The 56,875-nt window shown below is 63.0% G+C and carries 51 protein-coding genes and 1 pseudogene (1 of these 52 cut by a window edge); 19 read left to right on the forward strand and 33 right to left on the reverse strand.

Going from position 1 to position 56,875, the window contains the following annotated elements; all coding sequences use genetic code 11:
• Positions 1-248: 248 nt before the first annotated feature.
• Positions 249-1,631, reverse strand: coding sequence for an adenylosuccinate lyase (gene purB / locus ACVOK8_RS08210; protein ID WP_481566410.1), 1,383 nt, complete (start codon positions 1,629-1,631; stop codon positions 249-251).
• 202 nt (positions 1,632-1,833) lie between these two features.
• Between purB and ACVOK8_RS08215 the strand changes: the two genes are divergently transcribed.
• Positions 1,834-3,243, forward strand: coding sequence for a class II fumarate hydratase (locus ACVOK8_RS08215; RefSeq protein ID WP_481566411.1), 1,410 nt, complete (start codon positions 1,834-1,836; stop codon positions 3,241-3,243).
• A gap of 135 nt (positions 3,244-3,378) precedes the next feature.
• On the opposite strand, the gene ACVOK8_RS08220 is transcribed toward ACVOK8_RS08215, so the two are convergent.
• The 7 genes from ACVOK8_RS08220 to ACVOK8_RS08250 form a co-directional block, all read right to left on the reverse strand.
• Complete coding sequence (locus ACVOK8_RS08220; RefSeq protein WP_481566412.1) at positions 3,379-3,807, reverse strand: hypothetical protein; 429 nt, start codon at positions 3,805-3,807, stop codon at positions 3,379-3,381.
• A gap of 70 nt (positions 3,808-3,877) precedes the next feature.
• Positions 3,878-4,462, reverse strand: a complete 585-nt coding sequence (locus tag ACVOK8_RS08225) for a DUF2884 family protein (RefSeq protein WP_481566413.1) — start codon at positions 4,460-4,462, stop codon at positions 3,878-3,880.
• A 29-nt stretch (positions 4,463-4,491) separates the two neighbouring features.
• Positions 4,492-5,316, reverse strand: coding sequence for a DUF4097 family beta strand repeat-containing protein (locus tag ACVOK8_RS08230; protein ID WP_481566414.1), 825 nt, complete (start codon positions 5,314-5,316; stop codon positions 4,492-4,494).
• Between the two features lie 21 nt (positions 5,317-5,337).
• Positions 5,338-6,318: an ABC transporter permease gene (locus ACVOK8_RS08235; RefSeq protein WP_481513836.1), complete on the reverse strand. Its 981-nt coding sequence runs from the start codon at positions 6,316-6,318 to the stop codon at positions 5,338-5,340.
• On the reverse strand, positions 6,315-7,187 hold the full coding sequence (locus tag ACVOK8_RS08240) for an ABC transporter ATP-binding protein (RefSeq protein WP_481566415.1): 873 nt from the start codon (positions 7,185-7,187) through the stop codon (positions 6,315-6,317). The genes ACVOK8_RS08235 and ACVOK8_RS08240 overlap by 4 nt, the downstream gene beginning before the upstream one ends.
• Complete coding sequence (locus ACVOK8_RS08245; protein WP_282269510.1) at positions 7,184-7,546, reverse strand: GntR family transcriptional regulator; 363 nt, start codon at positions 7,544-7,546, stop codon at positions 7,184-7,186. The genes ACVOK8_RS08240 and ACVOK8_RS08245 overlap by 4 nt, the downstream gene beginning before the upstream one ends.
• A 3-nt stretch (positions 7,547-7,549) precedes the next feature.
• A complete protein-coding gene (locus tag ACVOK8_RS08250) occupies positions 7,550-7,792 on the reverse strand; it encodes a hypothetical protein (RefSeq protein ID WP_481532337.1) in 243 nt (80 codons plus the stop codon).
• A 185-nt stretch (positions 7,793-7,977) separates the two neighbouring features.
• Here ACVOK8_RS08250 and ACVOK8_RS08255 point away from each other — a divergent pair, with 185 nt between their 5' ends.
• From ACVOK8_RS08255 to ACVOK8_RS08280, 6 genes are all read left to right on the forward strand, one after another.
• Entirely contained in the window at positions 7,978-8,487 is a 510-nt protein-coding gene (locus ACVOK8_RS08255; RefSeq protein ID WP_481536390.1) for a glutathione peroxidase, read from the forward strand.
• An 85-nt stretch (positions 8,488-8,572) separates the two neighbouring features.
• Entirely contained in the window at positions 8,573-9,553 is a 981-nt protein-coding gene (locus ACVOK8_RS08260; RefSeq protein WP_481536382.1) for an FKBP-type peptidyl-prolyl cis-trans isomerase N-terminal domain-containing protein, read from the forward strand.
• 26 nt (positions 9,554-9,579) lie between these two features.
• Positions 9,580-10,929, forward strand: a complete 1,350-nt coding sequence (locus ACVOK8_RS08265) for a UDP-glucose dehydrogenase family protein (protein ID WP_481566416.1) — start codon at positions 9,580-9,582, stop codon at positions 10,927-10,929.
• Positions 10,922-11,161 carry a SlyX family protein gene (locus ACVOK8_RS08270; protein WP_481546294.1) on the forward strand — a complete coding sequence of 80 codons (240 nt, stop codon included), beginning with the start codon at positions 10,922-10,924 and terminating at the stop codon, positions 11,159-11,161. Before ACVOK8_RS08265 ends, ACVOK8_RS08270 begins: the two co-directional genes overlap by 8 nt.
• Positions 11,162-11,169: 8 nt before the next feature.
• Positions 11,170-11,838, forward strand: coding sequence for a DUF2058 domain-containing protein (locus ACVOK8_RS08275; RefSeq protein WP_481566417.1), 669 nt, complete (start codon positions 11,170-11,172; stop codon positions 11,836-11,838).
• Between the two features lie 62 nt (positions 11,839-11,900).
• Positions 11,901-13,964 carry an acyltransferase family protein gene (locus tag ACVOK8_RS08280; protein ID WP_481566418.1) on the forward strand — a complete coding sequence of 688 codons (2,064 nt, stop codon included), beginning with the start codon at positions 11,901-11,903 and terminating at the stop codon, positions 13,962-13,964.
• A 139-nt stretch (positions 13,965-14,103) separates the two neighbouring features.
• On the opposite strand, the gene ACVOK8_RS08285 is transcribed toward ACVOK8_RS08280, so the two are convergent.
• The 4 genes from ACVOK8_RS08285 to ACVOK8_RS08300 form a co-directional block, all read right to left on the reverse strand.
• A complete protein-coding gene (locus ACVOK8_RS08285; RefSeq protein ID WP_481566419.1) occupies positions 14,104-14,646 on the reverse strand; it encodes an NMCC_0638 family (lipo)protein in 543 nt (180 codons plus the stop codon).
• Between the two features lie 63 nt (positions 14,647-14,709).
• Positions 14,710-15,894 carry an MFS transporter gene (locus ACVOK8_RS08290; protein WP_481566420.1) on the reverse strand — a complete coding sequence of 395 codons (1,185 nt, stop codon included), beginning with the start codon at positions 15,892-15,894 and terminating at the stop codon, positions 14,710-14,712.
• Positions 15,895-16,388: 494 nt separating this feature from the next.
• Positions 16,389-17,840: an amidohydrolase family protein gene (locus ACVOK8_RS08295; RefSeq protein WP_481566446.1), complete on the reverse strand. Its 1,452-nt coding sequence runs from the start codon at positions 17,838-17,840 to the stop codon at positions 16,389-16,391.
• Between the two features lie 52 nt (positions 17,841-17,892).
• Positions 17,893-18,564 carry an ankyrin repeat domain-containing protein gene (locus ACVOK8_RS08300; RefSeq protein ID WP_481566421.1) on the reverse strand — a complete coding sequence of 224 codons (672 nt, stop codon included), beginning with the start codon at positions 18,562-18,564 and terminating at the stop codon, positions 17,893-17,895.
• Between the two features lie 106 nt (positions 18,565-18,670).
• Between ACVOK8_RS08300 and ACVOK8_RS08305 the strand changes: the two genes are divergently transcribed.
• Entirely contained in the window at positions 18,671-19,555 is an 885-nt protein-coding gene (locus ACVOK8_RS08305) for a LysR substrate-binding domain-containing protein (protein WP_481566422.1), read from the forward strand.
• Positions 19,556-19,594: 39 nt separating this feature from the next.
• Here ACVOK8_RS08305 and ACVOK8_RS08310 read toward each other — a convergent pair whose 3' ends face one another.
• The 5 genes from ACVOK8_RS08310 to ACVOK8_RS08330 all read right to left on the reverse strand — a co-directional run bounded on the left by ACVOK8_RS08310 (position 19,595) and on the right by ACVOK8_RS08330 (position 25,840).
• Entirely contained in the window at positions 19,595-20,278 is a 684-nt protein-coding gene (locus ACVOK8_RS08310; RefSeq protein WP_481566423.1) for a hypothetical protein, read from the reverse strand.
• Positions 20,279-20,350: 72 nt separating this feature from the next.
• Positions 20,351-23,194: a methionine synthase gene (metH, locus tag ACVOK8_RS08315; protein ID WP_481566424.1), complete on the reverse strand. Its 2,844-nt coding sequence runs from the start codon at positions 23,192-23,194 to the stop codon at positions 20,351-20,353.
• A complete protein-coding gene (locus ACVOK8_RS08320; RefSeq protein WP_481566425.1) occupies positions 23,194-23,796 on the reverse strand; it encodes a short chain dehydrogenase in 603 nt (200 codons plus the stop codon). Before ACVOK8_RS08320 ends, metH begins: the two co-directional genes overlap by 1 nt.
• Before the next feature lie 10 nt (positions 23,797-23,806).
• Positions 23,807-24,886: a homocysteine S-methyltransferase family protein gene (locus ACVOK8_RS08325; RefSeq protein WP_481566426.1), complete on the reverse strand. Its 1,080-nt coding sequence runs from the start codon at positions 24,884-24,886 to the stop codon at positions 23,807-23,809.
• Positions 24,887-24,910: 24 nt separating this feature from the next.
• Positions 24,911-25,840 carry an ArsR/SmtB family transcription factor gene (locus tag ACVOK8_RS08330; protein ID WP_481516303.1) on the reverse strand — a complete coding sequence of 310 codons (930 nt, stop codon included), beginning with the start codon at positions 25,838-25,840 and terminating at the stop codon, positions 24,911-24,913.
• Between the two features lie 126 nt (positions 25,841-25,966).
• Here ACVOK8_RS08330 and ACVOK8_RS08335 point away from each other — a divergent pair, with 126 nt between their 5' ends.
• Positions 25,967-27,115 (forward strand): acyl-CoA dehydrogenase family protein, encoded by a 1,149-nt coding sequence (locus ACVOK8_RS08335; RefSeq protein WP_481566427.1) that lies wholly within the window; start codon positions 25,967-25,969, stop codon positions 27,113-27,115.
• Between the two features lie 333 nt (positions 27,116-27,448).
• Here ACVOK8_RS08335 and ACVOK8_RS08340 read toward each other — a convergent pair whose 3' ends face one another.
• The 3 genes and pseudogenes from ACVOK8_RS08340 to ACVOK8_RS08350 form a co-directional block, all read right to left on the reverse strand.
• The gene (locus tag ACVOK8_RS08340) at positions 27,449-30,613 is read right to left on the reverse strand and encodes a multidrug efflux RND transporter permease subunit (RefSeq protein WP_481566428.1); all 3,165 of its coding nucleotides are present in this window, start codon (positions 30,611-30,613) and stop codon (positions 27,449-27,451) included.
• Positions 30,614-30,637: 24 nt separating this feature from the next.
• Positions 30,638-31,807: pseudogene (locus ACVOK8_RS08345) on the reverse strand (efflux RND transporter periplasmic adaptor subunit); the annotation flags it as partial.
• On the reverse strand, positions 31,807-32,469 hold the full coding sequence (locus tag ACVOK8_RS08350; protein ID WP_481566429.1) for a TetR/AcrR family transcriptional regulator: 663 nt from the start codon (positions 32,467-32,469) through the stop codon (positions 31,807-31,809). The gene ACVOK8_RS08350 and the pseudogene ACVOK8_RS08345, both read right to left, overlap by 1 nt.
• Before the next feature lie 246 nt (positions 32,470-32,715).
• Between ACVOK8_RS08350 and ACVOK8_RS08355 the strand changes: the two genes are divergently transcribed.
• From ACVOK8_RS08355 to ACVOK8_RS08370, 4 genes are all read left to right on the forward strand, one after another.
• The gene (locus tag ACVOK8_RS08355) at positions 32,716-37,698 is read left to right on the forward strand and encodes an NAD-glutamate dehydrogenase (RefSeq protein ID WP_481566430.1); all 4,983 of its coding nucleotides are present in this window, start codon (positions 32,716-32,718) and stop codon (positions 37,696-37,698) included.
• A gap of 293 nt (positions 37,699-37,991) precedes the next feature.
• Entirely contained in the window at positions 37,992-38,756 is a 765-nt protein-coding gene (locus tag ACVOK8_RS08360; RefSeq protein WP_481514158.1) for an NAD kinase, read from the forward strand.
• 76 nt (positions 38,757-38,832) lie between these two features.
• Entirely contained in the window at positions 38,833-39,777 is a 945-nt protein-coding gene (locus tag ACVOK8_RS08365) for a 5'-nucleotidase (protein WP_481516308.1), read from the forward strand.
• Positions 39,778-40,256: 479 nt separating this feature from the next.
• Entirely contained in the window at positions 40,257-41,630 is a 1,374-nt protein-coding gene (locus ACVOK8_RS08370; RefSeq protein ID WP_481566431.1) for an NAD(P)-binding domain-containing protein, read from the forward strand.
• 15 nt (positions 41,631-41,645) lie between these two features.
• Here the strand turns inward: ACVOK8_RS08370 and ACVOK8_RS08375 are convergent, their stop codons facing one another.
• The 7 genes from ACVOK8_RS08375 to ACVOK8_RS08405 all read right to left on the reverse strand — a co-directional run bounded on the left by ACVOK8_RS08375 (position 41,646) and on the right by ACVOK8_RS08405 (position 48,128).
• Positions 41,646-42,200, reverse strand: coding sequence for a DUF2939 domain-containing protein (locus ACVOK8_RS08375; RefSeq protein WP_481566432.1), 555 nt, complete (start codon positions 42,198-42,200; stop codon positions 41,646-41,648).
• Between the two features lie 19 nt (positions 42,201-42,219).
• Entirely contained in the window at positions 42,220-42,693 is a 474-nt protein-coding gene (locus ACVOK8_RS08380; RefSeq protein WP_481514154.1) for an SRPBCC family protein, read from the reverse strand.
• Positions 42,694-42,764: 71 nt separating this feature from the next.
• A complete protein-coding gene (locus tag ACVOK8_RS08385; RefSeq protein ID WP_481566433.1) occupies positions 42,765-43,451 on the reverse strand; it encodes a DUF2461 domain-containing protein in 687 nt (228 codons plus the stop codon).
• Positions 43,448-44,887 (reverse strand): exodeoxyribonuclease I, encoded by a 1,440-nt coding sequence (sbcB, locus tag ACVOK8_RS08390; RefSeq protein WP_481566434.1) that lies wholly within the window; start codon positions 44,885-44,887, stop codon positions 43,448-43,450. Before sbcB ends, ACVOK8_RS08385 begins: the two co-directional genes overlap by 4 nt.
• Positions 44,887-46,257 carry an FAD-dependent oxidoreductase gene (locus ACVOK8_RS08395; protein WP_481566435.1) on the reverse strand — a complete coding sequence of 457 codons (1,371 nt, stop codon included), beginning with the start codon at positions 46,255-46,257 and terminating at the stop codon, positions 44,887-44,889. Before ACVOK8_RS08395 ends, sbcB begins: the two co-directional genes overlap by 1 nt.
• An 18-nt stretch (positions 46,258-46,275) precedes the next feature.
• Complete coding sequence (kynU, locus tag ACVOK8_RS08400; RefSeq protein ID WP_481566436.1) at positions 46,276-47,550, reverse strand: kynureninase; 1,275 nt, start codon at positions 47,548-47,550, stop codon at positions 46,276-46,278.
• Between the two features lie 50 nt (positions 47,551-47,600).
• Complete coding sequence (locus ACVOK8_RS08405; RefSeq protein WP_481566437.1) at positions 47,601-48,128, reverse strand: 3-hydroxyanthranilate 3,4-dioxygenase; 528 nt, start codon at positions 48,126-48,128, stop codon at positions 47,601-47,603.
• A 29-nt stretch (positions 48,129-48,157) separates the two neighbouring features.
• Between ACVOK8_RS08405 and ACVOK8_RS08410 the strand changes: the two genes are divergently transcribed.
• On the forward strand, positions 48,158-48,418 hold the full coding sequence (locus ACVOK8_RS08410; protein ID WP_481566438.1) for a hypothetical protein: 261 nt from the start codon (positions 48,158-48,160) through the stop codon (positions 48,416-48,418).
• Between the two features lie 140 nt (positions 48,419-48,558).
• On the opposite strand, the gene can is transcribed toward ACVOK8_RS08410, so the two are convergent.
• The 5 genes from can to asnS all read right to left on the reverse strand — a co-directional run bounded on the left by can (position 48,559) and on the right by asnS (position 51,998).
• Entirely contained in the window at positions 48,559-49,221 is a 663-nt protein-coding gene (gene can, locus ACVOK8_RS08415) for a carbonate dehydratase (RefSeq protein WP_481566439.1), read from the reverse strand.
• A gap of 81 nt (positions 49,222-49,302) precedes the next feature.
• A complete protein-coding gene (locus ACVOK8_RS08420) occupies positions 49,303-49,947 on the reverse strand; it encodes an FMN-binding negative transcriptional regulator (RefSeq protein WP_481566440.1) in 645 nt (214 codons plus the stop codon).
• Between the two features lie 10 nt (positions 49,948-49,957).
• On the reverse strand, positions 49,958-50,269 hold the full coding sequence (locus ACVOK8_RS08425) for a hypothetical protein (RefSeq protein ID WP_282266095.1): 312 nt from the start codon (positions 50,267-50,269) through the stop codon (positions 49,958-49,960).
• On the reverse strand, positions 50,266-50,571 hold the full coding sequence (locus tag ACVOK8_RS08430) for a hypothetical protein (protein ID WP_481566441.1): 306 nt from the start codon (positions 50,569-50,571) through the stop codon (positions 50,266-50,268). The genes ACVOK8_RS08425 and ACVOK8_RS08430 overlap by 4 nt, the downstream gene beginning before the upstream one ends.
• 32 nt (positions 50,572-50,603) lie before the next feature.
• On the reverse strand, positions 50,604-51,998 hold the full coding sequence (asnS, locus tag ACVOK8_RS08435) for an asparagine--tRNA ligase (RefSeq protein WP_481566442.1): 1,395 nt from the start codon (positions 51,996-51,998) through the stop codon (positions 50,604-50,606).
• A 149-nt stretch (positions 51,999-52,147) separates the two neighbouring features.
• Between asnS and ACVOK8_RS08440 the strand changes: the two genes are divergently transcribed.
• Positions 52,148-52,486 carry a HesB/IscA family protein gene (locus ACVOK8_RS08440; RefSeq protein WP_282266089.1) on the forward strand — a complete coding sequence of 113 codons (339 nt, stop codon included), beginning with the start codon at positions 52,148-52,150 and terminating at the stop codon, positions 52,484-52,486.
• A 186-nt stretch (positions 52,487-52,672) separates the two neighbouring features.
• Here the strand turns inward: ACVOK8_RS08440 and ACVOK8_RS08445 are convergent, their stop codons facing one another.
• On the reverse strand, positions 52,673-53,887 hold the full coding sequence (locus ACVOK8_RS08445; RefSeq protein ID WP_481566443.1) for an MFS transporter: 1,215 nt from the start codon (positions 53,885-53,887) through the stop codon (positions 52,673-52,675).
• A gap of 250 nt (positions 53,888-54,137) precedes the next feature.
• On the opposite strand from ACVOK8_RS08445, the gene rpsF reads away from it, so the two are divergent.
• The 4 genes from rpsF to smc all read left to right on the forward strand — a co-directional run.
• The gene (gene rpsF, locus ACVOK8_RS08450; RefSeq protein ID WP_282266085.1) at positions 54,138-54,569 is read left to right on the forward strand and encodes a 30S ribosomal protein S6; all 432 of its coding nucleotides are present in this window, start codon (positions 54,138-54,140) and stop codon (positions 54,567-54,569) included.
• Positions 54,570-54,580: 11 nt separating this feature from the next.
• Positions 54,581-54,811, forward strand: a complete 231-nt coding sequence (rpsR, locus tag ACVOK8_RS08455) for a 30S ribosomal protein S18 (protein ID WP_002804494.1) — start codon at positions 54,581-54,583, stop codon at positions 54,809-54,811.
• A gap of 144 nt (positions 54,812-54,955) precedes the next feature.
• Positions 54,956-55,405: a 50S ribosomal protein L9 gene (gene rplI / locus ACVOK8_RS08460; RefSeq protein ID WP_481510371.1), complete on the forward strand. Its 450-nt coding sequence runs from the start codon at positions 54,956-54,958 to the stop codon at positions 55,403-55,405.
• A gap of 231 nt (positions 55,406-55,636) precedes the next feature.
• Positions 55,637-56,875 carry the start of a chromosome segregation protein SMC gene (gene smc, locus ACVOK8_RS08465; RefSeq protein ID WP_481566444.1) on the forward strand. 2,265 nt of this gene lie beyond the right edge of the window, so only the first 1,239 of its 3,504 coding nucleotides appear in the window; its start codon is at positions 55,637-55,639; its stop codon lies beyond the right edge, outside the window.

Here is a 56,875-nt window from a genome sequence, read left to right on the forward strand (position 1 = left end):
CAGGGGGTACACCACCAACTCCCGTTGTCGGGCCCCCCACGCAGCGCATGCGCAAGTCCCGCACCCCCCCCCCCCCGCCGGGCGCCGGCACTACATCTAAAAGCTTCCCCTCATCCCAACCCCGCTCCGCGCCCCGGCCCTTGCGCTGGCGCAAGGGCGTTCGAGCAGCAGCGAACCAATGGTTCGCAGCCTGCTGCTCTCACCCCGCGAGCGGGAGAAGGGCTTCAAGCACCCAGCATTTCTGCTGCTCAGATCGCCTTGGCCAGCTCAGCCGCCAGGCCGGCATAGCCTCCCGGGGTCAGCTCGCGCAGGCGCTGCTTGGCGTCGGCCGGCAATTCGAGGGTTTCGATGAACTCGCGCATCGAATCGGCGGTGATGCCGTGACCGCGGGTCAGGGCCTTGAGCTGCTCGTAGGGATTCGGCAGGCCGTGGCGGCGCATCACCGTCTGCACGGCTTCGGCCAGCACTTCCCAGGCAGCGTCCAGATCGGCGTCCAAGCGCTCCGGGTTCACGGTCAGCTTGCCCAGGCCCTTGGCCAGCGACTCCAGGCCGACCTGGCTGTGACCGAAGGCGGTGCCGACGGCGCGCAGTACGGTGGAATCGGTCAGGTCACGCTGCCAGCGGCTGATCGGCAGCTTGGCGCTGAAGTGCTCGAACAAGGCATTGCCGATACCAAAGTTGCCTTCAGCGTTTTCGAAATCGATCGGGTTGACCTTGTGCGGCATGGTCGAGGAGCCGACTTCGCCTTCCTTGAGCTTCTGCTTGAAGTAGCCCAGCGAGATATAGCCCCAGATGTCGCGCGACAGGTCGATCAGGATGGTGTTGGCGCGGCGTGCGGCATCGCCGATCTCGGCGACGTTGTCATGCGGCTCGATCTGCGTGGTGTAGGGGTTGAACACCAGGCCCAGCGAGGTGACGAAGCGCTCAGCGAAGGCCGGCCAGTCGATGTTTGGGTAGGACACGACGTGGGCGTTGTAGTTGCCGACGGCGCCATTGATCTTGCCGGTTAGCTCGACCGCGCCGATCTGGCGGATCTGCCGTTCCAGGCGGGCGACGACGTTGGCCAGTTCCTTGCCCAGGGTGGTCGGCGAGGCGGTCTGGCCGTGGGTGCGCGACAGCATCGGCTGTTCGGCCTGGGCATGAGCCAGCGTGCGCAGCGAGGCGGCGATGCCGCTGTAACCGGGCACGATCACCTTGTCGCGGGCTTCGGCCAACATCAGGCCGTAGGACAGGTTGTTGATGTCCTCGCTGGTGCAGGCGAAATGCACGAACTCCAGCGCCGGTGCCAGCTCGGCGTCGTCCTTGAGCTGCTCCTTGATGAAGTACTCAACGGCCTTGACGTCGTGGTTGGTGGTGCGTTCGATTTCCTTGACACGGGCCGCGTTCTCGACCGAGAAGCCATCGGCCAGTGCGCGCAGCTTGGCTTTGCCGGCAGCCGAGAAGTCGGTCAGCTCGGTGATGCCCGGTTCGGCGCCCAGCGCCAGCAGCCATTCGATCTCGACCTTGACGCGGGCCTTGATCAGGCCGTACTCGGAGAAGATCGGGCGCAGAGCGTCGACCTTGCCGGCATAACGGCCATCAAGCGGGGACAGGGCGAGCAGGGCGGCTTCTTGGCGGGACGTATCCGTCATGGCGGCAGGCGGTTGGGCAGTGGCGGGGGCGCATATTCTACGCTGCCGGGACAACGGCCGCTGGCGGGCCATTGAATCCCGTCCGCTACAGGTGCCATTGCCGCACATGACGGGTATGGTGTGCGCAGCCGCCAGCCAGGGAAGCCTGCCCATTGCCAGCCGCAGCTTCCTTTCCCCCCAATGAAGAAGTGCGGAGTAGATGATGAGCAAGGTTTCCAAAAGTGGTTTCCGGACCGAACACGACAGCATGGGCGAACTGCAGGTGCCCGCCGAGGCCCTGTGGGGCGCGCAGACCCAGCGCGCGGTCGAGAACTTCCCGATTTCCGGGCAGCGCATGCCGCGCGCCTTCATCCGTGCGCTGGGCTTGATCAAGGGCGCCGCGGCCGAGGTCAACACCGGCCTGGGGCTGCTGTCCAAGGGGGTTGGCAAGGCGATCCAGTCGGCGGCCACCGAAGTGGCCATCGGCGCGCATGACGCCCAATTCCCGATCGATGTTTATCAGACCGGCTCGGGCACTTCGTCGAACATGAATGCCAACGAGGTCATCGCCACGCTGGCCAACCACGGTGGCAAGGCCGGCAAGACCGCCGTGCATCCCAACGATCACGTCAATCTGGGGCAGAGCTCCAATGACGTCATCCCGACCGCCATCCGCGTTTCGGCCCAGCTTGAGGTGGTGGAATCGCTGCTGCCGGCGCTGAAGCACCTGCGCAAGACCATCGACAAGCGCGCCCGCACGCTGGGCAAGATCGTCAAGACCGGCCGCACCCACCTGATGGATGCGATGCCGCTGACCTTCGCCCAGGAATTCGGTGCCTGGTCGGCACAGCTGGCCTCGGCCGAAGGTCGCATCGAGGATGCCTTGAAGCGCCTGCGTCGCTTGCCGCTTGGCGGCACCGCGATCGGCACCGGCATCAACGCTGATCCGCGCTTTGGTGGCAAGGTAGCGCGGGCGTTGTCGGTCAGCACCGGGGTCAAGTTCGAGAGTGCGGCCAACAAGTTTGAAGGTTTGGCTGCGCAGGACGACGCGGTCGAGTTGTCAGGTCAGCTCAATGCGCTGGCGGTGGCGCTGATCAAGATCGCCAATGACCTGCGCTGGATGAATTCCGGCCCGCTGGCTGGCTTGGGCGAGCTGGAGCTGCCGGCCTTGCAGCCGGGCAGCTCGATCATGCCAGGCAAGGTCAATCCGGTGATTCCGGAGGCAACGGTGATGGTGGCCGCACAGGTGATTGGCCACCACGCCGCGATCACCGTGGCTGGGCAGACCGGCAACTTCCAGTTGAATGTGGCGCTGCCGCTGATCGCGGCCAACCTGCTGGATTCGATCCAGCTGCTGTCCAACGTGATGACGCTGATGGCCGACAAGGTGTTCGTGGGCCTGGTGGTCAAGCAGGAGCGGGTGCGTGAGGCCTTGGCCCGCAATCCCATTCTGGTTACTGCGCTGAACCCGATCATCGGTTATGAGAAGGCCGCGGCGATTGCCAAGCGCGCCTACAAGGAACAGCGGCCGGTGCTGGAAGTGGCGCTGGAGGACAGCGGTTTGTCCGAGGCCGAGTTGAAGCGCTTGCTGGACCCGGCGGCGTTGACCCTGGGTGGCATTCACGATCATTGAGGGGCGTAATGTCGGCCAATGGTCGGCAGTGCGGCCTGAGCCCCTCTCCCGTGTACGGGAGAGGGGTTGGGGTGAGGGCGGCTTTCAGGTATTGCCGGTAAAGCCTCTGCCGACCATGGGTCGGCAATACAGAGCTCAGCGGACGGCGCGCAGGTTGGCCAGGGCTTCGTCGTACTTTTTGAACTCGGGAATGTGCTGGGCCAGGTCTGGCGGGAATGGCGACTGGCCTTCCGGGATCTGCAGCGGAAGCGTGCGTTCCTGTGCCAGTGCCGGGTCGGCATCCACCAAGGTGTTCTGGCGCAGGATCTGCAGCTTGACGTAGCTGGTGTGCAGTAGTTCCTGCTGCTCGGCATTCAAGGGAATGACGATGTCATCCACGCGCAGGCGGCCGTCCGGCAGGATGTCCAGGTTGGGGTAGGGCGCACGGCGGATGGCGATGCGTTCCAGGGTGACCTCGGTCTTGGGCTTGCTGCGCTCGCTGCGGTGCTCGGCGTACTTTTCGCGATCACAGCCGGTGGCCAGGGTGGCGAAGGCGACGAGGATCAACAACAACAGTTTGTTCATGGCATCGGGGCAGCGACGACGGGGGCGGTTATTCTACCGCCCCCGCCAGAGTGCAGTTCAGGGCTGTCGATCAGGGGGCTTGGACATTGCCTTCGCGGCAGTCGTCGATACTGCTCTGGTCCATCTTTGCGTACGGCGCGAACTCAGGCACGGCCGCAGCAAGTTGCTGCTGGGTAGCCAGCAGCGCCGGCAACTGGTCGCAGAGTTTGGCTGCGCTTGCCTTGATCTTGTCCGCTTCGGCATTGATGCGTTGTTCGATCTGCTCGGAGTTGCCGGAGAAGATGCCCTTGATTGCCTCGCCAGCAGCCTTCGCACCCAGGTTGGCACCTTGCACGCCGATATCGATGCCGGCTTCGGCGATGCCGATCGTCTGCGCGCGGTAGCGCAGGGTGATGGCGCGCTGGCTGTCGTTGAGCGGGATGGATGTGCCGTTGATCAGCAGGTCGCCGGTCGGAGTGACCTCCACTTTGGCGCCATCGGAGCCGATGCTGATATTGCCCTCGGCCATTTCCTTGCGGGCCTTGTCGGTGGCCTCTCGGACTTTGGCGCCAACGGTGGTATCGGTGCTCGTTCCATTGGCCGCAGGCTTTTCGCCGCAGGCGGCCAACGGGATTGTCAGTGCCAAGGCGAGCAGGGATGCGTTGAGGATCTTCATGGTGTGCGTTCCGTTGCGATTGGAAGGGATTAGCGTTTTTTGGGCAGATCGACGCTGCCGCTGATGCCGGAGTGATTCACCGAGCCGCTGCCAAGCCGGTCAACCTTGAGGCTGGCGGCGCCACGGACGTCCAGGTCGCCCGAACCCAGCGAGCCCAGGCTCACCGCGCCACGGCTGTCACGTACATCGACATCGCCCGAGCCGATGCTTTCAATGCTGACTGCGCCTTGCACGCCCTGCAGCTCGACATCGCCGGAGCCGACAGTGCCAACCCGGGCGTCGCCGCGGACACCGTCGATCCTGGCGTCGCCGGAGCCCACCGAAAGTACGTGAAGCGAGCCGATGTTGTGGAACTCGATATCGCCTGACCCCACTGCCGCCGTTGCCAGACCCTTGATGTCACGCGCACTGACATCGCCAGAACCCACGTCGGCGCTCATGCTCTTGGCACCGACCAGAGAGGCATCACCGGAACCGACCTTGAGCTGTACCAGGATGTCGTCCGGCAGGCTGCCGGTCAGGTCCAGGTAGGCGTAGGTGTGGCCCATGTTGATGTTCAGCCCCTGGTTGCGGCGCTCCAGCGTCACCACCAACTTGTCGCCAACCTTGCGCTGGCTCAGCGAGAGCTGGTCCAGCAGTTCCTGGCTGGAAGCGCAGCCGCGTCCACTGATGGCCGCTTTCGCACCCGGGCTGGCCTGCAGGCGCAGATCGTGGCTGTTCACTTCGAACATCACGGTCTTGCTGCCGCCCAGGTCCAGGTTCAGCGACTGCGGTGCGGTAAACGCGCAGGGCTGGCTGGCGAAGGCTGCGCCCGGCGCAGCCAGCAATGCGGCAAGTACAAACGTCTTGTGCATGAACATTCTCCTGATCGAGCTTCAGATGTCGTCGCGACGGCGGCGCAGGTAAACAGCTGCGACGATGAGGGCGATGCCGACAACCGCGCCAATCCAGATGTCGGGATTGGACAGTACTTTGCTGAGGCTGTGATGCTGCAGCAACCACTGCACCAGATCGGCCGGCGTCTGCAGATCATTGTCACTGATGTTGGTGTCGGTCAAACCGCGAGGCAGCCACGATGACGGGAACACGCTGAGCAGGCCGCGGTAGGCAACGGTGTACCAGATCCAGCCCAGCGGCAGCTTCACGCCCGGCATGGCGCCGAGGATGCTGATCATGGTGCAGGCCAGCAGCGGGATCAGTACCGCCCACAGGAACGGCTTGGTCCGCACCAGCGCCGAGCAGAACATCAGCCAGCCCACGGTTGGCAGTGCCCAGAGCAGGCTTACCGGAAGCGTGCTCAGTACCAGGCCCAGGATGCGGAACGGGTGTGAGTGGGTGGCAATCGCCCAGGGGCTGGTGGCGCCGGCACCGGCCGCGCCCAGCATGGCGACTACCCACAGCACCAGGCCAACAGCCAGACCGATGGCCATCGCGATCAGCGGTGCCAGCACCAACGCCCACAGTGCCTTGGACAGCACGGTCTGGGTGTCGGAGACCGGCAATGACTTCCAGAACAGCACGCTGCGGTCGCGACGGTCGTCGTAGAGGCTGCCCAGCGCGTAGAAGAACACGACGAAGGCCAGGATCAACGAGGCCAGGAAGATGCCTGCCAGCAGCAGGCCATCGCCGAACGCGCCCATGACCTTGAGGTATTCGCTGACATCACCGGTATGGTTGATGCCATCGGAATTGCGTGCGGCGAACACGCCAATCAGCGCGCCGATGATGGCGAACAGGATGGCGATGCCGCCGGTGATGACCTGGGCCCAGACGAAGCCGCCCCGGTTTTCCCAGTACTCACGCTTGAGCAGCCATTTGAACTTGCCGAGCGGGGTGATGTGGTGAGCGGCGTTCATGCGTAGGTTCCCTTCATGGTGGCCACAAACAGGTCGGCCAGGCCGGGGGTGCGGATTTCGCCCATGGCGGCGAGTTGGTTGCGGTTGGCGCCATCAAACAGCAGCACGGTCTTGCCGAATGGCAGGGCGCGTTCTTCGATCGGACCAAGGGCACGGGCGGCCTGCAGTGTGTCGGCCGAGGCCAGCAGCTCGGTGTAACGCTCGGCCAGTGCCTCCATGTCGGAGGACAGCACGATCGAGCCGTCGCGGATGAACAGTACGTCGGTCAGGATGTGCTCGATCTCTTCCACCTGGTGGGTGGTGATGATGATGGTCTTCTGCTCGTCGAAGTAATCCTCCAGCAGGCGCTGGTAGAACTCCTTGCGATACATGATGTCAAGGCCCAGGGTGGGCTCGTCCAATACCAGAATCTTGGCGTCGATGGCCATCACCAGGGCAAGATGCAGCTGTACCACCATGCCCTTGGACATTTCCCGCACGCGTTGTTTGGGGCTGAGCTTGGTGTTGGCCAGGAAGCGTTCGCAACGGGCGCGGTCAAAGCGCGGATGCACACCGGCAACAAAGTCGATGGCTTCTTTGACCCGCAACCAACGTGGCAGCACCGCCACGTCGGCGATGAAGCAGACCTCATTCATCAGATCGTCGCGCTGGCTGCGCGGGTCCATGCCCAGTACCTGCAGGTCGCCGTCAAACGAGGTCAGGCCGAGCAGGGCTTTGAGTGCCGTGGTCTTGCCGGCACCGTTGGGGCCGATAAGGCCGACGATACGGCCCGGTTCGATGGTGAAACTGGTGTTGTCCAGCGCTGGCTTCTGCTTGTAGGCCTTGCGCAGGCCCTTGGCGGAAACGACGGCTTCGACGGCGGCGTTCATAGTGTGGTCCCCGGTGGCAGCAAATCTTCCATGGTCAGGCCCAGGCGCTGGATGCGCTCCAGCACGGCTGGCCATTCGTCATTGAGAAAACGATCACGCTCGTTGCCGCGCAGCTTCTGGGCGGCCTCCTCGGTCATGAACATACCAAGGCCACGGCGTTTCTCGACCAGGTTTTCGTCGGCCAATTCCTGATAGGCACGCGATACCGTGATCGGATTCAATTGGTACTCGGCCGCTACCTGGCGTACCGAGGGCAGGGCGTCGCCCGGCTTCAGGATCCCGTCCAGCATCATCGCAATCACGCGATCCTTCAGCTGGCGGTAAATGGGAGCGCCATCGCTCCACTGGATATCGCTCATGGGTCAGCTCCGCGAATTCAGCTGTGCGAAAGAAAAGTAAGGCATCGAAAGACTGGTCCGCATACGCCGGGCCGGTCGTTTCGCTTTGGGGGTTTCCTCGGCATCCTGCCCATCACCGCCCACCTGGGCTGCATAATCCTTGGCATCGGCAAGGCCGTTGCCGAGGGAGGTAGAGCAACCCAGCAACAGCAAGGTGCCTGTGACCATCAGTGCGTGGAGAGCGTGTCTGCCGTGCTTGGTGTTCATGAGGCCCCTGTGTAGGGTGGCTGGTGTTGTATGCAACTATAACACCGACACGCCGACATGCAACTGCTTCCTACCCAACTGATGGCATATGACGCCCCCAACCTGCTTGCAGCGCCCAGGAGAATCTAGTGAGTATTCGTAATTTATTGATTTCAATTGCTTTTATTGCAGGTGTCGGGGGCGCCATGGATGCGGCGGCAGGCCCCCTGCTGGACCGTAATTTCCGTTCTCTGGCCGGAAAAGACGAGGTGAACCTGAATCGCGCGTATGGCGGCAAGGTGTTGTTGGTAGTGAATACGGCCTCCAAGTGCGGATTCACCCCGCAGTACGAGGGCCTGGAGGCATTGCAACAGGAGTTGTCACCGCGTGGTTTTGCCGTATTGGGCTTCCCGTCCAATGATTTCAAAGGCCAGGAGCCGGGCAGCGAGGCGCAGATCCAGGAGTTCTGCACACTTACTTATGGGGTGAAGTTCCCCATGTTCGAGAAAGTGCATGTGATTGGACCGGAGGCAACGCCGCTGTACCAGGACCTGACCCGCCTCAGTGGCGTTGCGCCGGGCTGGAACTTTCATAAATATCTGATTTCCCGCGATGGGCGCGTGCTGGCGCAGTTTCCAAGCAAGGTGAAGCCGGATGACCCGGAACTGCGTGCGGCAATCGATCGCGCGCTGGCCGCAGCGGCACCACAGCGCTGACGCGCCTCGACATCTGCGGTGCGCGTGCGACAATATCGCCCCTCGCGCCGCCGGTGGCGTTTGTTCACTTCCAGGAATGCAGCGAATGAAGATGGGAAAGCGTGGCGCGGTTGCGTCGCTTCTGATTTTGGCGATGGCGGCCCCCGGGGTCGTTTTTTCGCAACAACCTGCCGCTGCGGCGGCGACCAAGGAGAAGTCTGTTTTGACCTCGGATCGTGAAAAGATTGGTTACGCCATCGGCATCGACGTGGCCAGCTCGTTTGAGCCGGTTGCCTCGGAAGTAGACGTGGCCGCAATGCGCCGCGCTGTTGAGAACGCCTTTGCTGGCGGCCAGCCGCTGTTGTCGCAGGAAGATGCGCAGAAGACCGATCAGGCGCTGCGCACCGTGATGATGGCCCGTTCGGGCCAGCAGGTTCCGGGCATGGCACCGGGCAGTGCACCGCCGTCGGTTGACCGCGAAAAGGTCGGCCTGATGCTGGGCAGCTTTGCCGTTGGTCCGTCGCTGGCACGCATCAAGAATGATATTGATCTGAATTCCGTCTTCCAGGCCATCAGCACCGTGTTCGCCAAGGGCACCCCGCTGATGACCCACGAGCAGGCGCAGGGCGTGCTGCAGGCATTCAGCGCCACCAAGGAAGCTGAAATGAAGGCTGAGGCCGGCAAGGCCGCTCAGACCAACCGTGAAGAAGGCAATGCCTTCCTCGCCAAGAACAAGACCCAGCCGGGCGTGGTGACCACCGCTTCGGGCCTGCAGTATCAGGTGATCCGCGCCGGCAGCGGCGAGCGCCCGATGGCCAGCAGCCGCGTGCGTGTGAACTACGAAGGCAAGCTGCTCAACGGCGAAGTGTTCGACAGCAGCTACCAGCGCGGTCAGCCAGTTGATTTTGGTCTGGACCAGGTCATCAAGGGCTGGACCGAAGGCGTGGCGCTGATGCCGGTCGGTTCCAAGTACCGTTTCTGGATTCCGGGCGAACTGGCCTACGGCGAAGCCGGTACCCAGGGTGGTCCGATTGGTCCGAACGCGACGTTGAGCTTCGACGTCGAGTTGCTGGGCATCATGCCGTAAGGCTGAGTTACGGAGTAGGCGCAACCATGCGTGTAGCTATTTTCGGAACCGGCTATGTGGGTCTCGTTACCGGGACCTGCTTGGCGGAAGTAGGGCACGATGTGGTCTGCGTCGATATCGACCAGGCCAAGGTCGACGGTTTGGAGCGGGGCATCATCCCGATCTACGAACCTGGCCTGGAGCCGATGGTGAAGGCCAACTACGCCTCCGGGCGTTTGGCCTTCACCACCGACGCGGCGAAGGCCATCGACCACGGTGAAGTGATCTTCATCGCGGTCGGTACGCCGCCGGATGAAGACGGCAGCGCCGACCTGCAGTACGTGCTGGCAGTGGCCCGCACCATCGGCCGCCATCTGGCGCGGCCCACGGTAGTGGTCAACAAGTCGACGGTGCCGGTAGGTACCGCTGACAAGGTTCGTGCTGCCATCGCTGAAGAGCTGGCAGCGCGCGGGCAGGAGATCGCCTTCGATGTGGTCTCCAATCCCGAATTCCTGAAAGAAGGCGATGCGGTCGCAGATTGCATGCGCCCGGATCGTATCGTCATTGGTGCCAACAACGCCCATGCGGTTGCAGTGTTGCGGCGGTTGTATGCGCCGTTCAACCGCAACCGCGACCGTGTTGTGGAAATGGACGTGCGTTCGGCCGAACTGACCAAGTACGCCGCCAATGCGATGTTGGCGACCAAGATCAGTTTCATGAATGAGATTGCCAATATCGCCGAGCGTGTAGGCGCCGATATCGAGCAGGTGCGCCAGGGCATGGGCTCTGACCCACGTATCGGTTGGCACTTCATTTATCCAGGTGCTGGTTACGGTGGCTCCTGTTTCCCCAAGGACGTGCAGGCTTTGGCGCGTACTGCTGCCCAGCATGGCCACCAGCCACAGCTGCTCAATGCGGTCGAGGCGGTAAATGCAGCCCAGAAGGGCCATCTGTTCGAGCTGATCCAGCGGCACTACGACCGCGGTGAGGACGAAGGCGTGCGCGGTAAGACCTTCGCCGTGTGGGGCCTGGCATTCAAACCAAACACCGACGATATGCGCGAGGCACCGAGCCGGCGCGTGTTGGCGCAGTTGTGGGAAGCCGGTGCCAAGGTGCAGGTGTTTGATCCAGAAGCCATGGACGAGGCCCGTCGCGTTTTTGGTGAGCGCGAGGACTTGGTTTTCTGCGACTCCGCATTTGCAGCTCTGCATGATGCAGACGCTTTGGTGGTAGTCACCGAGTGGAAGCAGTTCCGCAGCCCGGACTTTGCACGCATGCGCGAAGCGCTGGGTGATGCGGTGGTATTTGATGGCCGTAACCTCTACGACCCGGCTGAAATCGAAGCCGCAGGCCTGGCGTATTACGGCATAGGTCGAGGGCGTTCCGTACATGCATGAAACAACTCCCGAGCAGCGCGAGCAAGCGCTGGAAGCACGTCTGGTTGAACTGGAGATGCGTGTCTCCTTCCAGGAGCACGCGTTGGCGGAGATGAGCGAAGCATTGGCTGATGCCCGCATGCAGGGCTCGCGCAACGCTGATCTGCTGCGCCACCTACTTGATGACCTGGGCAAGGTGCGCACGGCGTTGTACGCCGACGCCGCCGATGAACCACCGCCCCCGCACTACTGATATTTCCTATGAGTGACAATATTCGCGACCAGCTGCTAGGGCTGGGTTTCAAGCCTGCTCCCAAACCGGAGCGCAAGCCGGAACCGCGCCGTGATGGCCGCCCGCAGGGCAAGCCTGGCCAAGGCCGACCACAGCAGGCAGGCAACAAGCCTGCTCATGCAGGCAAGCCGGCGCAGCACGGCAAGCCGTCCCATCCGGGCAAGCCCGGGCAGGGCAGGCCGCAGCAGGGTCCGCGCAAGCCACGCTCACAGGAAGACATCGACCTGGCCAAGGCCTATGCGATCCGTGCGCAGAAGGAAAAGGACGAACGGATCCAGGCCGAACAGGCCAAGCAGGAAGAAGCACGCCTGCGCCGTGAAGCGCGCGCCAAGCTCGATGAGCTGATCAAGGACAAGGGGCTGAATGATCCCAACGCCGACATTGCCCGTCACTTCCCGTACGGCGGCAAGATCAAGCGCGTCTACGTCAACGCTGATCAGCTCAAGGCGCTCAACGCTGGTGAGCTCGGTGTGCTGCAGCAAAACGGTCGCTACCTGCTGGTGACAGCCGAAGTGTTGGCGCAGGCCGAGGATATCTTCACCCAGGCCGTGGCGTTGAAGGTCGACCCGAATGCTCCGGCAGATGCTGATCCGTACGCGGACCCGCAGTACCAGGTGCCGGACGATCTGGTCTGGTAAACGATTGGCTATGATGCAGATAACGGGCGCCGCTGGCGCCCGTTTTTTTAACGGGGAAAATGATGCAGGGACAGTTGAAGCAGGAAGGCTATCTCCCCCACGTTGACGGCCTGCGGGCCATTGCCGTGCTCGCTGTCATCTTCTACCACCTCAATCCGAGCTGGTTGCCGGGCGGGTTTACCGGCGTGGATGTCTTCTTCGTCATTTCCGGCTACGTGGTCAGCGCGTCAGTGGCGCGAACTTCCGGGTTCATCGGCTGGAAGGGGATGTTGGCCTTCTATGCGCGACGCATGCGCCGGATCATGCCGGCGCTGGTGGTGTGTCTGCTGGCAACCGGTCTGCTGAGCACTTTGTTCATTCCCGAATCCTGGCTCAGCGAAACCGGCGGCAAGACAGGGCGCATGGCCTTTGTCGGGCTGAGCAACTGGGTGTTGGCGGGCACGGGCAATGACTATTTCTCGCCCCGTAGTGAGTTCAACCCTTACACGCATACTTGGTCGCTGGGCGTGGAGGAGCAGTTCTACCTGCTGTTCCCGTTGTTGTTCATGGCTTGGTTCAAAGGCGGGCGGGGTAGGGGCTTGTCGATGCTGCTGTTTGGCCTGGCCACGGCCGGGTCGCTGCTGTTTGCGATAAGCCGCGCGCTGCAGGGCGGGCAAGAGATCGCCTCCTTCTATCAGACCACCACGCGGTTCTGGCAGTTGGGTGCGGGCGTGCTGCTGTTCCAGCTGCTCGATATGCGTGGGCGTACGGACAGTGAAGCGCGTCCAACAGGGCTTTGGTCCATGCTGTTGCAGTTGGGCAGCGCCAGCTTGCTGGCCTACGGTCTGTGGGCTGCGCGCCCCGGTCACTCACCGTGGATCGATGGCTTGTGGCCGGTGCTTGGCACGTTGGGGTTGCTGGGGCTGTTGCACCGTTCCGCCGCCGGCTGGATTGGTAGCAGTCTTTCGGCGCGGCCGATGCTGGTGATAGGGCGGATGTCATACTCGCTGTATCTATGGCATTGGCCGGTATTCGTGCTGTTCCGCTGGACGCTTGGTCTGGACTCGCTGTTCACCGGTGCACTGGCATTGGCTTGCACGGCGATGTTGGCTTGGCTGTCTTGGCGCTGGGTCGAGCAACCGCTGCGCTTTGGCAGGCGCTGGCGTGGCCCGGATCTGCGCTGGGTGGCCGGCGGCGTGATGGTGTTGCTGCTGGGTATGGGCGTGCAGAAACAACTGGAGCGCGCTGCCAAGCACATCTCTTTGAGTACGGTCAGTCGCCATCCGCTGGACTGGTACCCGTCTGCCAAAGGTTTGAAAAAGGAATTCCCTGATTGCGAACTCGTGGTGTCGCGCCTGCCGGTAGCGGGTGGCCAGGTACAGCAGTTCGAGCGCGGCAAGTGCGCTGCAGGGCCGGGGGACGAGCGGCGCCTGTTCGTGGCTGGCGACTCGCATGCGCTGGCTTATGGCGAAATGCTCCGCCGCGTGGTTCTGCTCGACGGTGGACAGGCCCGTCTGTACGCCAACACCGGCTGCGCGCTGGTCGGATTGCAGGGCCGGCAACAAGCCGATCCGGGCTGCAATGCCTACGTGCAAAGCACGCTCGCCGACGTTGCTGCGCAGGCGCGTACCGGTGACGTCTTGTTCCTGCCTGGTCTGCGGGTGCCGCGCCTGGTTGAGCAGTACGGGTTGTTCGATCAGCAGCAGGCGTTTTCAGCGGTGCAGAGTGAGGCATCTGCCGCCCAGCGTGCTATCGACGTGCGCACTGCAATCGCCGAGCTCAAGCCCTTGGCCGATCGCGGTGTGCGGATCGTCCTGGAAGCGCCAAAGCCGGTGTTGGGGGCGCCGCCGTTCCGTTGTTCGGATGCGTTCAATCGTGGCAATCCTATCTGCGTGAATGGCATGGCGGTTTCGCGCGAGCGAATGGAGGCGCTACGGGCTCCTGCGTTGTCCAGCTTGCGACAAGTTGCGCACGCACTGCCTGGCGCGAGTGTATGGGACCCCTTGCCGGTATTGTGTCCAGGGAAGACCTGCCAGCCCGGGCAAGCGGGCAAGCCGCTCTATTTCGACGGTGACCACTTGAGTGGTCACGGCAATCGAGCGTTGCTGCCCTCATTCCGCAGTCATCTGGCGACGGAAGTGCATTGAGTCGAGTGCATCCTGCGTTCGGGCGTGGAGAAAATGATCTCCCACTTGCCGCGAAATCGTCGGCTGAACGTTCTTGCTTGCCAGTGCAGCGTGATCGGGTATCAGCTGCCCGATTCCAACGGCCCGTCAGGTGACTGGCTCAACGGGGTGCTGCAACGTAACGGGCGCTGGCACTGCCGCGTAAACCCGTTCCGGGTTCGGGGTTGAGTGACAGGCGCATCTGGATGGCGCGGTCTTCGCCGTCACCGTGCCAGGTGTAGGTGTGGACCGCCCAGCCCCTTTCGTCTATGGAAGTAAGTTCCGCCGCTGAGGTGTAGCCCGCCGGGGCCATCCGGCCAAGGTCGCCGAACTCTTTGGCGAGTCCTTTGGCATTGCCGCTGAAGATGGTTATTCGGCAGGTGCCATCATCGGCCCAGGAGAAGCCATAGGGGACACCTTCGTAGCTGACATACCAGGCCTTGCCGGGTTTGTGGCCGAGGAACTCCTTAGCCTCCGCATCCTGCACGCGGTTGCCCCGGTTGCTCATCACCTCGGCGAATGTATCGGGCTTGTCGAGAAGATCGATGCAGACCCCGGCGAACATGCCGATCGGGGCAAGCGAGTCGTCGCTGGCGAGCGCAGTGCCGGTCGCAATCAGCGGTATAGCCGCCAGCAAGGTGTACAAGCTGGAACCGTATTTCATGACAGAGCCCCCTGTGCCGTGAGATGGCGCAGTTATAGCAGGGGTTTGGCCTGCCTGCAGGTTTCAGTGCAGGAGCCGGGCCTGGCGTGAAGGCGGCAGCCAGTACCAGGCGATCAGGGTGCCGAGCAGGGCGAAACAGCCGCCGACGATGAAGGCGACCTTGCCGTCACCGAACTGCCAGAGCTGACCAGCAATCAGGGCGCCGAGCACGCCGCCCAGCCCGGACGAAAAGCCATAGAACAGTCCTTGGCCGTGCCCGTTCAGATTGCCCGGGAAGTAGCGCGCCAGCAGCTGCATTGCCGAGGCGAAGAACGCGGCGAAGCCCAGGCAATGGGTGGTCTGGGCGACCAGCATCACCGGCAGGTTCTCCGGCCACAGGGCGGTTGCCCACCAGCGCAACACAGCGCTGCCCATGGAGATGATCAGCAGCCAGCTGGCATCCCAGCGGCGGAAGAAGCGCGCGATCAGGAAAAACACGGCGACTTCGAATACCACGCCGACGGTCCACATCAGGCCGAGCAAGGAGGTGCTGTAGCCGTGCTGGTCCATGTAAAGCGAGAAGAACGTGTAGTACGGGCCGAACGACAGCTGTTCGAGGAAGGCGGCAATGAAGAAGGCCATCACCGGTTTCTGTCGCACGATGCTCCAGAAGCCAGCGTCGTGTTGGCTGCGCGAGCCGATATTGCGCGCGTAACGATTGATGAAGGCTGAGCATGTCATCAGTACGAACAGCGGCAGCATCAGCCATGGCAGCTTGCCGGCACCGTGCTTTTCAATCAGCCAGCCGAACAGGGTGACGACGATGATGAAGCCCACCGAGCCCCAGACCCGGATCATGCCGTAGCGATGACTGTCCGCGCCCAGATGAGTGAGGGTGATCGATTCGAACTGCGGCATGACCGCGTTGTAAAAGAAGCAGAACGCGATCATCACCGCGTACAACGTCCACGGCGGTGCGGGTACAAGGAAGCCGACGAAGCAGGCGATGGTCAGTACACAGCCCACGCGCAGCCAGCGGATCGGACGCGGCGAAACGGCCGCCAGCGAGGTCCATGTGCTGGGGGCGATCACCCGCGTGGCGTACCACAGGCTCATCATCACGCTGATGGCGGTGACGGTCATGCCGCGCGACTGCAGGTACAGGCTCCAGTACGGCGTGAACGCGCCAAGCGCGGCGTAGTAGAAGAAGTAGAAGCTCGACAAGCGTGCGGTTGGCACGGCCTGCGATGGCAAGGCAACGGACGTCATGGCAAGGCGCTGGATGCGCTGGGCAGGCAAGGAGGGGGCGGCATAAGCCGCAGCGCCTATTGTGCCTTTTGCTGGCTTTGGATGGCAGATCGAGGAGAGGTTATCGCGTCGGTTTTGGGTGTTTCGGACCGGTTCCGCTCGCGAACATAGGCCGGTCGTGGTTTGTAGGAGCGGCGTCAGCCGCGAAGCTGATGCTGCTCCAGTTTTCGAGATATATGCCAGCTGACAATCCGCTCGCTTCGCGGCTTACGCCCCTCCCACAAACAGCAGGTGTTTGCGCTTTGTCGGTAGCCCGGGAAGCGCAGCGCACCCGGGAAACAGGGGTGAAGGCTTCCGATTGTGGGAGCGGCGTAAGCCGCGAAGCTGGTGTTTCTGCAGTTATCGAGATACGTGACAGCTGACAAATCATTTGCTTCGCGGCTTAAGCTGCTCCTACAAACAGCCGGGCTGGGACTGTTTGAGTTGTTTTGCCGCGCTCTGGCCGGTAGCAGAGGTCAGGGCTTGGCCTTGGCGTTCCACTCGGCGACCTGCGCCTTCGTCTCAGCCAGCATGGCGTCCAGCGCGGCGCGGTCGTAGACCTTGCCACGCATCACAACGGTATTGATCGCGCGCGTGGCTTCGATGTCCTGCAGGGGGTTGCGGTCCAGCAAAACCAGGTCCGCAGCCTTGCCTTCGGCTACCGCACCGTAGCGGTCCAGCTTGTCGAACCAAGCCGGGCCAGCGCGGGTTGCCGACTGCAGCGCCTGAATTGTTGTCAGCCCTTCGCGCACGTACAGCGCGAGTTCGTTGTGTAGGCCGATTCCGGGGAAGTTGTAGGAATTCAGGAACCCAGCGTCGGTGCCGGCCATGATGCGCACGCCCGCTTCCTGCAGCATCGGCAGCACCGCGGCCACCTCAGCGTAATGCGCATGGCGGGCTTCGATTTGTGCGGGCGTGGCCTTGGCGGCGCGTTCAACGCGCCAGGTGTAAGTGTCGCGCAGTCCCGGACCGATGTAAGCCAGATAGGGATCATTGTCGCGCGGTTCGACATCGAGGAAGTCGATGATGCGGCCGCCATCCAATGTCGGGGTCACCGCAACGCCGAGTTCGGCGAAACGGCGATAGGCCGCCATCGCCGTGGCGCGGTCGAAGCCGGTGCGCAGCCTGCGATTGGCTTCGGCGCGGTCGATTTTGCCGGCGCCGAAATCAGCGGCGATCGCAGCTTCATCCTTCACGCCAGCCTTGTAGGCGTAGTCCAGATGTTCGATCGAGCTCATGCCGGCCTCGATTGCCTGACTCACGGTCAATGCCATCGGCACGTGACCAGAACTGCGCATGCCGCGCGCCTTGGCCTGACTGACGGCGTAGAGAAACAGCTCCGGCTTCAGCGTGCTGTCAGTGATTTTCACGAAATCGACCTGATCGCGCTGCTCGCGGTCCAGCGCTGCATCCACACCTGCCTTGTCGCCGGCCTCGATCGTGCCTTTCCACACCGGCGCCAGGCCTTCGATCTTGGCGCCGGAGGTAAACAGCTGCGGCCCGAACAATTGGCCACTGGCAATCTGTCCGCGCCACGACAATACCTGTTCGGCCAGATCGCCGGACGCATCACGCACCGTGGTGATGCCATGCGCCACATAAAGCGGCAGCAGGGCCTTGTTCTCTTCGATCAGTGCCGGACCACCGCCAAAGTGAACGTGCATGTCCCACAGGCCGGGAATCAGGTAACGGCCGCGGCCATCGATGGCGGTGGTCGCGCGCCACTGCGTGCCCACGCGCGCATCGTCACCGACGGCGACGATGCTGCCATCGCGGATGGCGACGCTCTGGTCGGTGATCGCGCGGCCATGTTCGACATCGATCACGGTTGCATGGCGGATCACTACGTCCGCCTGGGATTGGGCGGCGATTGCGGGCGAGATGGTTGCTGCGAGTGTGGTCAGCAGCAGGCCGAACGTGGTCTTCATCGGTGTTTCCAGTGGTGGGTGGTTGCCGGTCAGTACGGGTGCGTGGAGTGGTTCAATGAGCACCTGCTGCGCGTAGCAGGTGCTCAACAGCGTTTTGCCGACGTTGTTGCGCATGTGCCAGCGGCGTGACGCCCTGCGCATCGGCAAGGTTGACGTCGGCACCGGCGGCAATGAGCAATTGGGTGATCTGCGCGTAGCGTTGGCTGCCGTCACCAAGGATGACGGTCTCCAGCAAGGCGGTCCAACCCAGGTTGTTGATGTGGTCGACGTCAACGCCGGCCTCGATCAGCAGCTGCACCGTGCTGACATGGCCGCGTTCGGCTGCTGGTATCAAGGCAGTGCCGCCATAGCGGTTGGTGCTGCGCAGGTCGGCACCGTGTGCGATGGTCATGCGCAGGATTTCGGTCTGCCCGCTGGCACCGGCGTACAGATAGGGGCTGTCCTGGAGCTGATCTTTTGCGTTGACATCGGCCCCTGCGGCGATCAATACGCGTGCAGCTTCCACCTGCCGCGCACGGATGGCGATCAGCAAGGGGGTGCGTCCGCTCGCATCGCGGCTGTCGATGCTGCTGCCTTGGCTGAGCAATACCGCGATGCGCTGGGTGTCGCCGGCTTCGGCCGCACCTTGCAACTGCTCCGCGATTGCCGGGCTCGCGCCGACGCAGCTTGATGTCAGTAGCGCCGCGGCCAATACCGGTACGGTGATCCAGTTCTCTACGGTCATTGCCTGCCTCTGTCCGGGTTTCTGTGCATTTGCGGCGTGGTAGGGCGTTTGCCCAAACCTGCAGGCGATGCTACAAGTGCGGCGATCCATCGTGAAATTAAATGTCATGGTCGACTCCAGTTCAAAAACAAATAGGGCCTACTTCGACCTGGATCTGCTGCGGGCGTTGGTGATGGTGGCCGATTGCGGCAGTTTCACCGCTGCGGCCGCGCGTCTGCATTCCACCCAGTCCACCATCAGCCAGAAAGTACGGCGGCTGGAGGACCTTGCCGGGCACCGTCTGCTGGATCGCGGCGTGCGCGATGTGCGACCGACGGACATTGGTGAGACCGTGTTGGGCTACGCCCGGCGTATGTTGTCGCTCAACGAGCAGCTGGCAGAAGCTTTGTCGGGTGATGGTGCGGCGGTGGTGATAAGGCTGGGCGTGCCGGAAGATTTCGCTGCCGGGCGTACCACGCCGGTGCTGGCGGAATTCACCAGGGCCTATCCGCGGGTGAAGCTGGAAGTCAGCAGCGGCTTGAGTCGCGCCTTGGCCGAGGGCTACGACCGCGGCGAGCTCGACCTGATCCTGGTGAAGCAACGTCGTGGCAGTCGCGAGGGCGTGGCATGTTGGCCGGAACCGATGTGCTGGGTGGACAGCGCCAGCAGTCCCTCGTTTGGGACAGAGCCGGTGCAGCTGGTGGCGTTTCCGCCGCGTGGCATGTACCGCGAAGACATGATCGACGCGATTGAAAGCCTGGGTCGGCGTTGGCGCATCAGCTTCACCAGTTCCAGCCTTGGCGGTATCCAATCAGCGGTTGCTGATGGTCTGGGCATCAGCCTTTTGCCGGCGCGGGCGATGACAGCCGGACATGTGGAGCTGGGGGTGGAAACTGGCTTGCCGCGGATCGACAGCGTCGAGCTGGCCGTCCTGCACCGCCCGTCAGCGGACCCTGAAGCCAAGGCCTTGGCAGTGTTGTTGATCCAGATGCTTGAGCAGGAAATGGGCTGAGGTCTGCGACAGCAGGGCAGCCGTCGACTTCCAATCAGGCTAGAACAGATCTTCGACCGGCGTATCCAGCAGTTCCTTGGCGCCATGGGTGAAGCGGCGCAGGCTGGAAATGCCCAGGTCGCGGATCAGCGAATGGGTGCTGTGCGGCAGGGCGGCATCGTAGATGTCCTGCGGTGCGACGTTTTTGCCGTGCACACCTGGCAGCAGATCGATGCCGGCAGCTGCATAGCAGTGCTGCACCATCGCCGAGCAATACAGCGCGCCTTCCTTGGACAGCAGGTTGCTGCGTCGGCGCAGGCGGGTACTGTGCATCGCAAACAAGGTGCCGACCAGTTCGCTCAGCGAATAACTGGACAGCCCTGACAGCAGATCCAGTGCGGCAATCTGCACCTTATGGGTTTGTGCGGCATCCAGGCCGAAGTCGAGGATGGCCAGGTTGGGGAAGGCTTCGTCGTCGAAGTAGCGATCGGCGCGGTTCTCCTGTGCACCGAGCCGCAGCTGGCGATTGCGCAGGTCCAGATCCGATTCCAATACCCACCAGTGGCCGTCCAGTCGTTGCTCGCTGAACAGAAACGCGTGCGACCACAGGCTGCGGTGGCCGTCCTGGGTCAGTGGCGCCTGTGCCTTGCGGATGGCCTTGCCGACCCAGTCATCGGTGCCACACAGGCCGATGCGACCGGCTGCGGCATGCTTGCGGATCAGCTCTGCATTGCGGCTTTGCATGGGCTTTGGGCTTGGAGGGCTGCGGGCAGGATAGGCGCTGGCGGCGCTGTTGTCGCCGCCTGCAGTTGCTGGTTATTCCGGATCGTAGTCGAGGTTGGAGGCGAGCCAGCGTTCTACCTGCGCCCGCTCCACGCCCTTGCGCTTGGCGTAGTCGGTGACCTGCTCGCGTGATACCCGGCCAACCACGAAGTACTGGCTTTGCGGGTGGCTGAAGTAATAGCCGGACACCGCAGCGGTTGGCAGCATGGCGAAGCTTTCGGTCAGCGACATGCCGATGCCTTCGGCGTCCAGCAGCTGGAAGATGGTCTGCTTTTCACTGTGCTCAGGACAGGCCGGGTAACCCGGGGCAGGGCGGATGCCGCTGTACTTCTCGGCGATCAGCGCCTCGTTATCGAGTTGCTCGTCCTTGGCGTAGCCCCAGAACTCGGTGCGTACCCGCTGATGCAGACGCTCGGCCATGGCTTCGGCCAGGCGGTCAGCCAAGGCCTTGAGCAGGATGGCGTTGTAGTCGTCGTGGTCCGCCTCGAAGCGAGCAACGTGCTCATCGATGCCGATGCCGGCGGTGACCGCGAATGCACCAATCCAATCCTGCTTGCCACTGTCTGCTGGCGCGATGAAATCGGCCAGGCAGAAGTCGGGGCGCTCGGCTGGCTTGTCGACTTGCTGGCGCAGGTCGTGGCGGGTGTGCGGCCGCCCACGCCAACCGAGCCCCGCGCCCGCTTGCGGGAGAGGGGTTGGGGTGAGGGTGCGAGGCGTAAGCGATGGAGCCAAAAGCTCGCCCTCATCCGCCCTTCGGGCACCTTCTCCCGCATGCGGCAGAAGGGAAGCAGCGGCACCTTCTCTCGGTGGGAGAGGGGAGATACGCACATCGTCGCCATCACTATTCGCCGGCCAGATCCCAAACACAGCCCTGGCCGTCAACCACTTCTCATCAACAATCCGCTTCAACATAGCCTGCGCATCGGTGAACAGATCACTGGCCTGCGGACCCACGATCTCGTCGGTCAGAATCGCCGGGTACTTTCCAGCCAGTTCCCAGGCCTGGAAGAAGGGCGTCCAGTCGATCACTGGCAGCAGATCTTCCAGCGGATAGTTGTCGAACACATGCACGCCCGGCTGGTTCGGCGTTGGTGGGGTGTAATGGCTCCAGTCGCAGGTAAAGCGTTGGCCGCGCGCATGCTCCAGCGAGACCAGGCGCTTGGCATCACCGCGGTTGCGATGGCGCTGGCGGATGTCGGCATAGTCGGCATCGTTGGCGGCGACGAAGCTGGTGCGCAGTTCGCGCGAAATCAGCGACTGGGCGACACCGACTGCACGCGAGGCGTCCTTCACCCACACCGTTGGCGCGCTGTAGAACGGGTCGATCTTCAGCGCGGTATGCGCGCGCGACGTGGTGGCGCCACCAATCATCAACGGCATCTCGAAGCCCTGGCGCTGCATTTCCTTGGCGACGTGGCTCATCTCCTCCAGCGAAGGAGTGATCAGCCCGGACAGGCCGATGATGTCGGCATTCTCGGCACGGGCGGCGTCCAGGATCTTCTGCGCCGGCACCATCACCCCAAGGTCCACCACTTCAAAATTGTTGCAGGCAAGCACCACGCCGACGATGTTCTTGCCGATGTCGTGCACGTCACCCTTGACCGTGGCCATGATGATCTTGCCGTTGGACTTGCCGATATCGCCGGTGCGCGCCTTCTCTTCCTCGATGAAAGGCAGAAGATAGGCCACGGCTTTCTTCATCACGCGCGCCGACTTCACCACCTGCGGCAGGAACATCTTGCCGGCGCCGAACAGGTCGCCGACCACGTTCATGCCATCCATCAGCGCGCCTTCGATCACATCCAGCGGACGACTGGACTGCTGGCGGGCTTCTTCGGTGTCTTCCTCAACCCAGGCATCCAGACCTTGCACCAGCGCGTGGGCAAGGCGATCGCGTACTGGACGCTCACGCCAGGCCAGGTCTTCGACCTTCTTCTCGCCCTTCTTGCCCTTGTAGCGCTCGGCGATTTCCAGCAGTCGCTCGGTGCCGTCGCGGCGACGATTGAGGATCACGTCCTCCACGCGTTCGCGCAGTTCCGGGTCGAGCTGGTCGTAGATCGGCATCGCGCCGGCGTTGACGATGCCCATGTCCATGCCTGCCTTGATGGCGTGGTACAGGAACACCGAGTGGATCGCCTGCCGCACCGTTTCATTGCCACGGAACGAGAACGAGACGTTCGAGACGCCACCGGACACATGGCAATGCGGCAGCGTGCGCTTGATGATGCGGGTGGCTTCGATGAAGTCCACCGCATAGTTGTCGTGTTCCTCGATGCCGGTGGCCACGGCAAAGATGTTGGGATCGAAGATGATGTCTTCTGGCGGGAAGCCGACCTGCTCGGTCAGGATGCGATAGGCGCGGGTGCAGATTTCCACCTTGCGCTCGCAGGTATCGGCCTGACCGACTTCATCGAATGCCATCACCACCGCAGCGGCGCCATAGCGGCGCACCAGGCGAGCGTGTTCGATGAACAGTTGTTCGCCTTCCTTGAGCGAGATCGAGTTGACTACGCTCTTGCCCTGCAGACATTTCAGGCCGGCTTCGATCACGCTCCACTTGGAGGAATCGACCATCACCGGGATGCGGGCGATATCCGGCTCGGACATGATCAGGTTGAGGAACCGCGCCATTGCCTTCTCGGAATCGATCAGGCCTTCGTCCATGTTTACGTCGAGGATCTGCGCACCGCTGGCGACCTGCTGGCGGGCGACGTCGACGGCTTCCTCGTAGCGTTCTTCCTTGACCAGCTTGCGGAACTGCGCGCTGCCGGTGACGTTGGTGCGCTCACCGACGTTGATGAACAACAGGTCGGGGGTGATGACCAGCGGTTCCAGGCCGGACAGGCGGGTGTAGTGGCTTGCGGTGTCGTTGCTCATTACCAGACCTTGAAAACCTGTCCGTTGGCGATGCCATCGATGCTGCGCTGGTAGGCCAGTGCGGCGCGGGCGGCGGTGACCGGTTCAAAACCGGGGAAGAAATCGCCATAGGCATTGAGCGCTTCGCACAGCACGCTTGGGCTTACTGCGTTGATGCGCAGCCCGCGCGGCAATTCGAGCGCGGCGGCGCGGACGAAACCCTCAATGGCGGCGTTGACGCTGGTAGCACTGGCGCCTTGGGCGATCGGCTGCTCGGTGAGGATGCCGGTGGTCAAGGTGATGCTGCCGCCATCGCGCAGATGCTGCTGGCCCAGCAAGGCCATGCGTACCTGGCCGAGCAGCTTGTCGTGCAGCCCCTGCGCGAACTGCGCCGGGCTCATTTCCGTCAACGGCCCGAAGTGGACATTGCCGGTGGTGGCGACGATGGCGTCGAGTGGACCGACTGTCTGCAGCAGTGCGGTCACGCTGTCATCGCTGCCAAGATCAACGCTGTGCAGCGGGTCCGAACGCGATGCGGTGATGACTTGATGGTGTTGCTGCAGATGTTGCGCAACCGCCGAACCCAGGGTGCCACTGGCGCCGATCAGGAGGATCTTCTTCATCGTGTAGTCCTCAGGCAGCCTTGGCTGCAGCCAGTGGCAGCGCCCGCGGCGGCAACCCGGCAACGGCTTCGGCAATGGCGCGGATGTGATCGGGGGAGGTGCCGCAGCAGCCGCCGACCAGATTAAGTAGCCCCGATTCGGCGAATTCTTTCAGTGTGGTCGCCATTTCCTCGGGCGTCTCGTCGTACTCGCCGAAGGCGTTGGGCAGGCCGGCGTTGGGGTGGGCGCTGACATAGCCGCTGGACACCTGCGACAGCGTTTCCACATGCGGACGCATGTCAGTCGCACCCAGCGCGCAGTTGAAGCCGATCGAAAGCGGCTGGCTGTGCGAGACCGAGGCATAGAAGGCTTCGGCGGTCTGCCCGGACAAGGTGCGGCCGGAGGCATCGGTGATGGTGCCGGAGATCATCACCGGCAGGCGCCCGCCACGCGCATCGAATACCTCTTCGATGGCGAACAAGGCAGCTTTTGCGTTGAGCGTGTCGAAGATGGTTTCCACCATCAAGGTATCGGCGCCACCGTCGATCAGGCCATCGATGGCTTCGCGGTAGGTGGCGCGCAGCTCATCGAAGCTGGTGTTGCGGAAGCCCGGATCGTTGACGTCGGGGCTGATCGAGGCAGTACGGCTGGTTGGGCCAAGCACGCCGATGACGAAGCGCGGCTTGTCCGGCGTGCTGGCTTCGATCGCGTCACAGCATTGGCGAGCTACCTGCGCGCCAGCCTTGTTCAACTCATACACCAGATGTTCAAGGTGGTAATCGGCCTGGCTGACCGAGGTGGCGTTGAAGGTATTGGTTTCCAGCAGATCCGCGCCGGCTTCGAGGTAGGCGGTGTGGATGCCGGCGATCACTTCCGGCTTGCTCAGCAGCAGCAGGTCGTTGTTGCCCTTCAGGTCATGCTCGCAGCCCGCGGCATGCGCGTGCTGGCTGTCGAAGCCGCCAACGAAACGCGCACCTCGATAATCATCTTCTTCAAGACGATGGCGCTGGATCATCGTGCCCATGGCGCCGTCGATGATCAGGATGCGCTGTTCAAGCGCACTGAGCAGCTTGCCAACGCGTTCGGGATGGAGCCAGGGCAGGGCGTGCATGGGGCAATCAACCAGGTAGGTGTATCAGGGACGATGCGCGATCAGCGAGATCACTTCGAAATGGGGCGGGCGCTTCTCGCGAGTGACGGTCTCCAGGCTGGAAACCTCAAGGCCGGCCTTCTCGACGAACTTGCGCAGTTCCTTGCCGGTGAAGCCAAGGTTGACGTGGCCATAGGCCTCGACTGCGGCCTTGTGCTCGTGGCGGGCAAGGCTGCACAGCATCAGGCGACCCTGCGGGCGCAGCACGCGGGCACATTCGGCAACCGCCTTGGCTGGTTGGGCGGCATAGGTGAGGGCGTGCATCATCACCACCAGGTCGAAGCTGCCATCGGCGAACGGCAGCTTGTGCATGTCGCCTTCCAGCACCTCCACATTGGGCAGCTTGCGCAGACGTTCGCTGGCTGCAGCCACCACGCGGGCGCTGGTGTCGATGCAGACGTAGCGCTGTGCATGCGGGGCCAACAGCTCGGCCAGCACGCCGTCGCCGGAGGCGATGTCGAGCACGTCACCGGTTTCCAGCAAGGGCAGGGCGCTGCGGGCCATCGCTTCCCAGGTACGGCCCGGCGAGTAGTGGCGCTCCATGTCGCCAGCGACGCTGTCGGCCCAGTTCTGGTCGGCGGCGCGCATGGCCAGCACAGACGGCACGCGTTCGGCGTCCTGGCGCAGCAGCGGGTCGTCGCTGCCGCTGCTCAAGGCATGCCACAATGCGCGCTGCGCCGGATCCAGGGCGGCCTCGTCAAAGCGGTAATACGCCGAAACGCCTGCACGGCGATCACGCACCAAGCCGGCTTCCTTCAGCCTGGCCAGATGGGTGGATACGCGCGGCTGCGCCAGCGTGGTGATGGCCGACAGCTCGGCCACTGTCAATTCTTCCTGTTCCAGCAACGTCAGCAGACGCACGCGCGTCGCATCGGCGAACACTTTCAGACGGGTTGACCAGTCTTCCAGATCCATAAATATCTACCTATCGCGATATAGAGATATTCTCGCTGTGTTGCCAGTTTCGGTCAAGGCAATGCATAGGCTGAATGGGGTTGTGATGGTTACAATCGCAACTTGATAAACCCTGGGAGGGGTGTAGTGGACTTCAGTTTTTCCGACGAGCAGCTGATGCTGCAGGACGTCGCGCGTCGCATCGCCAAAGAAAAGATCGCCCCCAGCGCTGAGCACTTCGACGCTACCGGTGAATACCCGCTGGAAAACATCCGTCTGCTGGGTGAGAACGGCTTGATGGGCATCGAGGTGCCGGTCGAGTACGGCGGCTCCGGCATGGACCCGATTTCCAGCGTGCTGGCCATCATCGAGGTGTCGGCTGCGGACGCGGCGCATGCCACCATCATGTCGGTCAACAATTCGCTGTTCTGCAACGCTGTGCTGGGTTACGGCACCGAAGCGCAGAAGCAGACCTATGTGCGTGCGATTGCCGAAGGTAGCGAGATTGGCGCGTTCGCGCTGACCGAATCACAGTCCGGTTCCGACGCGACCGCGATGCGCTGCCGCGCGGTCAAACAGGCTGATGGTTCGTTCGTGATCAACGGCCAGAAGAGCTGGATCACCTCCGGCCCGGTGGCGCGTTACATCGTGTTGTTTGCGATGACCGACCCGGAACAGCGCTCGCGCGGCATCACCGCTTTCATGATCGACACCAGCAAGCCCGGTTTCGGCCGTGGCAAGACCGAGCCCAAGCTCGGCGTGCGTGCCTCGGCGACCTGCGAGATCGAGTTCCAGGACTACGTTGCCACTGCGGAAGATGTGATCGGCAAGGAAGGCGAAGGCTTCAAGATCGCGATGAGTCTGCTGGATTCGGGTCGCATTGGCATTGCCTCGCAGGCAGTGGGCATCGCCCGTGCAGCCTATGAAGCCTCGCTCGCCTATGTGAAAGAGCGCAAGTCGTTTGGTGCGCCGATTGGCAGCTTCCAGATGATCCAGGCCAAGATCGCAGACATGAAGTGCAAGCTCGACGCAGCGATATTGCTGACCTTGCGCGCAGCCTGGACCAAGTCGCAGGGCAAGCGTTTCTCGACCGAGGCGGCGGTGGCCAAGTTGACTGCATCCGAAGCAGCGATGTGGATCGCCCACCAGGCCGTGCAGATCCATGGCGGCATGGGCTACTCGAAGGAAATGCCGCTGGAACGTTACTTCCGTGATGCCAAGATCACCGAGATCTACGAAGGCACCTCGGAGATCCAGCGTCTGGTCATCGCCCGCAACGAGACCGGCGTGCGCTAAGCTCACTGTAGTGCCGAGCCATGCTCGGCAGAAGCTTTCCCAGCAATGCAGCTCGTGTAGGAGCGGCGTAAGCCGCGAAACCGGCAGCATTTGGCGGCCGCCGACCCGGGCAATCTGATGGGATTCGAGCTTCGCGACTTACGCCGCTCCTGCAAGTTGCAATAGCAAACCCCGGCATTGCCGGGGTTTGTTGTTTGTGGCTTTGGGGGTGTGCTGACGGTAGTGCCGAGCCATGCTCGGCATTGGCTTTCCCGGTACTGCCTCTGCCGAGCATGGCTCGGCACTACAGGGAAGCCGCCAAAAAAAGCCCCGGCAGTGCCGGGGCTTTTGCTATCAGCGGTCCTTCTGGATCGCGTGCACCTTGTGCTGTTCGATGAACTCCTTGGACTGTTCGTCCAACTTGTCACCGAGCATGCGCCGCACGCTTACGAAGAACAGCGGGATCAGCAACACGCCGATCACGGTGGCGAACAACATGCCGCCGATCACGCCGGTACCCAGCGAGTGACGGGCATTGGCGCCGGCACCGGTGGAGATGGCCATCGGCAGCACGCCCAGGATGAAGGCGAACGAGGTCATCAAAATCGGGCGGAAACGCAGATGCGCCGCTTCGATGGTTGCTTCACGCAGGGTCTTGCCGGCAGCACGTTGTTCCACCGCGAACTCGACGATAAGAATCGCGTTCTTCGCCGCCAAGCCAATCACGGTCACCATGCCGATCTTGAAGTACAGGTCGTTCGGCAGGCCGCGCATGAGCGAGAACACCACCGCACCGAGGATGCCGATCGGCACCACCAGCAGCACCGAGACCGGGATGGACCAGCTTTCATACAACGCAGCAAGGCACAGGAATACCACCACGATCGACAACACCATCAACAGCGTTGCGGCGTTACCGGCAAGGATTTCCTGATAGGACATGCCCGACCAGTCGAAACCGAAGCCTACCGGCAGGTCATCATGCACCAGCCGCTCCATGGTGCTCATTGCTTGGCCGGAACTGCCGCCCGGCGCCGGTGCACCGACGATGTTGACCGCCGAGTAGCCGTTGTAGCGGTTCAGTGCCGGCGGGGCATAGATCCACTCGGACTTGACCACCGCGCTGAGCGGGATCATCGCCGGCTGGCCAGTTGCATCCTTGCTCAGCGAGCTCGGCACGAAATAGCTGTTCAGCGATTCCGGGCCGGTGCGGTATGCCGCGTCGGCCTGCATGTTGACGCGTTTGATACGGCCGCCATAGAAGAAGTCGTTGACGTAGACCGGTGCCAGCATCATCTGGATGGCGGTATACACATCATTGACCGATACGCCCATGGCCTGGGCCTGCACGCGGTCAACCTTCAGCTGCAGCTGTGGCGCGTTTTCCAGGGTGTTGGGGCGTACGCCAACCAGTGACTTGTCCTGACTGGCTGCTCCCAGCAAGGTGTTGCGCGCATCCATCAGGGCGTCCTGGCCTGCGCCGGTACGGTCCTGCAGCCACATGTCGAAGCCGCCGAACTGACCCAGACCCTGCACGGTCGGCAGGTTGACGAAGAAGATCTGCGCATCCTTGATGCCATAGGCCTTCTTGTTCATTTTCTGAATGAACTCGGGCGCGGTTTCCTTGCGCTCATCCCAGTCCTTGAGGCGGACGAAGGCCATACCCACGTTCTCGCCGGCACCGATGAAGCTGAAGCCGGTGATCTGCATCAGGCCTTCAAAGGCTTCCTCGTCCTGCAAGGTACCCAGCAGCTGATCGAACACGGCGCTGGTACGGGTCTTGGTGGCACCCGGCGGCAACTGCACGATGGCCAGCGCATAGCCCTGGTCTTCTTCCGGCAGGAAGCTGCCCGGCAGACGCGTGAACAGGAAGCCGCACAGTACCAGCAGCAGGGCGAACACCATCAGCCAGCGCGGGGCGTGCTTGATGACGCCACCGACGGTGCCGACATAGCTCTTTTCCAGCTTGCCGTAGTACTTGTTGAAGGTGCGGTAGACCCAGTTCGGGTTGTCGTTGTGGGTGGGCTTGAGGAAGGCCGCACACAGCGCCGGGGTGAAGGTCAGTGCCAGCAAGGCGGAGAAGGCCATCGCCATGGCGATGGTCAAAGCGAACTGCTTGTAGATCTCACCCGAAGCGCCCGGCTGCAGCGCGGACGGAATGAACACCGCCGCCAGCACCACGGTGATGGCAACCACTGCGCCGGTGATCTGGCCCATGGCTTTCTGCGTGGCCGGCTTCGGATCGAGTTTTTCCTCGGTCATGATGCGTTCGACGTTTTCGATGACGACGATGGCGTCATCGACCACGATGCCGATCGCCAGCACCATTGCGAACAGGGTCAGCTGGTTGATGGTGAAGCCAATGGCCAGCATGCCCATGAAGGTGCCGAGCAGGGCGACCGGGATGACCAGGGTGGGAATGATGGTGGCGCGGAAGTTCTGCAGAAACACCAGCATCACCAGGAACACCAGGATGATGGCCTCGACCAGGGTGTGGACCACTTCCTCGATCGAGATGGTCACGAAGGTGGTGCTGTCGTACGGGGTGAACCAGCTCACGCCGGGCGGGAAGCTCGGGGCCAGCTCGTCCATCTTCGCGCGCACGGCTTCGGATACATCAAGCGCGTTCGCACCGGGCAGCAACTGGATGGCGAACACTGCCACCGGCTTGCCGTTGTACTTGGTGTCGAAGCCGTAGTTGGACGCACCGAAGGAAACGGTGGCGACATCCTTGAGCTTGACCACGCTGCCGTCATTGTTGGCCCGCAGGATGGTGTTCTCGAACTCTTCCGGTGAGCTGTAACGGCCTTCGGCGGCAACGGTGGCGGTGAAGGCCTGGCCGTTGGGTGCCGGGTCGCCACCTACCGAGCCGGCAGCGAACTGCAGGTTCTGGGTGCCGATGGCGTTGTACACATCAGTTGCCGACAGGTGATACCCCTGCAGCTTTTCCGGGTTCAGCCATACGCGCATGGCGTACTCGGAGCCGAACTGCTGGGTGCTGCCGACGCCGGGAACACGCGAAACCTGTTCCAGCACGCGCGCACCGACGATGTCGTTCAACGCATCGCGGTCAACCGTGCCGTCATCCGAGCGCACGCCGATGGCCATCAGGAAGCCGGCGTTGGCCTTGGCCACCACCACACCCTGCTTGGTCACTTCCGAGGGCAGACGCGGGGTCGCCAGCGACACCTTGTTCTGCACCTGCACCTGGGCGATATCGGCATCGGTGCCGCTGTCGAAGGTGAGGGTGATGGTGACGCGGCCGGTGGAGGACGACGACGAGCTGAAGTACATCAGATTGTCGATACCGGTCAGCTGCTGCTCGATCACCTGGGTGACCGATTTTTCCGCAGTGGACGCACTGGCGCCCGGGTAGTTGGCGGTGACCGTCACCTGTGGTGGCGCAACGCTGGGGTAGGACTCGATACCCAGGTTGAGGATCGAGATCACGCCGCCAAGCGAGATCAGGATCGCCACCACCCAGGCGAAGACGGGATGCTCGATGAAAAATTTAGGCATGGCGGAGTCCCGTTATTCCTTCTTCGCCGGGGCTGCCGCAGGCGCGCCGGCGGCGGGCTTGGCAGCTTCGGGCTGCCACGGCTTGGCCGTGGCCGGTGCGCCTTCCTTGACCTTCTGCACGCCCGACACAATGATCTGGTCGCCAGCGGCCAGGCCGGAGGAGACCAGCCAGTTGCCGCCTTGCTGGTTGTCCAGGGCGACGTTCTTGCGCGCGACCTTGCCGTCCTTGCCGACGATCAGCACATAGCCGCCCTGGGTATCACGCTGCACCGCTTGTTGCGGTACCAGGAAAGCATTGTGACGCTCGCCCAGGTTGGCCTTGAAGCTGACAAACGAACCCGGCAACAGAATGTGGTCCGGGTTGGGCAGCTGCGCGCGCAGCGACACCGTGCCGGTGGCCGGATCAACCGTGGTCGAGGAGAAATCCAGGGTGCCTTCGTGCGCATAGGCGCTGCCATCGGGCAGGTTGACCTGCACGGTGGTCTTGCCATCGCCAGCCAATGCCACCGCGCCCTTGTCCTGGGCTGCGCGCAGCAGGCTCAGTTCGTCGGCGGTCATCGAGAAGTTCACATACAGCGGATCGATCTGGTCGACGGTGGTCAGCAGGGTTACATCGCCCTGGCCGACCAGCGCACCTTCGGTGACCTGCTGCTTGCCAGCCTGGCCAGCAATCGGCGCAGTGACACGGGCATAGCCGAGGTTGATGCGGGCGGTGGTGACTGCGGCTTCGGCCTGCTGCACGGCGGCGGCAGAGGAGCGTTCGGCAGCCTCGGCACTGTCCAGGTCGGACTTGGACACATAACTCTGTGGCGCCAGCGAGCGGGCGCGGTTGGCGGTGGCGCGGGCGTTGGCGTACGTGGCGCGGGCCGACGCCAGTGCGCCTTCGGCTGAAGCCAGCGAGGCCTGCAGCGGTGCCGGGTCGATCAGGAACAGCACCTGGCCTTCCTTGACCGCGCTGCCTTCTTCATAGACGCGCTTCTGCAGCACGCCGGCCACGCGGGCGCGGACGTCGGCAGAACGGAACGGCGACAGGCGCCCAACCAGTTCGCGCTGCAGCGGCAAGGTCTGCGGTTTGGCGTCGACTACGCCGACCTCCTGCGGAGGCGGTGCGGCTTGCTCCTGCGGTTTTTTACAGGCGGCAAGGCTCAGTGTCGCTGCACAGGTGAGAGCGAGAAGACGCAGTGGGGCGGTCATCAGGAGAAACTCCGGGTGTTGTTTTTATTTGGAGCTGCGGCGGCTTGGTACGTGCAGGCAAAGGCGCGTAGGAAGCCGTCGGTGGCAAATTCGGCCCAGCGGCGACGCTGTTGTGGATCATCGCGGTAAGGGGTGTGAAAGCGCTGTCGTTCAAAATCCTGGCCAGCAATCATGCTGATCAACAGCTCGGCCATGAACTGCGGGTCGTCATGCTTTAGGCGACCACGTTGCATTTCGGTTTGCATCCATTCAGCAACATGCTTGCGGAGTGCTTCGTTGCTTCCCAGGTACATGAACTGCGCTTCGTCGCGGAACTCATGGACGCTGGCCCCTATCAATTGCGCGGTACGGCGAACATTGGGTTTGTTGCGGTGCTCAAGGTAGCCGACAGCAAAGTCGAGCACGGTTTCGTGCAGCGGCTTGTCTTCACATACAGATAACGCTGCGGTTGCAGTGGATACGTGCAGTTGCATCGCCTGCCGCAGCAATTCGCGTTTGCTGCCGTAGCGGCTATAGAGCGTCTGCTTGGAGCAACCCGCTGCGGCTGCTATCGAATCCATACTTAGGCGTATGCCTTGTTTGGCCAATAGCTCACGCACCGCTTCGAGCACGCGCTGGTCACGCGCGTCAGTTGGCGCGGGGTTGGCAGTAGGGGTTTGCATAAGCGGTGGACTATACCGTCCAGTTTAGAAACACCGCAACGTAATTCGGCTTTCACTGTGCTTGGTGAGCGAATGAGATTCAGGTGGCGGACATCGTTCGCTGATCGGCTATCAGTAAAACCATGGCTGTTGCTACCGCTCGCCGGAAAATTGCGATGCAGATAATGCGGCCCTGCAGCAAGGTTCTTTTTGTTACCAGCGATACAATCGCGGTTTCTCCAAACGAGCAACACCCAAAGCTCTGCCATGAAATCGCAAAACAGTGCTGCCAAGTCCGCAAAGACGAAATCCAAACCAGCTGTGAAGCAGAACATCGCGGAAGCTGGCCTCTCGCTAGAACCGGTATTTGCAGCCTTGCGGAAGCGTTATCCCGCTGCGGCCGCGCAGGCGCAGGCAGTGGCTTTTGCTACGGCTTTCTACAAGCGCATGGAAGCCGATGAATTCAAGCTGCACTCGGCCGATGATTGGACGGTGCTGGCTGCGGGCATGCTCGAGTTCGCTCGCGCCCGCAAGCCGGGCAAGGCCAATGTGCGCGTTTTCAACCCGACGCTGAAAGCCGACGGTTGGGAATCGGCACATACCGTGCTGCAGATCGTCAACGATGACATGCCGTTCTTGGTGGACACGGTGACGCTGGCGCTGGCCGAGCAGGGCATTGGCGTGCACGTGCTGGGCCATCCGGTCATCAGCATCGCGCGCGACAAGGCTGGCAAGCTCAGCGGCGTGGGCGAGGGCAAGCTGGAATCGGTGATGCTGCTGGAGATCGATCGCCAGCCGGCCGATGCGCTGGATGCCGTTGCCAAGCGCGTCAGTGACGCGCTGGAAGATGTGCGCGCCATCGTCAATGACTGGCAGCCGATGACCGACAAGGCGATGTCGCTGGCCGACGACCTGGGCAAGCGTCCGTTGCCGGTGAGCAAGGCCTCGCGCGCCGAAGCACAGGAGTTCCTGCGCTGGGCCGCCGACAACCATTTCACCTTCTTTGGCTATCGCGAATACAAGGTGGAGAAGAAGGGCAAGGAAGAAGTGCTGGTCGCCCAGAACGGCACCGGCCTGGGCTTGATGCGTGGCAAGGACACGATGGTCGCGCGCCCGGTCAAGGGCTTGGCTGCGGAAGGTTTGAATGCCACCAGCAGCCTGCACGATGCACTGATCCTGACCAAGACCAATGCCCGCTCGCATATCCACCGCGGCGGCTACATGGACTACATCGGCGTGCTGGAATTCGACGCCAAGGGCAAGATCATCGGCGAACAGCGCTTCCTCGGCCTGTTTACCTCCAGCGCTTACAACCGTCGCCCGTGGGAAATCCCGCTGGTGCGTCAGCGCTATGAAAACGTGATGGCGCGATCGGGCCTGAGCCTGTCAAGCCACAGCGGCAAGGCACTGCGCCACATCCTGGAGTCGCTGCCGCGCGAAGAGCTGTTCCAGTCCAGCGAAGACGAGCTGTTCCGCACCGCCATGGGCGTGCTCGGTCTGCAGGAGCGTGTGCGTAGCCGCCTGTTCCTGCGCCGCGACAAGTTCAGCCGTTTCATTTCGGCGCTGGTGTTCCTGCCGCGCGAGCGCTTCAACACCGACGTGCGTCTGCGCGTTGAGAACATGCTCAAGGACGCGCTGCATGGCGAGTACGTCGATTCCAGCGTAGTGCTGGGCGACTCGCCGCTGGCGCAGGTGCACCTGATCGTGCGTCCCAAGGCCGGGCAGAGCCTGGAGTTGGACGTGGAAGGCATGGAGAAGCGCCTGGCCCACGTGCTGCGCAATTGGCAGGACGATCTGCGCGAAGCGCTGGTCGCCAGCCATGGCGAAGCTGAAGGCCTGCGCATTGCCTCGCGCATCGGCAAGGCACTGCCGGCCGGCTACATCGAAGACTCCAGCGCTGAAATCGCTGCCGCCGACGTCGCCCAGCTGGATGCATTGACCGGCCCGGACGACCTGCGTCTGAGCCTGCAGGCGATCCGTCGTGACGAGGTCGATGGCCTACGCCTGAAGCTGTATCGCCAGCTCGAAGACATTCCGCTGTCGGACGTGCTGCCGATGATGGAGAACATGGGCCTGCGCGTGATCGCCGAGCGCCCGTACAAGCTGATGGTCGATGAAGCGCCGGTCTATGTGCAGGACTTCGAAGTCGAATCCACCATCGGTGCGATCGACCCGGTCAGCGCCAATGCTGCCTTCAGCGATGCCTTCGCCCGCGTCTGGCACGGCGATGCCGAGAACGACGGCTTCAACCGTCTGGTGCTGGGCGCCGGTCTGGATTGGCGCCAGGTGTCGATGCTGCGTGGCTACTGCAAGTACCTGCTGCAGATCGGCGTGCCGTTCTCACAGGCCTATGTGGAAGGCACCTTTAACCGCTACCCGCTGCTGGCACGCCTGATCGTGGAGCTGTTCGAAGCCCGCTTCGAGCCGACCCCGGCAAGCGACAAGGCGGTGCTGGATGCACAGCTGGCCCAGTTCAAGCTGCTGGCCGGTGACGATGCCGCCACCGTCAAGCTGCTTGACGGCGTGGTCAAGGCGCGCAAGAGCGACCGTGCAGCGCGCATGGCGCTGGTCCATGAAGTGCTGATCAAGCTGCTCGACGGCGTGTCCAGCCTGGATGAAGACCGCATCCTGCGCAGCTTCATCGGCGTGATCGAAGCCACACTGCGCACCAGCTACTACATGGTCCGCAAGGACGGCGTGCGCGCCGATGGCGGCCCGGCCGACTACATCAGCTTCAAGTTCGACGCCGCCAAGGTGCCGGACCTGCCCAAGCCGCGCCCGTACCGCGAAATTTTCGTGTGCGGCCCGCGCGTGGAAGGTACCCACCTGCGTTTTGGCCCGGTCGCCCGTGGTGGCCTGCGCTGGTCGGACCGCCGCGAAGACTTCCGCACCGAGGTGCTGGGCCTGGTCAAGGCACAGATGGTGAAGAACACCGTGATCGTGCCGGTCGGCTCCAAGGGTGGTTTCTTCGCCAAGCAGCTGCCGGACCCGTCGGTGGATCGTGATGCGTGGTTCGCCGAGGGCGTGGCCTGCTACAAGCGCTTCATCAACGGCCTGCTCGACATCACCGACAATATCGTCAACAACAAGATCGTGCCGCCGCAGGGCGTGGTGCGTCATGACATGGACGACCCGTACCTGGTCGTCGCTGCCGACAAGGGCACCGCCACGTTCTCCGACACCGCCAACGGCATCGCCCGTGCACACGGTTTCTGGTTGGACGACGCGTTCGCCTCCGGTGGCTCGGTCGGTTACGACCACAAGGGCATGGGCATCACCGCACGTGGTGCGTGGGAGTCGGTCAAGCGCCACTTCCGTGCACTGGGCCAGGACTGCCAGAAGCAGGACTTCACGGTGGTCGGTGTTGGTGACATGTCCGGTGACGTGTTCGGTAACGGCATGCTGCTGTCCGAGCACATCCGCCTGGTCTGCGCCTTCGACCACCGCCACATCTTCCTCGACCCGAACCCGACCGCTGCCAGCTCGTTCAAGGAACGCGCGCGCATGTTCAAGGTGCCGCGTTCGAGCTGGGCCGACTATGACAGCAAGCTGATCAGCAAGGGCGGCGGCATCTACCCGCGTTCGCTCAAGTCGATCGAGATCACCCCGGAGGTGCGTGAAGCACTGGGCATCGACGCCAGCATCAAGGCGATGAACCCGACCGACCTGATCAATGCCGCGCTGAAGGCTCCGGTTGATCTGCTGTGGAACGGCGGCATCGGCACCTACGTCAAATCGGCGACCGAGACCAATGCAGACGTCGGCGACCGCGCCAACAACGGCCTGCGCGTCAACGGCGGGGAGCTGCGCTGCAAGATCGTGGGCGAGGGCGGCAACCTGGGCATGACCCAGCTCGGCCGCATCGAGGCCGCGCAGGTTGGCGTGCTGCTCAACACCGACTTCATCGACAACTCGGCCGGTGTGGATACCTCCGACCACGAAGTCAACATCAAGATCCTGCTCAACGACGTGGTGCGCGCCAAGAAGCTCACCGTGGAGCAGCGCAACAAGTTGCTGGCTTCGATGACCGGCGAGGTTGGCGAACTGGTGCTGATGGACAACTACCGTCAGAACCAGGCACTGAGCCTGATGGAGCGGATGAGCAGCAAGCGTCTGGGCTCCAAGCAGCACTTCATCCGCACGCTGGAGAAGCAGGGCCTGCTGGATCGCCAGATCGAGTTCCTGCCGTCCGACGCCGAGCTGTCGGCACGCAAGCTGCGTGGCCAGGGCCTGACCCGCCCGGAGCTGGCAGTGCTGCTGTCGTATTCCAAGATCGTCGCCTTCCAGCAGTTGCTGGAGTCGGATATCCCGGAAGATCCGTACCTGTCCAAGGAGCTGCTGCGCTACTTCCCGCAGCCGCTGCAGAAGAAGTACGCCGACGCGATGGACCGTCACCGCCTGAAGCGTGAAATCATCGCCACGGCTGTGACCAACCAGACCATCAACCGCATGGGTGCCACCTTCCTGATGCGCATGCAGGAAGACACTGGCCGCACCGTGGCCGAGGTCGCCAAGGCGTACACCATCAGCCGTGAAACGCTGGACGCACGTGCACTGTGGACGCAGATCGATGCGCTCGACGGCACCTTGCCGGAAGCGGTGCAGGTGGACGCACTGGAAGTGATCTGGAAGCTGCAGCGCTCGTTCGTGCGTTGGCTGCTGACCCGTCCGGGCGCGATGCCGGGCATCACCGCTGCAGTGGACCGCTACCAGGGCCCGTTCAACGACATCCGTGTTGCCTCGGGCGTACTGCCGGATTCGCAGCGCCCGGCCTATGAGGCCAGCGTTGTGGCATGGAAGGAGAAGGGCTTGCCGGCGGCGTTGGCACAGCAGCTGTCCGAACTGCAGTTCCTGGAGCCGGCGTTCGACATCATCGAACTGGCGCGTCCGCGCAAGCTCAAGCCGGTGGACGTGTCCAAGGTCCACTTCCGCCTGGGCGAGGCCCTGCAGATGCCGTGGCTGTTTGAGCAGATCGACGCGCTGGAGGTCAACGGCCGTTGGCATGCAGTTGCCCGAGGCGTGCTGCGCGACGAGCTGGCTGCGCATCAGCGTGCACTGGCTGGTCAGGTGCTGTCGATGAAGGGCGCGACCGCAGAAGCCAAGGTGGCTGCGTGGTTGGGCCGTGATGACAGCGGTCTGCGTTTCACCTTGGCGATGCTGGCTGAGTTGGCCGAGCAGAAGACGCTGGATTACCCGACGGTGTCGGTGGCGGTGCAGCGTTTGGGGCAGTTGGCTGCGCACGGCGCTTAAGCCGGTAGGTTTTTGTTTTGGAGAACGGGCCCGAGAGGGCCCGTTCTTTTTTGGTCAAGTCAAGAGCTTGCCCTCACCCCAACCCCTCTCCCGCGCGCGGGAGAGGGGCTTAAGCGCCGCGAGCGCAAGCATCCTGTGCAATTGCCGCTGTAGCCCCTCTCCCGCGCGCGGGAGAGGGGTTGGGGTGAGGGCAAGCTGTTGTCGTTGGCCTTCAGTTTCCAAGCAAACGAAAGCACCAGCCAACACACCAGCAGGTTATCCTCGCCCTCCAAGCCGAACGAAAAGACGCGCCCGTGTCCCCCCGAATCGCATTCCTCGCCAGCACCGTCGAGACTGCCCAGCAGGCCCGTGTCAGCCTGGCTGCCCGCTATGGCGATCACAACCCGGAAGACGCGGACGTGATCTGCCCGCTCGGCGGCGATGGCTTCATGTTGCAGACCCTGCATCGCCACGGCGGCAAGGGCAAACCGGTATTCGGCATGAAACTGGGCACCGTCGGCTTCCTGATGAACCACCACCGCGAAGATGATCTGATCGAGCGCCTGGCCTTGGCCGAACCGGCCTACCTGCGGCCGTTGGAAATGATCGCGCAGACCGAATCCGGCACCACCACCGGCTCGCTGGCCTATAACGACGTGTCGCTGCTGCGGCAAACCAGACAGGCTGCGCATATCGGTATCGATCTCAACGGACAACAGCGGGTGGAAGAGCTGATCTGCGATGGCGTGCTGGTCTCCACACCCGCCGGCAGCACTGCATACAACTACTCGGCGCATGGCCCGATCCTGCCGCTGGGCTCCAACACCATTGCCTTGACCCCGTTGGCCCCGTATCGGCCGCGGCGCTGGCGCGGCGCCATCCTCAAGGCCGAGACCGAAGTGCGCTTCCGCGTCCTCGATCCCTATAAGCGCCCGGTCAGCGTCACCGCTGATTCGCATGAAACCCGCGATGTGGTGGAAGTGACCATCCGCGAATCGCGCGAGCGCCAGGTGACCTTGTTGTTCGACCCCGAGCACAACCTCGAAGAGCGCATCCTCAGCGAGCAGTTCATGGTCTGAGCACCGGAATGGCAGCAGCGAGGGCGCTTCCGGGTAGACTGGGTCCCGTTCCTTGATCGTATTGGGTTCATCGTCCATGGGTGACAACACTCCCCGGCTTCTCACCGTCGCGGTTACTTCGCGCGCACTGTTCGACCTTGAAGAAGGCCATGCCTTGTTCGAACGCGAAGGTCTGGAGGCCTATGCCGCCTACCAGCGCGCGCACGAGGATGATGTGCTCAAGCCCGGTGTGGCGTTCCCGGTGGTGCGTAAGCTGCTTGCGCTGAATGACGGGGCGCCGGAAGAAACTCCGCGCGTCGAGGTGATCCTGCTGTCGCGCAATTCCGCTGACACCGGCCTGCGCATCTTCAACTCCATCCAGCATTACAAGCTGGATATCGTGCGCGCCACCTTCACCGCAGGCGAGCCGACCTGGCCTTACGTCAAACCGTTCGGTACGGATCTGTTTCTTTCGGCCAACCCGGATTCGGTGCGGCGTGCGCTGGTCAACGGCGTCGCTGCGGCGACCATCCTGCCGCAGAGTGCGCAGGACGTTGCTGCGGCTTCGGCTGCTGCCACCGATACCGGTCGTTCCAAGACCCAGCTGCGCATCGCCTTTGATGGCGACGCGGTGATCTTTGGGGACGAAAGCGAGCGTATTTCGCGCGAGCAGGGCGTGGAGGCATTCGGCCGCCACGAACGCGAGCGTGCGCATGAGCCGCTCAGCGGTGGCCCGTTCCGCAACTTCCTGTCGGCATTGCATGCCTTGCAGGCAGCATTCCCGGCTGGCGAAGCAGCACCCATCCGCACCGCGCTGGTAACCGCACGTTCGGCACCTGCGCATGAGCGCGTCATCCGCACCTTGCGTGAGTGGGGCGTGCGTCTGGATGAGGCACTGTTCCTCGGTGGCCGCCACAAGGGCCCATTCCTGGAAGCGTTTGGTGCGGACATCTTCTTCGATGATTCGCAACACAACATCGACAGCGCGCGCCAGCATGTGGCTGCAGGGCATGTGCCGCATGGCGTAGCCAATCCTGACTAAAGCTGCCGTTTGTTGTGGGAGCGGCGTAAGCCGCAAAGCGGCCAATCTATCCGACAGCAGGCAAGGTGCAATTGCAGTGGTATCAGTCGTTCTTGCCTAGTCAGCTTCGCGGCTTACGCCGCTCCCACAATCCGGCGCCCAGCGCGGCCTTGCAGCCCTACATTCCCCACATGCTAGGATGAAGGCGCTTTCGCGGGTTCCCAGCTGAACCAGCGGCAATCCTGCCGCGCCCTGATCTGCACGAATGCAGCAGATCCCTCCCGCACTGCACCCACCCGGTGATCCAGGGGCGGGGCCTGTTCCCCGACCGGTAGCGTCATGTACCTGCCACTCCCTTTCGCGCTGCCTTGCGTGGCGGCCGGGTGTTTCGCGCGCCGCGCGGGACTGGACGCATTGTCTCTCCTGCACGGCGCATAACGCGCCCTTGCGCAGTGCCGTCGCGTTTACGCGATTGCAGCTACACAGGAGAAACAACCCGAATGACCATGCGTATCGCCATTCTTGGAGCCGGCCCGAGCGGCCTGGCGCAACTTCGTGCCTTTGAATCCGCCCGTCGAGGTGGGGCTGAAGTGCCAGAGATCGTCTGCTTCGAAAAGCAATCCGATCTCGGCGGGATGTGGAACTACACATGGCGTACCGGGCTGGATGCTTATGGCGAACCCGTACATGGCAGCATGTACCGCTACCTCTGGTCGAACGGCCCGAAGGAAGCGCTGGAGTTTGCCGACTACAGTTTCGAAGAGCATTTTGGCCGCCCGATCGCCTCCTATCCGCCACGCGCCGTGCTGCGCGACTACATCATGGGCCGCATCGAAAAGAGCGGCGTGCGTGATCAGATCCGCTTCAACATGGCCGTGCAATGGGTCGATTACTCGGAAGAGACCGAGCGTTTTACCGTCACCGTCCGTGACCTGAAGAAAGACGAGCTGCTGACCGAGGAGTTCGACCGGGTAATCGTTGCCACCGGGCATTTCTCCACGCCGAACGCGCCGTTCTTCGAAGGCGTGGATCGTTTCCCCGGCCGCGTGTTGCACGCGCATGATTTCCGCGATGCCTGTGAATTCGCCGACAAGGATCTGCTGCTGGTGGGCTCCAGTTATTCGGCCGAGGACATCGGCACGCAGTGCTACAAGTACGGCGCCAAGTCGGTGACCTTCAGCTATCGCAGTGCTGCAACCGGTTATGACTGGCCGGCGGCTTTTGAAGAAAAGCCTTTGTTGCAGCGAGTCGAGGGCAACACCGCGTACTTCATCGATGGCAGCAGCAAGGATGTGGATGCGATCGTGCTGTGCACCGGCTACCAGCACCATTTCCCGTTCCTGCCCGATGCTTTGACCCTGCGTACCCGCAATCGCTTGTATCCCGGTGATCTGTACAAGGGTGTGTTCTGGATCGACAACCCCAAGCTGATCTATCTGGGCATGCAGGACCAGTACTACACCTTCAACATGTTCGATGCCCAGGCCTGGTATGCGCGCGACGTGATCCTCGGCAGGATCGCGCTGCCGGCCACCGATGCAATGCGTGCTGACAGCGAAGCCTGGTTGGCGCGCGAGGAGGCGACGACCTCGGCCGAGCAGGACATCGACTTCCAGACCGGGTACGTGCGTGATCTGCTCGATGCTACCGACTATCCGGACTTCAACGTCGAAGCCGTGGCCACGCTGTTCAAACAGTGGAAGCACGACAAGAAGGACGACATCCTCGGCTACCGCAACTACAGCTACCGCTCGGTGCTGACCGGCACGCTGGCGCCGCTGCATCACACACCTTGGATGCAGGCGATGGATGATTCACTGGAAGCCTTCCTCGCCGACAGCGTGATCGAGGAGCAGCCGCGCAGGATTGCCTGATGGAGATGGCGCCGGTCAGCCCGGCGCCTGTCCCAGTGGCAGCACGATATTGGTCAGCCGCCAGCGCAGCCCCTGGCGACTGAGCACGAAAACGACTTCGCGGCCATCCTCCAGATGGGTGGTGGCGGTGTAGCGCGACAGCGACTCGTAATGGCCGGTGGTATTGGCCAGCGGCCTGGCCGGCGAGGGTGGAGCCCAGGTGTCGCCGCCGACGGTGTCGCCGATGGCCCGCTTCCACAGGCTGTCGCCCTGCAGCAGCGCGGCAATGCCCAGCGGGGTGACAAAGGTATCGACGCCGGCGCCAGTAAGATTGCCGGCCATGCTCAGTGCTACCTGACCGAACAGGCTGGACTGCATATCACTGCCGGCACGGCGCACGATGTAGTCGTTGACCTGCGCCTTGATGTTGACCCGCACTGCGCCGAAGTCGACGTGCCGCGCCAGCTTGCCAGTGTCACGCTGTTCGATGGCCTGGCTGATGCCGCGGATTGCCAGATAGGGGCCGCCGATGACGTAGGCGGCCAGCAGCACTGCGATGGCGATGACGGCGGCGAGTATCCACTTCTTCATTGCGTTGCTGTCCTCGGGATCAGGGATGTGCGGGGATGCTGGCTTCGGCCCAACGGCGCAGCATCACCAGAGTTTCGGCCCAGGCCTGGCTGCAGAAGCCCAGGTACTCGCTGTCGCCGTTCCAGCCCAAGTGATGGAACTCCAGCACAGTCATCGGCTCGCCTTCGTGCGGCAGGCCGCGCCAGGCGCCGGGGCTGGCCCGGCGTGACAGGTCGAAGCGGATCTCGGTGCCGGTCCAGGCCGAGGCCGGGCTCTGTGGCGGGTGACGGCTGATCACCTCCCAGCGGATGCAGCGCTCGGGGATGATCTCCAGCACCTTCAGCGCAACCACGCCATGGCCGGAACCGGGGTTGTGGCTGATCACGGTATCGCCGTCGATGAGCGATTGCTGGTGCGGAATCCACCAGTGACTCAGTCCCTCGGCGCTGGCCAGGCCGCTGTAGACGGTGGCCAGCGGGGCATCGATCCAGACTTGCAGGTGGATGCTGGTCATGGCGGCTTCCTGTCGAAGGTTGCCGCCAAGCGTGCCGCAAACCAGGTTGGTTTGCGTGAAGCCCGCGCTAATCAGAATTCCAGATCCAATGCGGCGCACAGGTAGTCAACGAACGGGCCGAGTGCGGCCAGGTCCTTGGCAAGGCTCTGGCGCAGGCGCGGGCCGGTCATCACCTCGTCGTCCAGCGAACGCCACAGCACCCAGTTGCGGTGCTTGAGGTCGTCGATGAACTCGAAGTCGGCCGGGAAACCGCGCGGTGGCCGCACCAGTTTTTCGCTGCTTTCGAACTCGTAGCGCTTGCGCGTGGCCGGCGCATGCGCGGCCGCCTTCCAGCTGCCGGGGTTGTCGAGGATGAACTGGCGCAGGCGGCGCTGTACGTCCGGTTCCGGGTGCCAGATGCCAGCACCAACAAAGCTCTCGCCCGGTGCAAGATGGATGTAATACGACGGCGCCGGCACCTGCTTGCGGCGCTCATGGAACAGGCGTGCACCCTGCCAGGTCTTGTAGGGTGCTTTGTCGTGGGAGAAACGCGAATCACGGTAGATGCGGAACAGTGAGCCGCCGACGGTGCGCGGATCGGCCTGGAAATGCGTGCTGACCTCGCTCAGGTCTGGCTGCAGATCGGTGATCAGGCGCAGGAAGGGCTGGCGTACATGGTCTTCGTACTGCTGCTTGTGCTCGGCAAACCAGGTCTTGTCGTTATGGCGTGCCAATGCTTTCAGGAACTTGAAGCTGGCATCGCTGAAATACTGGGTCATGGTGTGTCCTGCAAGGTATGGCGCCACTGGTCCAAGGCATCCAGCAAGACCAGTGAGGCCGGGTTGTCCTTGTGTTCTTCGCGCAATTCGGCAATCTGCGCGACGTATTCCGGCAAGGTCTGCTCGGCCATGCCAGGAATGGTGAAACGTTGCTGACGATATGTGTCCCAGCGTGAGCGTGCGGTCGCGTCCAGCGTTTGCGGATGGTTGCGGGCGCGATAGCGGAACAGCAGTTCGGGCAGGCGCGGATCGCGGAAGCGCTGTTCAAGTTCGGCCAATGATTCCGGCGGCGCAGTGCGCACCTTGCTCAGCAGGCCCTTGTCGCCTTCAGCCAGGAAGCCGTCGTACAGCGAGGCGTCGGCATCGACCGGGCCATCATTCGTGCGTTCACGCGCAAACACCTGGCGAGCCTTCTCGGCCAGCTGCGGAGCAAGCGCGCGCAGCTTCTCGGCCTTGGCTTCGATCACCGCCGGGTCGATGGCCAGGCGCTCGAAGTCAGCATCGCGCAGATGGTTCCAGGCAACCAGTGCCGGCACCTTGTTGAGATGCACTTCCTTCAGCGGAATGCGTTGCTGGCCCTCGGGCAGGTCGGCGGCGCGGGTGTACAAGCGCGCGGTGATCTCTTCGACCGACAGCTCCAGCAGCGGCCCGATATCGCCTTCCAGATCGAACACGATCACCCGGTTGTTGATATGCGGATGGCGGGCCAAAGGCAGCACCGGCGCGGCGCACAGGCGGCTGGCTGGGTAGCGCATCGAGATATGCAGCACCGGTTCCATCGCCACTACATCAAGCAGGCTGCCGACGTAGCGTTTGTCGCGCAGGCGCAATGCGTAGTCCCACATGCGAGGCTGCGCCTCACGGAAGCGCCGCGCCATGCCGATGGTGGCGTAGACATCGGACAGCGCTTCGTGCGCGTCGCCTTCGCGTACGTCATTGGCGAGCGCCAGGTGATCGAGCTTGAATGAGGTGGCGCCGTCTTCGCGCTTGGGCCAGTTGATGCCGTCCGGGCGCAGTGCGTGCACCAGCCGCAGCATGTCGAGCAGATCCCAGCGCGAATTGCCGCTGCGCCACTCGCGCTCGTACGGATCGTGGAAATTGCGGAACAGGCCGTAGCGCACGAACTCGTCGTCGAATCGCAACGTGTTGTAGCCCAGCGTGCAGGTCTGAGGCTTGCTCATCAGCTCGTTGATGCGGGCGAAGGCCTCGGCTTCGCTGACACCTTCGGCCAGCGCATGCTGTGGGGTGATGCCGGTGATCAGCGTGGCAATCGGCGAGGGCAACAGATCATCGGCTGGCTTGACGTAGAAGCTGACCGGCTCGTCGATGACTTTCAGGTTGGCATCGGTGCGCACCGCGGCGAACTGGGCGATGCGGGTGCGACGCGGGTTCTGGCCAAAGGTTTCCAGGTCGTAGAACAGAAAGCTCTCGGCCATCAGTGCGCTCCTTCCAGTACCGACAATCGGTCGTGGACAACCCGCTCCAAAGCGGCCCAGTCGATGTTGTCCAGCGAATCATGACCGGCGGTGGCATCGGCGAGAATGGTCTGCTGCAGACGGGTACGCTCCAACGCAATCGCATACGGTGTGTGCAGGAAGGTGACCATCGTGTAGTGCGGCACGAAACGGGTTGGCCAGCGTGCCTGCAGGGCCTGCTCCAGCTCGCGCTGCAGCAGGTAGCTTGGGTCAGCGACGCGGTCGCGCATCTCAAGATAGTTGTCCAAGGCCATCTGCTGGATGGCGGCGGCATTGGGTTTGCGCTCGGCTTCAAATGCGGCGAAGGCTTCTTCGGTGCCGGGATGCTCGGCCAGGCAGCGCGCCAGCACCACACAGTCTTCGAATGCGCAGTTCATGCCTTGGCCGTGGAAGGGCACCATTGCATGTGCGGCGTCGCCGATCAGCACCGCCTTGCCACGCTGATGCCAGCGCTCCAGGTACAGCGTGCCGAGCAGGCCCGGCGGATGTTGGTCCCAGTCTGTGCGCAGGTTCGGAATCAATGGCAGCGCATCAGCGAAGTCGCGTTGGAACAAGGCTTCCGCTTCGACACCGTTGCGCACCGTTGCGAAGCTGGGCTCGCCCTCATTGGGCAGGAACAGGGTGACTGTGAACGTACCTTCGTCATTGGGCAGCGCGATGCACATGTAGTTGCCGCGCGGCCAGATGTGCAGGGCATTGGCTTCGATCTGGAAGCTGCCATCTGCTGCTGGCGGGATCTCCAGTTCCTTGTACGAATGATCGAGGAACTCGATGCGTTCGCCCAACGGGAGTTTGCGGTTCATCGCTGCACGCAGCGCCGAACCGGCACCATCGGCACCAATCAGCGGCGTATTGAAGTGGATGTCATGCGGCTGGTCGTCGCGGTCATCGATGAAGCGCGCATAGCCGGCATCGAAGTCCACGGTGTGCAGGCGGCGGTGGAAATGCACGGTTGCACCGGCTTCCTCGGCTAACTGCAACAGCGTGGTATTGAGGTCCTTGCGGTGCACCGACCAGATCACTTCACTGTCATCGCGGCCGTAACGCTGCAGGTCGGGCTCGCCTTCGCGCGGGTGCACCATGCGCCCACGCATCATCACCGCCTTGGCCATCACTTCGTCTTCGACGCCAGCTTGGCGCAAGGCATTGCGACCACGTTCGGCCAGTGCGAGATTGATCGATCGGCCGGACTCGTAGTCGGCGATGCGCGGATCACCGCGGCGTTCGTAGACGGTGATTTTCCAGCCCTGCCGCGACAGCAGAATGGCGAGCAGGGAGCCGGCCAGGCCGGCGCCGATCAGGGTGAGGCTGCGTGGGGTGGGGGTATTCAAGTCACAGGATTCCGTTGGTCAGACGCCAGCCCAGGTTTCCACTTCATCGACGAAGCGGTAGACATCGCTGTAGCGGTTGTACAGAGGCGTGGGCGAGATGCGGATGACATCGGGCTCGCGCCAATCGCCGAGCACGCCTACTGATTGCAGGTACTCGAACAGTGAGCGGCCCTGTGCGCGGCCACCGGCCACGCGTAGGGACAGCTGGCAGCCACGGCGCTCGGGTTCGGCAGGAGTGATGATCTGCAGCACATGGTCCAGACGTGCGCGCACCATGGTTTCGAGATAGCCGGTGATCTTCAGCGACTTGGTGCGCAGTGCGTCCATACCGGCTTCGTCATACAGCGCCAGGGATGCACGCAACGGAGCCAGCCCGAGTACCGGCGGATTGCTCAGCTGCCAGCCTTCGGCGCCCAGCTCGGGCACGAACTCCGGTGCCATCTGGAAGCGTGTCGCCTGCTCGTGGCCCCACCAACCAGCGAAACGCGGCAACGAGGTGTCCTTGGCATGGCGTTCGTGCACGAAGGCACCAGCAACCGCACCCGGACCGGCATTCAAGTACTTGTAGTGGCACCACACCGCGAAATCGGGTGCGACGTCGTGCAGGTTCAACGGCACGTTGCCAACCGAGTGGGCGAGATCGAAGCCGATGTTGGCGCCTTGCGCGCGTGCGAGGCGGGTGATCGCGTCGAGGTCGAACACTTGGCCGGTGCGGTACTGCACGCCCGGCCACAGTACCAGCGCGACGCGCTTGCCGTGCGCGTTGATGGCCTGCTCGATCGCCTGCATCGAGATGGTGCCGTTGGCTTCGTCTGGCTGTACTTCGATCAGATCGGTGGCCGGATTGAAGCCGTGGAAGCGGATCTGTGCCTCGACCGCATGGCGGTCGGTCGGGAAGGCACCAGCTTCCATCAGGATCGCCGGACGTTCGCTGCTCGGCCGATAGAAGCTGACCATCATCAGGTGCAGGTTCACGCTCAGCGTGTTCATCGCCACCACTTCGTGCGGCAGCGCGCCGACCACGCCGGCCAGCGAATCGCGGACCAGGCGGTGATAGCTCAGCCATTGCGTGGGACCGGTGAAGTGGCCTTCGACGGCGATGCGGCCCCATTGATCCATGACTTCCTGCACCATCGCCTGTGCACCGCGCGGCTGCAGGCCCAGCGAGTTGCCGACGAAGTAGGTTTGATCGGTGCCTTGGTGCTGCGGGATCAGAAACTGGCTGCGCAGGTGGCGCAGCGGATCGGCAGCATCAAGTGCGGTGGCGTGAGCGGGTGACAGCGTTTCGTTCATCGGTGCGGACACGTCGAGGATGTAGCCGCAGTGTAACCGCGCCCGGCCGCTCAGGCCTCTGGAGTGACAGGTTTTGGCAGTGGATGCACGGCCCCGCATTGGCTGCAGGTACGGTGTTCGATGGATGCATGGAACCGGTCGAAGACCTTGGGCAGATCAGTCTCGATGTTCTTCAGGTGGAAGAACTCCTCGTAGATCTTGTGATTGCACTGCTGGCAGAACCACATGAAGCCGTCGAGCTCATGGTCCAGTCGCTTGCGCTCGACCACCAGGCCGATCGAGCCGGGCATGCGCTGCGGTGAATGCGGCACGCGTGGCGGCAGCAGGAAGATCTCGCCGGCCCGGATCGGGATGTCGCGCACCGCGCCATCTTCCTGTATCCGCAGCACCATCTCGCCTTCGAGCTGGAAGAACCACTCCGGGCCTTCGTCCCAGTGGTAGTCGTTGCGGCTGTTGGGGCCGGCAACCACCATGACGATGAAGTCACCGTTCTCGATCATCTTGTTGCCGACCGGCGGCTTCAGGAGATGGCGGTGTTCTTCGATCCAGCCGAGCAGGTTCAGGGGTAGGGGGAGCATGCGGGGCCTGTTGGTGGGTGGGGCTTGGGGTGTTCTGGTGGTTTGGTTGTTGCGGCGTTAGCTTTGTAGTTGCTGTTGTGGTTGGTTTTGCTTTGACTGTTGCCGTTGTATTGGCTTTTGCTTTTGATCTCGCTTTGGCTTTGGCTTTGGCTTTGGCTGTTGCTTTGGCTTTGGCTTTGGCTCTGCCCTTTGCTTTGGAATTGGCTTCTGCTCTGTCCCTTCTCCCGCATGCGGGAGAAGGTGCCCGAAGGGCGGATGAGGGCAGGGTTTTGACTTGGCTGGGGCGGTAGGCCCTCACCCCCAGCCCCCGCTCCGCGCCCCGGCCCTTGCGCAAGGGCGTTCGAGTAGCAGCGAACCTGTGGTTCGCAAGCTGCTCCTCTCACCCCGCGCGCGGGAGAGGGGAGGAAGCCTAGCTTCGGTGGGTTGGCTGTTAATGCCTTTTGCCCTTCCGCGGCACAAACGACAAGGCCTTCTCATACGCAGGCTGCAGTTCCTCCGGCGAACCCACATCAATGCCCATTTCGCTGACCCGGCCGTCGCGCAGGCTGTAGACCCAGCCGTGCACCATCAGCTTCTGGCCGCGCGCCCAAGCGTCCTGCACGATGGTCGAGCGGCAGGCGTTGACCACCTGTTCGATCACGTTCAACTCGCACAGGCGCGCGTGGCGTAGGTCGGGATCGTCGATCTGCGACAGGATGTCGTCGTGCTTCTGGGCGACATCGCCGACATGGCGCAGCCAGTTGTCTGCGAGGCCGACACGCACCTTGTTCAAGGCCGCATGCACGCCGCCGCAGCCGTAATGGCCGACGATCAGGATGTGTTTGATCTTGAGCTGATCCACGGCGTACTGGATCACGCTCAGGCAGTTCAGGTCGGTGTGCACCACCACGTTGGCGATGTTGCGGTGGACGAAGATCTCGCCCGGGGCCATGCCGATGATCTGGTTGGCCGGTACGCGCGAATCGGAGCAGCCGATCCACAGGTATTCCGGGCTCTGCTGCTTGGCCAGCTGGTGGAAGAACTCGGGATCTTCCTTCTCGATCCGGTCCGCCCATTCGCGGTTCTTGAGCAGCAGGTTGTGGATGTCTTTCATGTTGAAGCTTCCCTTGCGATCTTGAGGGGTAGGGCGCTGCCGGAAGTGTTGACGGCGGCGTCGCGGGAAACGGGGCGCAGCTCAGTCATCGTGCTGATCGCCGTGCTCACTGCGGTAAAGCTGCATCCACTGCGCCAGTTCGCGGGCATCGGGGGTGTCCAGGGCCTGCAAGGCCTCGATCACCGCCAGCTGGTTTGCCTGCGGGTGGTTCTGGCTCAGTTTCAGCTTGATCTGGATCTGCTGCACGTCCAGGCGGAAGCCTACGATGGCGCGTAGCGATGGAGCGTGATCGTCCAGGCTGGCATCAAACTGCCAATCCTGACCGACGCTGGCCTCGAAGAAGTTGCTGGTGTCCGACAGCAGCTGTGCCAAGCCCGCGGTGTCGTCGAAACGGTGCAGTTCGCCGATCAATTCGGCGGCAGCGTAGTTCCAGGTAGGGACGCGCGCCGCGCTCTCCTTGTCCGGGTACCAGCTGGCCGAGACATAGCCCTGCGGGCCGTTGACCAGCACCTTTGCGCGGCCGCTATGCCGTGACTGCTTGTTGGCCTTGGCCCAATGGCCGATCAGCTCAACTTTGTCCCCGTCACGCCGGTACAGCACCGGCATGCGCGTCAGTTCGGGCAGGCCGTCGTCGCCGGTGGTCAGCAGGGTCACGAACGGGTCGCGCGCCAGCAGGCGGTCCAGCCAGAGCAGATCGGTTTCGACGAAGGCGCGCTGGGCGAACACGAAAGGCCGCTTAGACCCGGGTGCCGAGCAGCTGCACCATGCGCTCGCGCAGCGTGTCGTCGTCGCCTTGCGGCGGGCTCACTTCGTGCAGTGAGAAACCGCGGTGCAGCGCGTCTTCTTCGTCCAGGCCGTCAAAGGCGACGAACTCGGCGTCGAACAGCTGTGCACGGGCAGTGTCTTCGCTGTCGTAGCTCAGGGTGTTGCCATCGCTGTCCAGAATCTCGGCAGTGCCGCCCGGACGGACCCGCAGGCGCGCCCAGATCAAGGTGCCGCCGAGCTGTGCCAGCCACCACTGGTCAGGAGTGTTCTCGAAATCAGTCATTTCATTACCTGCGAAAAAAGCCACAACAGCAGTGCCATGCCGAGCCCGCCGAGCATCACCAGCAAAGCGATGCGGGCGGGTGTGGCCAAGCCGGACAGCGAGCGGTCGGCGATACCGGTAAAACCGCGGCCCAGCAGCCAGCGCAGGCACTCTGGTTTGAGAAAGGCGCCGGCACCGAATTCGGATGCCAGCGCCGGATGCCGGTCGCGTATATGGACCAGCGTCAACGGCCAGAAAATCAGGAAGGCGCTAAGGCCGGCAATGGCCACGCCGACAAAGCAAAGAGCGAAGAACAAGGTCAACGGCACCGCCTCCTGTTACTGGATCAGATGAATCAGTACTCCGCCGAACCCGGTGCGCGCGGGTAGGGGATTGCATCGCGGATGTTGGACAGGCCGCAGACGTAAACCACCAGGCGCTCGAAGCCCAGGCCGAAACCGGCGTGCGGCACCGAACCGTAGCGACGGAAGTCGCGGTACCACTGGTAGTGATCCGGATCCAGGCCGAACTGCGCCATGCGCGCGTCGAGCACGTTCAGGCGCTCTTCGCGCTGGCTGCCGCCGATGATCTCGCCAATGCCCGGGGCCAGCACGTCCATCGCGGCGACGGTCTTGCCGTCATCGTTCAGGCGCATGTAGAAGGCCTTGAAGTGTTCCGGATAGTTGGTGACCACCACCGGGCGGCCAACGTGTTCTTCGGTCAGCCAGCGCTCGTGTTCGGTCTGCAGGTCCAGGCCCCATTCGACCGGGTAGTCGAACTTCTTGCCGGACTTCTGCAGCAGGCTGATTGCATCGGTGTACTCGATGCGCTCGAACGGTGCATTGACGAAGGCTTCAAGGCGGGTGATGGCGTCCTTCTGTACACGTTCGGCGATGAAGGCCATATCGTCGGCACGTTCATCAAGCACGGCGCGGAACAGGTACTTCAGGAAATCCTCGGCCACGCGTGCGTTTTCGGCCAGGTCGGCGAAGGCGATTTCCGGCTCCACCATCCAGAACTCGGCCAGGTGGCGGGTGGTGTGGCTGTTCTCGGCGCGGAAGGTCGGGCCGAAGGTGTAGACCTTGCTCAGTGCCAGGCAGTAAGCCTCGACGTTGAGCTGACCGGACACGGTCAGGAAGGTTTCCTTGCCGAAGAAATCGCGGCTGAAGTCGACCTGGCCGTCGCTGGTGCGCGGCAGGTTGGCCATGTCCAACGTGGAGACGCGGAACATCTGGCCAGCACCCTCGGCATCGGAGGTGGTGACGATGGGCGTGCTGATCCAGTAGAAGCCGTTCTCGTGGAAGTACCGGTGCACGGCCTTGGACAGGCAGTCGCGGATACGGGTGACCGCGCCGAACAGGTTGGTGCGCGGGCGCAGGTGCGCCACTTCGCGCAGGAACTCCGGCGACATCGGCTTGGGCTGGATCGGGTAGGTCAGCGGGTCTTCGACCCAGCCGACGATCTCGAGGCTCTGCGCCTGGATCTCGAAGCTCTGGCCCTTGCCCTGCGACTTGACCAGGGTGCCGGTGGCGATCACCGAGCAGCTCGGGGTCAGCTTCTTGATGTCTTCGAAATTGGACAGCGCTTCGGTGGCCACGACCTGGATCGGGGCAAAGCCCGAGCCATCGCTGACGTTGACGAAGGCCAGTCCAGCCGAGCCGCGCACCGTGCGGACCCATCCGCGGACTGTGACTTCTCCGCCTTCCGGGAACTTCCCGGCAAGGGCGTGTGCAACGCTGACCACCGTCATGACTTGAATCCTCTGTTGATCGACTCGATCTGTGAATGCGAGATTTTAGCGGTTCAACACCCGGGCAGGCGAGCATTTATCAGCGCTTGCAGTCCGGCGGACCGCCTCCATCTATAATTGGACCGTAATTCTGCTGGAGTCGCCCCACCATGGCTGTTCATCTGACCCCCATCGCCCATTCCCGCGTGCAGCGCTTCGTCAGCGGCACCCCGGGTGCGCTTGGCCTGCGTTTTGGCGTGACCCGCACCGGTTGCTCGGGCTGGGGCCATGTCACCGACCTAGCCAAGGATGAGCGCGAGGGCGACACCGTGTTCGAGCAGGACGGCGTGCGCATCTACGTGGACGCGCAGAGCCTGCCGCTGGTGGATGGCACCGAGATCGACTTCGGCAAGCAGGGCCTGAGCGAGACGTTCACCTTCAAGAATCCCAACGCAGCGGCCGAATGCGGCTGTGGCGAGAGCTTCACCACCGATGACATGCACCGCTGAGCAAGGCGGCTGTGCTGCTTCTGTAGGAGCGGCGTAAGCCGCGAAGCTGGTCAGGTGTCGGGGCCATCAAGGTCCAGCGCACAGGGCGCTTTCCCCTGTAGGACCGAGCCATGCTCGGCTGGGGCATTCCCGGCGGCGTCCGGGATTGTGCATAAAGCCCCTGCCGAGCATGGCTCGGCACTACGCTCAGTCGGCTGCCAATTGCGCGGGCGCGTCCTGGCGCCGCTGCAGCATCACCGCAATGCCCCACAGCAGCAAACCAACCGCTGCCGTCACCGCGCCTACATAGCCGGTGGAGGCGTGGCCATAACCGGCGCCAATAGCCATGCCGCCCAGCCACGGGCCGAGCGCGTTTGCCGTATTGAAGGCGGCATGGTTGGAGGCGGCGGCCAGGGTCTGGGCCTCGCCGGCCGCGTCCATCAGGCGGGTCTGCAGGGCCACGGCCAACGCGCCCATCGTACCCACGGCGATGATCGCCGGTACCATTGCCCAGGCCGAGTTCGCGGCCAGCGGGAACAGCATCAGCACGACGATGGACCATGCCAGCAGCACGCCGGCGGCGCGGAACTGCAACCGGTCGACCAGCTTGCCGCCAGCAACGTTGCCGATGATCGCGCCGACGCCGAACAGGCCGACCGCGACCGGCATCCAGCGCTCATTGATGCCGGTGACATTGACCAGGGTTGGTGCGAGATAGGTGAATACGCAGAACATGCCGGCAAAGCCGATCGCGCCGATGGCCAGCGCCAGCCACACCTGGCTGGTATTGAAGGCGCGCAGTTCACGCAGCGGCGAGGTGCGGACCTCGCTGGGATCGGCTGGCAGCTGGCGGGCAACCATCGTTACCGTGGCGAGAGCGAGCAGGCTGACCAGCACGAAGGCGCTGCGCCAGTTGAATTGCTGGCCCAGCCAGGTGGTCAGCGGGTTGCCCAGCAGGATGGCGATGGACAGCCCCAGCAGCACCTTTGAAACGGCCGCGCCGCGCTGTTCTGGCGGGCTGATCGAGGCGGCGACCAGCATGGCCACGCCGAAATAGGCGCCATGCGGCAGGCCGGCGACGAAGCGCGCCAGCAGCATCGTGTGGTAGCTCGGGGCCAGTGCGCTGGCCAGGTTGCCGATGGCGTAGAAGCCCATCAGCCATAGCAGCAGGCTGCGGCGGCGCAGGCTGGCGCCGGCAAAGGCCAGCAGCGGCGCGCCGACCACCACACCAATGGCGTAGGCGCTGATCAAGTGCCCGACCTGGGCTTCAGTGATTGCCAGGCCGCGGCTGATTTCCAGCATCAAGCCCATGCTTGCGAACTCGCTGGTGCCGATGGCAAAGCCGCCCAATGAGAGCGCGATGAGAATGAAGGTGCGCTGGCGCGGCGTCAGCTGCGCTGCCAGGGGAAGCGTGGAATTCACGTCGGGCGGTCCGGGAGGAGCGTGGAATCGGTTACATAGTGTACTGTTGCGACGCAGCATCGGTAGCGGTCGAGACCCGTTCCGGCGCCGGATACTGTGTTGCACGGGCCGGGGGTAACTTGCCTCCAGTTCACTTCCAGTGGATAATACCCGGCTTCCTGCGCTCCCAGTGCAGGATCCCTTGCCCCACCGCAAAGCACAGCGGGGGGCTGTCCAGCCCGTCAGGGCTATATCCGAAAGGTATAAAAACATGAGTCGTCATTACGAAGTCGTGTTCCTGGTCCACCCGGATCAGAGCGAACAGGTCCCCGCCATGATCGAGCGCTACAAAGCGCTGGTCGAAGCCGGCAACGGCACCATCCACCGTCTGGAAGATTGGGGCCGTCGTCAGCTGGCTTACCCGATCCAGAACCTGGTGAAGGCTCACTATGTTCTGCTGAACATCGAAGCCGACCAGGCAGTTCTGAACGAACTGACCGAGAGCTTCCGCTTCAACGACGCCGTGCTGCGCAACCTGGTCATCAAGCGTGACGAGGCTGACACCGAGCAGTCGCTGATCATGAAGAGCAAGGACGAGAAGGGCGACAAGCCCGAGCGTGGCGAGCGCCGTCGTCGTGACGACGAAGAAGGTGCATCTTCCAACAATGACGAAGCCGGCGACGACGCCGCTTCTGCTGAATAAGGAGCACTTTCATGTCCAAGTTCTTCCGCCGCCGCAAGTTCTGCAAGTTCACCGCTGAAGGCGTGAAAGAGATCGATTACAAGGATCTCAACACCCTGCGTCAGTACCTGACCGAGAACGGCAAGATCGTTCCGAGCCGCGTGACCGGCACCAAGTCCAAGTACCAGCGCCAGCTGGCCACGGCCGTCAAGCGCGCCCGTTTCCTGGCCCTGATCCCGTACACGGACAACCACGACGTCTAATCCGATTTTTCGGAAGAACCCGCATCAGTTGCGGGTTCTCGACAGGAAATCCGGCCTTGGCCGGATTTTCCGCATCCACCGTCCTATTCGGACAGCAAGCGTTGCGGAGCCATTGGCGCCGCTAACGAATAACGGAGCTACACCATGAAGCTGATTCTTATCCAGAAAGTGACCAACCTCGGCGGCCTGGGCGACCTGGTTGACGTGAAGCCGGGCTACGGCCGTAACTTCCTCGTGCCGCAGGGCAAGGCCGTTCCGGCCACCGCCAGCAACATCGCCGAGTTCGAAGCCAAGCGTGCTGAGTACGAAGCCAAGGCCCAGGCCTCGCACAACGATGCCGAAGCCCGCGCTGCCAAGTTCGAAGGCGCCAGCGTCACCATCGGTGCGCACGCTTCGACCGAAGGCAAGCTGTACGGTTCGGTTGGCCCGCGCGATATCGCTGAAGCCTTCACCGCTGCCGGCCTGGAGCTGAGCAAGAGCGAAGTGATCCTGGGCGAAGGCGCTTTCCGCAACGTTGGCGAGTTCGACGTCATCGTCAAGCTGCACGCCGATGTGGAAACCACCGTCAAGGTCATCGTCGAAGCCGACGCCTGATCCTGCCGCACTGGTTGTAAAGAACGGGCGCCGCAAGGCGCCCGTTTCTTTTGGCCGCCTGGTGGGTCTGACCACCGATGGCCATGGGTGTCGCTATACTCGGTAGCCAGTGCCGTACTTTGACTGTTGAATTCCACGGAATATCAATGACTTGAGTGCGGGAAGGGAACCTCCGGAACCTCATTCCGGATGTCGGCAGTTGCTGCCGATGTCCGCCAACAGCCCGATTCCATGCGTCTATCCACGATCAAGCTCTCCGGTTTCAAGTCGTTCGTCGATCCCACGACCTTGCACCTGCCGACCAATATGACCGGCGTTGTCGGTCCGAATGGCTGTGGCAAGTCCAACATCATCGACGCGGTGCGCTGGGTGATGGGCGAGAGCTCGGCCAGCCGCCTGCGCGGCGATTCGCTGACCGACGTGATCTTCTCCGGTTCGGCCGGGCGCAAGCCGGTGTCGCAGGCGACGGTGGAGCTGATCTTCGATAACAGCGATCACACGATCTCCGGCGAGTACGCCTCGTTCAACGAGATCTCGGTCAAGCGCACGGTCAGCCGTGATGGCAGCAGCAACTATTATTTGAACGGCACCAAGTGCCGTCGCCGCGATATCACCGATCTGTTCCTGGGCACCGGGCTTGGACCGCGCAGCTACTCGATCATCGAGCAGGGCATGATCAGCCAGATCATCGAGGCGCGCCCGGAAGACCTGCGCGTGTATCTGGAAGAGGCCGCCGGCATCTCCAAGTACAAGGAGCGCCGCAAGGAAACCGAAACCCGCATCCGCCACACCCGCGAGAATCTGGATCGGCTCAACGACCTGCGCGAGGAAATCGGCAAGCAGCTCGAACACCTCAAGCGCCAGGCGCGGCAGGCCGAGCAGTACCAGGCGTTGCAGGAAGAACGCAGGGTCAAGGACGCGGAATGGAAGGCGCTGGAATACCGCGGCCTCGATGGCCGTCTGGGTGGCCTGCGCGAAGCCCTGTCGCGCGAAGAAACCAAGCTGCAGCAGTTGATCGCCGAGCAGCGCGAAGCGGAAAGCCGCATTGAAACCGGCCGCGTACGCCGCGAAGAAGCGGCCGAGAATTTGAACAAGGCGCAGGCCGATGTGTACCAGGTGGGCAGCACCCTGGCCCGGCTTGAGCAGCAGATCCACCACCAACGGGAACTGGCGCAGCGTCTGCACAAGGCGCACGACGAAACCCGTCAGGCGCTGTCCGAACTTGGCCAGCACATCAGCGGCGACGAAGCCAAGTTGATCGTGCTGCGCGAGTCGGTGGAGAACGCCGAGCCGCAGCTGGAGCAGCTGCAGGAAGACAACGAGATCCGTCAGGAAGCACTGCGTGAGGCCGAGGCCAAGCTGGCCGACTGGCAGCAGCGCTGGGAAGCGCATAACCGCAATACCTCCGAAGCAAGCCGCTCCGGCGAGGTTGAGCGCACCCGCGTGGACTATCTGGACAAGCAGGTCCTG

The sequence above is a fragment of the Stenotrophomonas sp. STEN083 genome (assembly GCF_056759195.1).

Excerpts from the sequence above, each read along its gene's own strand:
- purB (WP_481566410.1), bottom strand. The coding sequence starts at position 1,631 with ATGACGGATACGTCCCGCCAAGAAGCCGCCCTGCTCGCCCTGTCCCCG.
- ACVOK8_RS08215 (WP_481566411.1), top strand. The coding sequence starts at position 1,834 with ATGAGCAAGGTTTCCAAAAGTGGTTTCCGGACCGAACACGACAGCATG.
- ACVOK8_RS08220 (WP_481566412.1), bottom strand. The coding sequence starts at position 3,807 with ATGAACAAACTGTTGTTGTTGATCCTCGTCGCCTTCGCCACCCTGGCC.
- ACVOK8_RS08225 (WP_481566413.1), bottom strand. The coding sequence starts at position 4,462 with ATGAAGATCCTCAACGCATCCCTGCTCGCCTTGGCACTGACAATCCCG.
- ACVOK8_RS08230 (WP_481566414.1), bottom strand. The coding sequence starts at position 5,316 with ATGCACAAGACGTTTGTACTTGCCGCATTGCTGGCTGCGCCGGGCGCA.
- ACVOK8_RS08235 (WP_481513836.1), bottom strand. The coding sequence starts at position 6,318 with ATGAACGCCGCTCACCACATCACCCCGCTCGGCAAGTTCAAATGGCTG.
- ACVOK8_RS08240 (WP_481566415.1), bottom strand. The coding sequence starts at position 7,187 with ATGAACGCCGCCGTCGAAGCCGTCGTTTCCGCCAAGGGCCTGCGCAAG.
- ACVOK8_RS08245 (WP_282269510.1), bottom strand. The coding sequence starts at position 7,546 with ATGAGCGATATCCAGTGGAGCGATGGCGCTCCCATTTACCGCCAGCTG.
- ACVOK8_RS08250 (WP_481532337.1), bottom strand. The coding sequence starts at position 7,792 with ATGAACACCAAGCACGGCAGACACGCTCTCCACGCACTGATGGTCACA.
- ACVOK8_RS08255 (WP_481536390.1), top strand. The coding sequence starts at position 7,978 with ATGGATGCGGCGGCAGGCCCCCTGCTGGACCGTAATTTCCGTTCTCTG.
- ACVOK8_RS08260 (WP_481536382.1), top strand. The coding sequence starts at position 8,573 with ATGAAGATGGGAAAGCGTGGCGCGGTTGCGTCGCTTCTGATTTTGGCG.
- ACVOK8_RS08265 (WP_481566416.1), top strand. The coding sequence starts at position 9,580 with ATGCGTGTAGCTATTTTCGGAACCGGCTATGTGGGTCTCGTTACCGGG.
- ACVOK8_RS08270 (WP_481546294.1), top strand. The coding sequence starts at position 10,922 with ATGCATGAAACAACTCCCGAGCAGCGCGAGCAAGCGCTGGAAGCACGT.
- ACVOK8_RS08275 (WP_481566417.1), top strand. The coding sequence starts at position 11,170 with ATGAGTGACAATATTCGCGACCAGCTGCTAGGGCTGGGTTTCAAGCCT.
- ACVOK8_RS08280 (WP_481566418.1), top strand. The coding sequence starts at position 11,901 with ATGCAGGGACAGTTGAAGCAGGAAGGCTATCTCCCCCACGTTGACGGC.
- ACVOK8_RS08285 (WP_481566419.1), bottom strand. The coding sequence starts at position 14,646 with ATGAAATACGGTTCCAGCTTGTACACCTTGCTGGCGGCTATACCGCTG.
- ACVOK8_RS08290 (WP_481566420.1), bottom strand. The coding sequence starts at position 15,894 with ATGACGTCCGTTGCCTTGCCATCGCAGGCCGTGCCAACCGCACGCTTG.
- ACVOK8_RS08295 (WP_481566446.1), bottom strand. The coding sequence starts at position 17,840 with ATGAAGACCACGTTCGGCCTGCTGCTGACCACACTCGCAGCAACCATC.
- ACVOK8_RS08300 (WP_481566421.1), bottom strand. The coding sequence starts at position 18,564 with ATGACCGTAGAGAACTGGATCACCGTACCGGTATTGGCCGCGGCGCTA.
- ACVOK8_RS08305 (WP_481566422.1), top strand. The coding sequence starts at position 18,671 with ATGGTCGACTCCAGTTCAAAAACAAATAGGGCCTACTTCGACCTGGAT.
- ACVOK8_RS08310 (WP_481566423.1), bottom strand. The coding sequence starts at position 20,278 with ATGCAAAGCCGCAATGCAGAGCTGATCCGCAAGCATGCCGCAGCCGGT.
- metH (WP_481566424.1), bottom strand. The coding sequence starts at position 23,194 with ATGAGCAACGACACCGCAAGCCACTACACCCGCCTGTCCGGCCTGGAA.
- ACVOK8_RS08320 (WP_481566425.1), bottom strand. The coding sequence starts at position 23,796 with ATGAAGAAGATCCTCCTGATCGGCGCCAGTGGCACCCTGGGTTCGGCG.
- ACVOK8_RS08325 (WP_481566426.1), bottom strand. The coding sequence starts at position 24,886 with ATGCACGCCCTGCCCTGGCTCCATCCCGAACGCGTTGGCAAGCTGCTC.
- ACVOK8_RS08330 (WP_481516303.1), bottom strand. The coding sequence starts at position 25,840 with ATGGATCTGGAAGACTGGTCAACCCGTCTGAAAGTGTTCGCCGATGCG.
- ACVOK8_RS08340 (WP_481566428.1), bottom strand. The coding sequence starts at position 30,613 with ATGCCTAAATTTTTCATCGAGCATCCCGTCTTCGCCTGGGTGGTGGCG.
- ACVOK8_RS08350 (WP_481566429.1), bottom strand. The coding sequence starts at position 32,469 with ATGCAAACCCCTACTGCCAACCCCGCGCCAACTGACGCGCGTGACCAG.
- ACVOK8_RS08355 (WP_481566430.1), top strand. The coding sequence starts at position 32,716 with ATGAAATCGCAAAACAGTGCTGCCAAGTCCGCAAAGACGAAATCCAAA.
- ACVOK8_RS08365 (WP_481516308.1), top strand. The coding sequence starts at position 38,833 with ATGGGTGACAACACTCCCCGGCTTCTCACCGTCGCGGTTACTTCGCGC.
- ACVOK8_RS08370 (WP_481566431.1), top strand. The coding sequence starts at position 40,257 with ATGACCATGCGTATCGCCATTCTTGGAGCCGGCCCGAGCGGCCTGGCG.
- ACVOK8_RS08375 (WP_481566432.1), bottom strand. The coding sequence starts at position 42,200 with ATGAAGAAGTGGATACTCGCCGCCGTCATCGCCATCGCAGTGCTGCTG.
- ACVOK8_RS08380 (WP_481514154.1), bottom strand. The coding sequence starts at position 42,693 with ATGACCAGCATCCACCTGCAAGTCTGGATCGATGCCCCGCTGGCCACC.
- ACVOK8_RS08385 (WP_481566433.1), bottom strand. The coding sequence starts at position 43,451 with ATGACCCAGTATTTCAGCGATGCCAGCTTCAAGTTCCTGAAAGCATTG.
- sbcB (WP_481566434.1), bottom strand. The coding sequence starts at position 44,887 with ATGGCCGAGAGCTTTCTGTTCTACGACCTGGAAACCTTTGGCCAGAAC.
- kynU (WP_481566436.1), bottom strand. The coding sequence starts at position 47,550 with ATGAACGAAACGCTGTCACCCGCTCACGCCACCGCACTTGATGCTGCC.
- ACVOK8_RS08405 (WP_481566437.1), bottom strand. The coding sequence starts at position 48,128 with ATGCTCCCCCTACCCCTGAACCTGCTCGGCTGGATCGAAGAACACCGC.
- can (WP_481566439.1), bottom strand. The coding sequence starts at position 49,221 with ATGAAAGACATCCACAACCTGCTGCTCAAGAACCGCGAATGGGCGGAC.
- ACVOK8_RS08425 (WP_282266095.1), bottom strand. The coding sequence starts at position 50,269 with ATGACTGATTTCGAGAACACTCCTGACCAGTGGTGGCTGGCACAGCTC.
- asnS (WP_481566442.1), bottom strand. The coding sequence starts at position 51,998 with ATGACGGTGGTCAGCGTTGCACACGCCCTTGCCGGGAAGTTCCCGGAA.
- ACVOK8_RS08440 (WP_282266089.1), top strand. The coding sequence starts at position 52,148 with ATGGCTGTTCATCTGACCCCCATCGCCCATTCCCGCGTGCAGCGCTTC.
- rpsF (WP_282266085.1), top strand. The coding sequence starts at position 54,138 with ATGAGTCGTCATTACGAAGTCGTGTTCCTGGTCCACCCGGATCAGAGC.
- rpsR (WP_002804494.1), top strand. The coding sequence starts at position 54,581 with ATGTCCAAGTTCTTCCGCCGCCGCAAGTTCTGCAAGTTCACCGCTGAA.
- rplI (WP_481510371.1), top strand. The coding sequence starts at position 54,956 with ATGAAGCTGATTCTTATCCAGAAAGTGACCAACCTCGGCGGCCTGGGC.